This window comes from Tenacibaculum agarivorans (assembly GCF_001936575.1).
Classification (GTDB): domain Bacteria; phylum Bacteroidota; class Bacteroidia; order Flavobacteriales; family Flavobacteriaceae; genus Polaribacter; species Polaribacter agarivorans.
Window position 1 is genome coordinate 115,343 of sequence record NZ_MSMP01000005.1, and the last position, 57,671, is coordinate 173,013.

The 57,671-nt window shown below is 29.9% G+C and carries 56 protein-coding genes (2 of these 56 running past the window's edge); 36 read left to right on the forward strand and 20 right to left on the reverse strand.

Annotation, left to right across the window (positions count from 1 at the left end):
- Nucleotides 1-124, forward strand: partial view of a dihydrolipoamide acetyltransferase family protein gene (locus tag BVC87_RS05310; protein ID WP_075341319.1) — the end only. Its footprint begins 1,196 nt before the window's first position; only the last 124 of its 1,320 coding nucleotides appear in the window; its start codon lies beyond the left edge, outside the window; its stop codon occupies nt 122-124.
- Between the two features lie 90 nt (nt 125-214).
- Nucleotides 215-484 carry a hypothetical protein gene (locus BVC87_RS05315; RefSeq protein WP_075341320.1) on the forward strand — a complete coding sequence of 90 codons (270 nt, stop codon included), beginning with the start codon at nt 215-217 and terminating at the stop codon, nt 482-484.
- A gap of 32 nt (nt 485-516) precedes the next feature.
- On the opposite strand, the gene BVC87_RS05320 is transcribed toward BVC87_RS05315, so the two are convergent.
- The 4 genes from BVC87_RS05320 to BVC87_RS05335 all read right to left on the reverse strand — a co-directional run bounded on the left by BVC87_RS05320 (nt 517) and on the right by BVC87_RS05335 (nt 3,174).
- On the reverse strand, nt 517-1,398 hold the full coding sequence (locus BVC87_RS05320) for a TIGR01777 family oxidoreductase (RefSeq protein WP_075341321.1): 882 nt from the start codon (nt 1,396-1,398) through the stop codon (nt 517-519).
- A gap of 96 nt (nt 1,399-1,494) precedes the next feature.
- Nucleotides 1,495-2,064, reverse strand: a complete 570-nt coding sequence (locus BVC87_RS05325) for a YdeI/OmpD-associated family protein (RefSeq protein ID WP_075341322.1) — start codon at nt 2,062-2,064, stop codon at nt 1,495-1,497.
- Between the two features lie 58 nt (nt 2,065-2,122).
- Nucleotides 2,123-2,644, reverse strand: a complete 522-nt coding sequence (locus tag BVC87_RS05330; protein ID WP_075341323.1) for a hypothetical protein — start codon at nt 2,642-2,644, stop codon at nt 2,123-2,125.
- 182 nt (nt 2,645-2,826) lie between these two features.
- A complete protein-coding gene (locus tag BVC87_RS05335) occupies nt 2,827-3,174 on the reverse strand; it encodes a DUF6249 domain-containing protein (RefSeq protein WP_075341324.1) in 348 nt (115 codons plus the stop codon).
- A gap of 137 nt (nt 3,175-3,311) precedes the next feature.
- On the opposite strand from BVC87_RS05335, the gene BVC87_RS05340 reads away from it, so the two are divergent.
- The 4 genes from BVC87_RS05340 to BVC87_RS05355 all read left to right on the forward strand — a co-directional run bounded on the left by BVC87_RS05340 (nt 3,312) and on the right by BVC87_RS05355 (nt 5,281).
- Entirely contained in the window at nt 3,312-3,899 is a 588-nt protein-coding gene (locus BVC87_RS05340; RefSeq protein ID WP_075341325.1) for an RNA polymerase sigma factor, read from the forward strand.
- Entirely contained in the window at nt 3,886-4,293 is a 408-nt protein-coding gene (locus BVC87_RS05345) for a hypothetical protein (protein ID WP_075341326.1), read from the forward strand. Before BVC87_RS05340 ends, BVC87_RS05345 begins: the two co-directional genes overlap by 14 nt.
- A gap of 86 nt (nt 4,294-4,379) precedes the next feature.
- Nucleotides 4,380-4,586: a hypothetical protein gene (locus BVC87_RS05350; RefSeq protein WP_075341327.1), complete on the forward strand. Its 207-nt coding sequence runs from the start codon at nt 4,380-4,382 to the stop codon at nt 4,584-4,586.
- Between the two features lie 11 nt (nt 4,587-4,597).
- A complete protein-coding gene (locus tag BVC87_RS05355) occupies nt 4,598-5,281 on the forward strand; it encodes a hypothetical protein (RefSeq protein ID WP_075341328.1) in 684 nt (227 codons plus the stop codon).
- A 152-nt stretch (nt 5,282-5,433) separates the two neighbouring features.
- Here BVC87_RS05355 and BVC87_RS23045 read toward each other — a convergent pair whose 3' ends face one another.
- Nucleotides 5,434-6,606 carry a nuclear transport factor 2 family protein gene (locus BVC87_RS23045; RefSeq protein ID WP_083629289.1) on the reverse strand — a complete coding sequence of 391 codons (1,173 nt, stop codon included), beginning with the start codon at nt 6,604-6,606 and terminating at the stop codon, nt 5,434-5,436.
- Nucleotides 6,607-6,671: 65 nt separating this feature from the next.
- On the opposite strand from BVC87_RS23045, the gene BVC87_RS05365 reads away from it, so the two are divergent.
- Nucleotides 6,672-7,598, forward strand: a complete 927-nt coding sequence (locus BVC87_RS05365) for a glycerophosphodiester phosphodiesterase family protein (protein ID WP_075341329.1) — start codon at nt 6,672-6,674, stop codon at nt 7,596-7,598.
- A gap of 68 nt (nt 7,599-7,666) precedes the next feature.
- On the opposite strand, the gene BVC87_RS05370 is transcribed toward BVC87_RS05365, so the two are convergent.
- The 10 genes from BVC87_RS05370 to BVC87_RS05415 form a co-directional block, all read right to left on the reverse strand.
- The gene (locus BVC87_RS05370; RefSeq protein ID WP_075341330.1) at nt 7,667-9,457 is read right to left on the reverse strand and encodes a DUF885 domain-containing protein; all 1,791 of its coding nucleotides are present in this window, start codon (nt 9,455-9,457) and stop codon (nt 7,667-7,669) included.
- An 84-nt stretch (nt 9,458-9,541) separates the two neighbouring features.
- Nucleotides 9,542-10,867, reverse strand: coding sequence for a DUF3570 domain-containing protein (locus tag BVC87_RS05375; protein WP_075341331.1), 1,326 nt, complete (start codon nt 10,865-10,867; stop codon nt 9,542-9,544).
- A 10-nt stretch (nt 10,868-10,877) separates the two neighbouring features.
- On the reverse strand, nt 10,878-11,090 hold the full coding sequence (locus BVC87_RS05380; protein ID WP_075341332.1) for a DUF4266 domain-containing protein: 213 nt from the start codon (nt 11,088-11,090) through the stop codon (nt 10,878-10,880).
- Complete coding sequence (locus BVC87_RS05385) at nt 11,084-12,073, reverse strand: FAD:protein FMN transferase (protein WP_394331628.1); 990 nt, start codon at nt 12,071-12,073, stop codon at nt 11,084-11,086. Before BVC87_RS05385 ends, BVC87_RS05380 begins: the two co-directional genes overlap by 7 nt.
- Nucleotides 12,074-12,075: 2 nt before the next feature.
- Entirely contained in the window at nt 12,076-12,510 is a 435-nt protein-coding gene (locus BVC87_RS05390; protein ID WP_075341334.1) for a thioredoxin family protein, read from the reverse strand.
- Between the two features lie 134 nt (nt 12,511-12,644).
- Nucleotides 12,645-13,676, reverse strand: a complete 1,032-nt coding sequence (locus BVC87_RS05395) for a transglutaminase domain-containing protein (protein WP_075341415.1) — start codon at nt 13,674-13,676, stop codon at nt 12,645-12,647.
- 7 nt (nt 13,677-13,683) lie between these two features.
- Complete coding sequence (locus BVC87_RS05400) at nt 13,684-14,370, reverse strand: carboxypeptidase-like regulatory domain-containing protein (protein WP_075341335.1); 687 nt, start codon at nt 14,368-14,370, stop codon at nt 13,684-13,686.
- Nucleotides 14,371-14,495: 125 nt separating this feature from the next.
- Nucleotides 14,496-15,821 carry a hypothetical protein gene (locus BVC87_RS05405; protein ID WP_075341336.1) on the reverse strand — a complete coding sequence of 442 codons (1,326 nt, stop codon included), beginning with the start codon at nt 15,819-15,821 and terminating at the stop codon, nt 14,496-14,498.
- Between the two features lie 101 nt (nt 15,822-15,922).
- Complete coding sequence (htpG, locus tag BVC87_RS05410) at nt 15,923-17,836, reverse strand: molecular chaperone HtpG (RefSeq protein ID WP_075341337.1); 1,914 nt, start codon at nt 17,834-17,836, stop codon at nt 15,923-15,925.
- Between the two features lie 70 nt (nt 17,837-17,906).
- Nucleotides 17,907-19,154, reverse strand: a complete 1,248-nt coding sequence (locus tag BVC87_RS05415) for an MFS transporter (RefSeq protein ID WP_075341338.1) — start codon at nt 19,152-19,154, stop codon at nt 17,907-17,909.
- 300 nt (nt 19,155-19,454) lie between these two features.
- On the opposite strand from BVC87_RS05415, the gene BVC87_RS05420 reads away from it, so the two are divergent.
- Complete coding sequence (locus BVC87_RS05420; RefSeq protein ID WP_075341339.1) at nt 19,455-20,462, forward strand: 3-oxoacyl-ACP synthase III family protein; 1,008 nt, start codon at nt 19,455-19,457, stop codon at nt 20,460-20,462.
- A gap of 437 nt (nt 20,463-20,899) precedes the next feature.
- Here BVC87_RS05420 and BVC87_RS05425 read toward each other — a convergent pair whose 3' ends face one another.
- From BVC87_RS05425 to BVC87_RS05435, 3 genes are all read right to left on the reverse strand, one after another.
- Nucleotides 20,900-23,281, reverse strand: a complete 2,382-nt coding sequence (locus BVC87_RS05425) for an outer membrane beta-barrel family protein (protein ID WP_083629295.1) — start codon at nt 23,279-23,281, stop codon at nt 20,900-20,902.
- Nucleotides 23,282-23,595: 314 nt separating this feature from the next.
- On the reverse strand, nt 23,596-24,156 hold the full coding sequence (locus BVC87_RS05430) for an acyl-CoA thioesterase (RefSeq protein WP_075341341.1): 561 nt from the start codon (nt 24,154-24,156) through the stop codon (nt 23,596-23,598).
- The gene (locus BVC87_RS05435; RefSeq protein WP_075341342.1) at nt 24,146-24,535 is read right to left on the reverse strand and encodes a 6-phosphogluconate dehydrogenase; all 390 of its coding nucleotides are present in this window, start codon (nt 24,533-24,535) and stop codon (nt 24,146-24,148) included. Before BVC87_RS05435 ends, BVC87_RS05430 begins: the two co-directional genes overlap by 11 nt.
- A 206-nt stretch (nt 24,536-24,741) precedes the next feature.
- Here BVC87_RS05435 and BVC87_RS05440 point away from each other — a divergent pair, with 206 nt between their 5' ends.
- The 9 genes from BVC87_RS05440 to BVC87_RS05480 all read left to right on the forward strand — a co-directional run bounded on the left by BVC87_RS05440 (nt 24,742) and on the right by BVC87_RS05480 (nt 34,777).
- Nucleotides 24,742-25,917, forward strand: a complete 1,176-nt coding sequence (locus BVC87_RS05440; RefSeq protein WP_075341343.1) for a GlmU family protein — start codon at nt 24,742-24,744, stop codon at nt 25,915-25,917.
- Nucleotides 25,918-26,136: 219 nt separating this feature from the next.
- Entirely contained in the window at nt 26,137-26,865 is a 729-nt protein-coding gene (locus tag BVC87_RS05445) for a hypothetical protein (protein WP_075341344.1), read from the forward strand.
- Nucleotides 26,855-27,220, forward strand: coding sequence for a hypothetical protein (locus BVC87_RS05450; protein ID WP_075341345.1), 366 nt, complete (start codon nt 26,855-26,857; stop codon nt 27,218-27,220). Before BVC87_RS05445 ends, BVC87_RS05450 begins: the two co-directional genes overlap by 11 nt.
- A gap of 8 nt (nt 27,221-27,228) precedes the next feature.
- Nucleotides 27,229-28,929, forward strand: coding sequence for a DUF4200 domain-containing protein (locus BVC87_RS05455; RefSeq protein WP_075341346.1), 1,701 nt, complete (start codon nt 27,229-27,231; stop codon nt 28,927-28,929).
- 5 nt (nt 28,930-28,934) lie between these two features.
- Nucleotides 28,935-31,115, forward strand: coding sequence for a type II secretion system protein GspD (locus tag BVC87_RS05460; RefSeq protein ID WP_075341347.1), 2,181 nt, complete (start codon nt 28,935-28,937; stop codon nt 31,113-31,115).
- Nucleotides 31,116-31,727: 612 nt separating this feature from the next.
- The gene (locus BVC87_RS05465) at nt 31,728-33,038 is read left to right on the forward strand and encodes a sugar MFS transporter (RefSeq protein ID WP_075341348.1); all 1,311 of its coding nucleotides are present in this window, start codon (nt 31,728-31,730) and stop codon (nt 33,036-33,038) included.
- 152 nt (nt 33,039-33,190) lie between these two features.
- Nucleotides 33,191-33,877: a peptidoglycan DD-metalloendopeptidase family protein gene (locus tag BVC87_RS05470; protein WP_075341349.1), complete on the forward strand. Its 687-nt coding sequence runs from the start codon at nt 33,191-33,193 to the stop codon at nt 33,875-33,877.
- A complete protein-coding gene (locus BVC87_RS05475; protein WP_075341350.1) occupies nt 33,867-34,334 on the forward strand; it encodes a DUF6495 family protein in 468 nt (155 codons plus the stop codon). Before BVC87_RS05470 ends, BVC87_RS05475 begins: the two co-directional genes overlap by 11 nt.
- A gap of 65 nt (nt 34,335-34,399) precedes the next feature.
- A complete protein-coding gene (locus BVC87_RS05480; protein WP_075341351.1) occupies nt 34,400-34,777 on the forward strand; it encodes a lipocalin-like domain-containing protein in 378 nt (125 codons plus the stop codon).
- On the opposite strand, the gene BVC87_RS05485 is transcribed toward BVC87_RS05480, so the two are convergent.
- Entirely contained in the window at nt 34,754-35,446 is a 693-nt protein-coding gene (locus tag BVC87_RS05485; protein WP_075341352.1) for an SIR2 family NAD-dependent protein deacylase, read from the reverse strand. The two genes, BVC87_RS05480 and BVC87_RS05485, sit on opposite strands and share 24 nt — an antisense overlap.
- Before the next feature lie 35 nt (nt 35,447-35,481).
- On the opposite strand from BVC87_RS05485, the gene BVC87_RS05490 reads away from it, so the two are divergent.
- The 19 genes from BVC87_RS05490 to BVC87_RS05575 all read left to right on the forward strand — a co-directional run bounded on the left by BVC87_RS05490 (nt 35,482) and on the right by BVC87_RS05575 (nt 57,421).
- On the forward strand, nt 35,482-36,144 hold the full coding sequence (locus BVC87_RS05490) for a TrmH family RNA methyltransferase (protein WP_075341353.1): 663 nt from the start codon (nt 35,482-35,484) through the stop codon (nt 36,142-36,144).
- A 247-nt stretch (nt 36,145-36,391) separates the two neighbouring features.
- A complete protein-coding gene (locus tag BVC87_RS05495; protein WP_075341354.1) occupies nt 36,392-38,692 on the forward strand; it encodes a chondroitinase-B domain-containing protein in 2,301 nt (766 codons plus the stop codon).
- Nucleotides 38,693-38,733: 41 nt separating this feature from the next.
- The gene (locus BVC87_RS05500; RefSeq protein WP_234974638.1) at nt 38,734-40,983 is read left to right on the forward strand and encodes an alginate lyase family protein; all 2,250 of its coding nucleotides are present in this window, start codon (nt 38,734-38,736) and stop codon (nt 40,981-40,983) included.
- An 11-nt stretch (nt 40,984-40,994) separates the two neighbouring features.
- A complete protein-coding gene (locus tag BVC87_RS05505; protein WP_075341356.1) occupies nt 40,995-41,345 on the forward strand; it encodes a cupin domain-containing protein in 351 nt (116 codons plus the stop codon).
- 253 nt (nt 41,346-41,598) lie between these two features.
- Entirely contained in the window at nt 41,599-44,688 is a 3,090-nt protein-coding gene (locus tag BVC87_RS05510) for a SusC/RagA family TonB-linked outer membrane protein (RefSeq protein ID WP_075341357.1), read from the forward strand.
- Nucleotides 44,689-44,698: 10 nt separating this feature from the next.
- Entirely contained in the window at nt 44,699-46,126 is a 1,428-nt protein-coding gene (locus tag BVC87_RS05515) for a RagB/SusD family nutrient uptake outer membrane protein (protein WP_075341358.1), read from the forward strand.
- A 19-nt stretch (nt 46,127-46,145) separates the two neighbouring features.
- Nucleotides 46,146-47,150 carry a PKD domain-containing protein gene (locus BVC87_RS05520; protein WP_075341359.1) on the forward strand — a complete coding sequence of 335 codons (1,005 nt, stop codon included), beginning with the start codon at nt 46,146-46,148 and terminating at the stop codon, nt 47,148-47,150.
- A 17-nt stretch (nt 47,151-47,167) separates the two neighbouring features.
- Nucleotides 47,168-48,076 (forward strand): polysaccharide lyase family 7 protein, encoded by a 909-nt coding sequence (locus BVC87_RS05525; protein ID WP_075341360.1) that lies wholly within the window; start codon nt 47,168-47,170, stop codon nt 48,074-48,076.
- Between the two features lie 112 nt (nt 48,077-48,188).
- Nucleotides 48,189-48,890 carry a FadR/GntR family transcriptional regulator gene (locus BVC87_RS05530; protein ID WP_075341361.1) on the forward strand — a complete coding sequence of 234 codons (702 nt, stop codon included), beginning with the start codon at nt 48,189-48,191 and terminating at the stop codon, nt 48,888-48,890.
- A 180-nt stretch (nt 48,891-49,070) separates the two neighbouring features.
- Nucleotides 49,071-50,333 (forward strand): MFS transporter, encoded by a 1,263-nt coding sequence (locus BVC87_RS05535; protein ID WP_075341362.1) that lies wholly within the window; start codon nt 49,071-49,073, stop codon nt 50,331-50,333.
- A 40-nt stretch (nt 50,334-50,373) separates the two neighbouring features.
- Nucleotides 50,374-51,126: an SDR family NAD(P)-dependent oxidoreductase gene (locus BVC87_RS05540; RefSeq protein WP_075341363.1), complete on the forward strand. Its 753-nt coding sequence runs from the start codon at nt 50,374-50,376 to the stop codon at nt 51,124-51,126.
- 40 nt (nt 51,127-51,166) lie between these two features.
- Nucleotides 51,167-52,189, forward strand: a complete 1,023-nt coding sequence (locus tag BVC87_RS05545; RefSeq protein ID WP_075341364.1) for a sugar kinase — start codon at nt 51,167-51,169, stop codon at nt 52,187-52,189.
- Between the two features lie 20 nt (nt 52,190-52,209).
- Nucleotides 52,210-52,878, forward strand: coding sequence for a bifunctional 4-hydroxy-2-oxoglutarate aldolase/2-dehydro-3-deoxy-phosphogluconate aldolase (locus BVC87_RS05550; RefSeq protein WP_075341365.1), 669 nt, complete (start codon nt 52,210-52,212; stop codon nt 52,876-52,878).
- A gap of 192 nt (nt 52,879-53,070) precedes the next feature.
- The gene (locus BVC87_RS05555; RefSeq protein WP_083629299.1) at nt 53,071-54,939 is read left to right on the forward strand and encodes a tetratricopeptide repeat-containing sensor histidine kinase; all 1,869 of its coding nucleotides are present in this window, start codon (nt 53,071-53,073) and stop codon (nt 54,937-54,939) included.
- On the forward strand, nt 54,932-55,675 hold the full coding sequence (locus BVC87_RS05560; protein ID WP_075341367.1) for a LytR/AlgR family response regulator transcription factor: 744 nt from the start codon (nt 54,932-54,934) through the stop codon (nt 55,673-55,675). Before BVC87_RS05555 ends, BVC87_RS05560 begins: the two co-directional genes overlap by 8 nt.
- Nucleotides 55,676-55,782: 107 nt before the next feature.
- Complete coding sequence (locus BVC87_RS05565; protein ID WP_075341368.1) at nt 55,783-56,565, forward strand: hypothetical protein; 783 nt, start codon at nt 55,783-55,785, stop codon at nt 56,563-56,565.
- 232 nt (nt 56,566-56,797) lie between these two features.
- Nucleotides 56,798-56,998: a hypothetical protein gene (locus BVC87_RS05570; RefSeq protein WP_075341369.1), complete on the forward strand. Its 201-nt coding sequence runs from the start codon at nt 56,798-56,800 to the stop codon at nt 56,996-56,998.
- A gap of 30 nt (nt 56,999-57,028) precedes the next feature.
- Nucleotides 57,029-57,187 carry a hypothetical protein gene (locus tag BVC87_RS23350; RefSeq protein ID WP_159439322.1) on the forward strand — a complete coding sequence of 53 codons (159 nt, stop codon included), beginning with the start codon at nt 57,029-57,031 and terminating at the stop codon, nt 57,185-57,187.
- 18 nt (nt 57,188-57,205) lie between these two features.
- Nucleotides 57,206-57,421 carry a hypothetical protein gene (locus tag BVC87_RS05575; protein WP_075341370.1) on the forward strand — a complete coding sequence of 72 codons (216 nt, stop codon included), beginning with the start codon at nt 57,206-57,208 and terminating at the stop codon, nt 57,419-57,421.
- A gap of 104 nt (nt 57,422-57,525) precedes the next feature.
- On the opposite strand, the gene BVC87_RS05580 is transcribed toward BVC87_RS05575, so the two are convergent.
- Nucleotides 57,526-57,671, reverse strand: partial view of a YncE family protein gene (locus tag BVC87_RS05580; protein ID WP_075341371.1) — the final stretch only. 1,048 nt of this gene lie beyond the right edge of the window; 146 of the gene's 1,194 nt are visible here — the last part of the coding sequence; the start codon falls outside the window, past its right edge; its stop codon occupies nt 57,526-57,528.

Here is a 57,671-nt window from a genome sequence, read left to right on the forward strand (position 1 = left end):
CCGTCATAAAATGATAGTTTCACATTCTTACGATCATAGAGTAGTAAATGGAGCATTAGGAGGAATGTTTATAAAAACTTTTAAAGATATCATAGAAGCTTGGAATCCAAACCAAGACTTTTAAATAAATTTTCATAAAGCATAGTAGTAGAAGAGATCCAAATTTTGGATCTCTTTTTTGTTATATTCATATCTTAAAATAAAATTTAAAATTATGAAGAATTTAGAGAAATTTAAGGACTTTGAAATTTCTAGAGAAAAGTCTAAAGACATTAAAGCAGGCTATTTTTCAAATTTGTGTTTGTCGACCAGAGCAGCAGCAGGATATTTAAGAACCGTTTTTAAAAGATGTCCTTTTGGTTGTGTTCAAGAAAGAGTAATATGGATTGCAAACTTATGTGAAGGTAGAGAACCATGGGATGATGGTTATCAGGTAATTTCAGATGAATTAAAAGATAATACTAATATTTCAATTACGATTTGATGATAATAAAGTCTAGAGAAATCTAGACTTTTTTATTTATAGATATCATATAAAGCATCAGTTAATTTGGAAAAATTAAATTGATATACACTTTCTATTTTCTCAGTGGATATTCTACTTCCAGCTAAAACAATAATAGCCAATTCCCCTAAAACTAGTTTTAAAATAAAACTAGGTACATTAAAAGGAGTAACAGTTTTTTTTAATGTAGTACCTAAAATTTTGGTGAAAGAGGTATTGGTTTGATGTTCGGGAGCAACAGCATTATAAATACCAGTAAAAGTAGTATCTTCTATAGCTTTTACGTATAAATTGCATAAATCTTCAATATGAATCCATGGGACATACTGATTTCCGTTTCCTAAAGAAGATAAAAATAAAGGTGTATTCATTTTTTTTAAAGCTCCTCCTTTTTTACTTAATACAACACCAGTCCTTAAAATAGTTACAGGAATATCTGAATTTGAAAATAAAAGTGCTGCTTTTTCCCATTCAATACATATTTTTGAAATAAAATCGTTGGCTGGCTCATCAGTTTCCTTATAAATATTTTCAGAGGTGATTGCTCCATAGTATCCAATTCCTGATGAGGAAATGAATCCTTTTAAGGGGATAGATAACTCTTTCACTTTATTGTATAATAATTCTGCAGAAGCAACTCTACTATCAATAAGTTCTTTCTTTCGTTTAGGTGTCCATTTTTTATCAGCTATTCCAGCTCCAGCTAAATGAATAATATAATCTACGCGTAGTGCTTTTTCATCAATGAAATTTGAACTAACATCCCATTTAAAATGATTTTTTGCTTTTGGGCTTCTAGTTAATATAAAAACCTCGTGTTGTTTTTCTATTAGTATTTTTTCTAATAAGGAACCTACTAATCCAGTTCCACCAGTTAATAAGATTTTAGCCATACTGTAAAAATAAAAAACGATAATCAATTGATCATCCTTCTAACCATTTTTATGATTATTATTTACTTCCTCTTAAAGTAACTCTTCTGACTAATTTTAGCGTTGCTTTTTGTTGGCTTCACAAAGTTTTATAATTTCTTGTATTCTTTTATGACGAGTAGCTTCTCTTTTAGCTTGAAATAACCAGTACAAATAGTTTTTTCTGTAGGAAGGAGAGAAATTTTCATAGTTTTTATATGCGATTGGGTTAGCATGAAAAGCTAATTTTAAATCATCAGGAATAATTAAATCTTCTACACTATCTAAAGAGGTCCAACTTCCATTTTGTTTGGCAATTTCTATAGATTTTAAACCACTTTTTTGTAGTAATCCTTTTTTTGAAAGTTCTTCTATATAAGTTTTGTTTAATCTACTCCATACACTTTTTGGTTTTCTAGGAGAAAAATACTGTCTTCTTTTACCATTTCCTAAGCTTTTTACTGTAGAATCAATCCAACCAAAACACAAAGCTACTTTAACAGCTTCTTCCCATCTCATGGATGGAATTTTAGTCTCTACTTTATAAAAAATGAGATATATACCATCATACTTGTCATGATTTAGTGCTAGCCAGTTGTACCATTCTACATCCTTTTCAAAATAGAGTTCTAGTCTTGTTTTTTCCAAAAGATATCCTTTTAACTAATTTATTTAGCTAATTAAAATAAGGAAATCTTGTTAAAAATTACATTTTAAGAATCATTAAATCAGCTAAGTTTAAATATAATTCATTTATGGATAGAATTTGTTCTTCTAAAAAATCACCAAATTGTAATGTAATTTGATTATCAAAATCTAAAGACATAAAAATGGTAGCAGGATATTCTATGGTAAAAGCATTATCAACTCTATTTTCAGAAGGTAATTTATTAACATTACTTTTTCTCTTTAAAAATTTATTGTTATGATGAATTATAGATAGACCACGTAATGTATTTTCACTTTTAAAAATAGATTCATTAAAAAGCTTAATATCAAATTCTTTAGTAATAAAAAGGAACTTATCTTCAGAGATATTACGAATTAAAAAAGAGGTATCATCAATAAAATTGAAAAAGGAAGAAGAAGTATTTTGATTTTCATCGAAGTTGTCATAGTACAGATCTTTATTTTCTGATTCGTAATCTATACCAAAAGCTGTTTTTTCAACCTGAGAATAACTGTTGAATGTAAAAAGTAATGTTAAGAGTAAGACTGTAGTTTTCATGATAATAAGTGTTTATCTAAAGATAGTGATAAATCGTTTTATATCAATGAATTGAGGTGTTTTTTGTTGATTGAAAATATTGATTATAACTATAAAATAAGTTTATCATATCGTGTCAATACATAAAAACCACTTCTAAACTGAAGTGGTTTTAACATATATTTTAATAAGAATATTGTTGATTATTCTTTATCTAATTTCTTTGTTAAGTTAAATCCTGTAAATAAACCTAAACCTCCCATAAAGAATATCATAGCAGGATACATAGCTTCTTCTTCTAACATTGTATAGGTTGTAACTAATAAAGCTAAAAATACTCCTAAGCCTATCCCCATTAATAATAAAGAAAGGTTTAAAACGATAACTCTACCAGTAAGTGTAGATCTTTTTCTTTCTCCTAACATAAAGATTTTTGCATCAGCTCCTTTTTCAATTAAAGCCAAACGTTCTTTATTTCTGGTAGAATAAAAAAGGTAAAAAATTCCAAATATTACAGCGAATAAGAACATAAATACAATTGCTACTTCCATATTATTGTTTTTTTAAATATTATTTTTAATGTGTTTACAGGTATGACATTTCAATTTAAAAAAAGGTTACATAATTTTTTAAAAAAGTTTTTTGTTTTTTCTGTAACCTTTTTTAGAAGGTGTATGTCATAGTTAAAGTGGCTATTATCAACAACGATCAAACATATATAGAAAAGATATTACAAGGTAATACAAATGCTTTTGCTTTTTTAGTAGAAAAATACAAAGTGATGGTATTTAGTTTAGCCTTGAAAATGTTGAAGAATAAAGAAGAAGCTGAAGAAGTTTCTCAAGATACTTTTATTAAGGCTTATAAAAATTTGTCTAAATTTAAAGGTGATTCTAAATTTTCTACTTGGTTATATAAAATAGCCTATAGAAATTGTTTAGATAATTTAAAAAAGAATAAAGAACGATATGTAGTAGATACTATAGATGAAGTTACAATTCATAAAATTAGTAGTACAGAAGATATTTTGGAATCGATTTCAAGAAAAGAAAGAGCAATAGTAATTAAAAAATGTTTAAATGATTTACCAGAAGAAGAACGTACTTTACTTTGGATGTTTTATTTTGATGAACTAAACCTTAAAGAAATCATGGAAATTACTGGTCTATCATCATCGAATCTTAAAGTAAAATTACATAGAGCTAGAAAAAGATTAGTAAGTGTTGTAGAAAAAAATGTTGAACCTGAATTGATTAATCATTATGGAAGAAAATAAACATATCGAGGAATTAGATGCTTTTGCAAAAAAATATATAACGGATATAGAACCAGATACCCCATCCATAGATTTTACTTCAAATCTAATGGAAGCTATACATGAAACTGAAAATGCATCAGTTTTTAAACCTACACCTTTAATTTCATCTAAAGTTTGGATAGTTTTATTTGTAATTCTAATTACTAGTATTATTTATGTTTCTAATGGGGAATCCATAGCCAAATTATGGCAGTTTAAATTCAATTACAGTTTAAATAATATTGTTCCTGATTTTTTGAATACACTATCTATATCTAATATAATGCTATATGCTTGCTTTTTCTTTACGGTATTAATATTTGTACAGATTTATTTGTTGAAAGCCAGATTTGAAAACTATATAAATAGCTGATAATTTAATTGTTAGTTGGTTTGTTTCGTTTTTTGTTTTCAAAAAAATAGTATCTTACAGTGTTAACTATTAAAATATTTTCCCTTATGAAAAACAATCTTTTAATATTTCTGGTATTCTCATTAATTTCTCTTGCTTGTGTTGATAAGAAAGCAGAAGAAGAGAAGAAAAAAGCAGCTGAAATAGAGCAAAAAATAGAAGAAATTGGTAAAGAAACAAATCAAGATTTAGAATCTTTACAAAAGGAAGCTGATGAAATAGATAATGAATTAAAAGAACTAGATAACCTTTAAAAACTAGAAACATGAAACTTTTAAAATACATACTGGTTTTATCTTGTTTTGCTGTAGTAGGAACTATAAATGCACAACAAACCAAAGAGGAAAAAAAAGCTAAAAGAGAGTTAGTGAAGCAAAAGAAAAAAGAGCTTAAGCAGAAAGGAAAAGAAATGAAAGAGAAAAAGGCAGAACTTAAGGCAGAAAAAGCTGAACTTAAAGAGGCTAAAAAAGAATTAAAGGCTAAAAGAGATGAAGTTTTAGGTGAACACAAGGAAAAAATGAAGGGAATGTCTAAAGAAGAAAAAAAAGCATATTTAGAAGACAATCCTGAACTAAAAGAAAAACTAGAGAAACATAAAGAAGCTACTAAAGAAAAAAGAAAAGAACTTAAAGCTAAAAGAAAAGCATACAAGAACAAAAAAGCTGAGGCAGTTCAACAAAGGATAGACAACAAAAAAGAAAAAATATCTTTTTATGAAGATAAGAATGTAAAAGCTACAGCTAAAATTCAAGCGACAAAAGAAAGAATTGAAGAAATGAAAGCTTCAGGAAAAATCACTGAAGAAGAATATGCTAAAAAAATGGAAAAAATAGCTAAAGTTGAAGAGCGTATAAAAAAACACGATGAAAAGATTATTAAAATGAAATCTAATCTTAAAAATAGTGAAGACAAATTGCTTAAGTTAAACTCAGACAAAAAAGAAGAATAGAAATAATTTAAAATAAGTCAAGCTATTGAAGTTACAATCCAATAGCTTGATTTTTTATTAGCACTGCCAAAGGGTATAATACCCCGAGACTTGTCACGAAATAAAAATGGATAGTCAATTATAAATGCCTCGCATGCTTGCCTCGAGGAAGTTTACTTACGCAAAAAACGAATCGCACTAATTCTTCCATTGGTAACTTCATAAATAGCAACAGTTCTAAATTTTTTACCGTCTATAGTGATAGACTCTTCATCTATAACTTTATTATCTTTTACAATTCTTGTAATAATTTTGCAATGGAGATTTTTAACAGTATTAAACATAGGTTCATATATATTTCGCATTTTATCCTTTCCTTGGTATTTGAGTTGATCTAAATGCGTAAAAACCTTTACATCTTTACTAAAAGTAGCCATAAATGCTTCGATATCTCTATTATTATAAGCTTCTAGTTGTTTTTGAACAATATGTCTTGGAGATTCTTCAGCAGCAAAAGCTAATTTTGTTCCGTTTTTATTTACCGTAATTCTTGATATATTATTTATTTCTTCATTAGAAAAAATATAAAATATCGAAGGACTCTCTTTAGTTTCAGGATTATATCTATAAATGCGATTTTTATGAGGAAATAGTAGTTCTCCATTAGGTAACCAGCACACATCTTGATTTTCTTGTACATTAACAATAAACTTGGTGGCTCTAGTTTTGGGATGTAAAGACCAAACCTCCCATTCTTGCCCATTCTTTTTCATAAAACTAATTAAATTAGAATTTGGAATCTTATGAAAAGATCTTCCTACGTTTTTAATTAAGCCAATATTTTTTTGAGGAGTAATGCTACTTATATTGAGTTGTAGAGAATCGTTTACTATGGCTGAAGAAATTAAAGTATTTTGGTCATGCCAAAGTGGATAAGCTACTACTAAATCTTGAATTAATTCTTTATATTTTCCAGTATTAAAATTATAAGCATAAAATCCTTGTTTACCATCTTTATCTAGACGTACAGCAGATAAATGTCTAGAGTTAGGTATTCGTTGTGGTGAATATTCTCCTCCATTAGGAGTGTTACTTATATAGGTAAGTTTATCCAAAGAAATGTCATATTTTACAATATCAGTTTGTTTATTTCGGGTTGAAGAAAACAGTACAGTATTGTCATCATAAAAATGAGGTTGATTGTCATAACCTTTATTATTTGAAATATTTTTTCCATTAGAAATTACCCATTCATTATTTTTTAAATTAATATCAAAAAGATGAATTTCAGTATTTGCTTGTGCGAATGTAAAAACCGGTATAAATAATAGTAATAACTTTTTCATAAAGTAGAATTTTGAGTTTTAAAAATAAGAAAACTAATTTTACACACAAATTTGAATTTATATATATGAAGTTATTTAGGTCGATAGTGCTTCTATCATTTGTGTTATTGTTATTCTCTAATTGCAGATCGAATACCATTAAAAAAACATCTAAACAAGAAGTTATAGATACGCAAGAAACTGTTCCACATGCAGAAAAAAAGGAGTTGGTTACTTCTTTTAACTATTGGAAAAAAAATCCAGTTCCATTGGTTAGTGCACACAGGGGAGGACCTTATAAAGGGTATCCTGAAAATGCGATAGAAACCTTTCAAAATATCGTAAATCATACATCTACGGTTATAGAATGTGATATTTCAATGACAAGAGATAGTATACTTGTACTAATGCATGATAAAACTTTGGATAGAACAACTACAGGTAAAGGAGATATCAATGATGCAACATTTGAGGAGCTTAAACAATTAAAATTAGTAGATAATTTAGGGAATACAACTACGTATACCATTCCTACTTTGGATGAAGTATTATCTTGGGGAAAAGATAAAGTTTTATTCACCCTGGATGTTAAAAGAGGAGTGCCTTTTCAAAAAGTGTTAGCCGCTGTAGAAAAGTATAATGCTCAAGATTACGCAGCAATTATTACCTATAGAATTCAAGATGCTATAAAAGTTCATGAGTTAAATAAAGATGTGATGATTTCTGTATCTGCAAGAGATGATGGTGCTTTAGCACAAATTGAAAAAGCAAAATTACCAACAGATAAATTATTAGGGTTTGTAGGGACAAGACTACCTTCAGAAACACATTATACAAAATTGAAAAGTTTAGGTATTAAAACTATTCTAGGTACCTTAGGAAACTTAGATAAAAGTGCTGTTGCTAAAGGTAATGATGAAGTTTATTTGAAGTACATTGAAAATGGAGCTAATATTATTGCTACAGATAGACCTTTAGAAGTGGCTGAAGTTTTACAGAAGGATAAAAATTAATTTTTAATTATCTTATAAAAAAAACACTTTATAATACTTGTTTATAAAGTGTTTTTTATTTGAATTATTTACTGTTGAGATTCAATCCAATCATCAATCTTGTTTTCTAAAAGTGCTAAAGGAATACATCCTGTTTCTAACACTTGATTATGAAATTCTCTAATATCAAATTTATCACCTAAGCTATTTTTTGCTTTTTCTCTAAGTTCTCTAATCTTTAATTGGCCAATTTTATAAGACAAAGCTTGTCCTGGATTAGCCATGTAACGTTCAATTTCAGATATGATACTAGCTTCACTTTCTGCTTCATTATCTAAAGAATATTGAATAGCTTTCTCTCTAGTCCAACCCTTTGCATGCAATCCAGTATCTACTACTAAACGAATAGCTCTGTGCATTTCCATACCCAACATTCCGAAATATTGATAAGGATCTGTATATAAACCTAATTCTTTACCTAAGTTTTCAGTATACAAAGCCCAACCTTCACCATAAGCACTATACCAAAGTGTTTTTCTAAAATCTGGAAGCTCTTCATTTTCTTGTGTTAAAGAGATTTGATAATGATGTCCAGGAATAGCTTCATGTAAAAATAAGGCTTCATCTGAAAATACATTGTATTTAGATGCATCTGGAATAGGAGTATAGAATACACCAGGGCGTGTACCATCTAATGAACCAGGATTATACTCAGCACTTGCTGAAGCTTCTCTAAACTTTTCAGTTTGTTTTACAATAAATGCTGTTTTTGGTTTTTTACCGAATAGTTTTTCTAATTGCGGTTTCATTCTTTCATGAATCGCATTAAAATTTTCGATAATTTGTTTTGGTTCAGTATATGGCATTAATTCTTTATTGTTTCTTACAAAGTCAAAAAATGCTTTTAAGTCCCCTTTAAATCCAACTTGTTCTTTTACCTTTTCCATTTCTGCTAAAATTCTAGCTACTTCTTTTAACCCTAGTTCATGGATTTCATCAGCAGTCATGGTAGTAGTTGTATAGTTTTTTATAGCATGTTGATAATATTCTTTTCCTTGTGGAAGAGCATCAATACCGCTTGCAGCTAAACCTGCTTCTGAGTAATCTTTCTGTAAGAACTCATATAAAGCTGTAAAAGAAGGTACCAGCTTGTTTTTAAGAATCGTTGTGTATTTTTCAGTTAAAACTTTCTTGTCTTCTTCGGAAAAATCACTAGGGAAGTTTTTTACAGGAGAGAAGAATAAATGGTCTTCTAATTTAGTTTCAGCTAAACCTTTAAATTGAGGAATTACTTTTTTAATTAACGATTTAGGCAGTACATATCCTTCTTTAATACCTTGCTGCATTCTTGTTTTTGCTGATTGTAACCAAGTATTGAATTGATCTAATCTACTTAACCAATTCTCGTAATCTTTAACAGTTGTAAAAGGCTGAGCGCTACTTCCACTAGCCAATTGCCCCATAGTTAGATTTACTGTCCACATTTGATTAATAGGCAGTAATTGATCATTTTTGAAACTATTTTGTGCTAAGGCCATATCACAATCCCAAGCTAAAACCGCCTTACTTAGTTGTTCACTAGTAGTTAGCTTTTCAAAAGGGAATTCTTCTAACTTTGCTTTGTAAGTGGTATAAAAGTCCTTAGCCTTTAACGCATATTCGTCAGATAAAAAATTAGGAAACTGGTCATTAAATCTGTTGTCACCAGCATAAGTAGCATTGATAGGATTCAATTCTAATTTTCCTTCGTTATATTTTTTTAATAATTCATTAAATTCTTGGTTGGGAGTAACCACTGCTGTTGCTTCTTTTTTAGTTTCTTGTTTACAAGAAATAAGTATTGCAGTAGTTGCTACAATAGTTAAAAAGATTTTTTTCATAATATATGTATTGAGTATAGGCAAATATACCAAAAAAGAAAACCTCTCTGTTTTCACAAAGAGGCCAAACATTTAATTCAAAAATTAATCTAAAATAAATTTAATTCCAGTAGTTACTATGTTAGAATTAAAATTGATGTTTCTATCATATTTATAAAAACGAATATCGATTTGTTTAAATCCAAATTTCCAGATATGTCTTTTAGTAAATATGTCTGTATAAGTTAATCCTAGACCGTATTGATTTGCGTTATAATCTGATAGATCAAAATCAGAAGTATAAAAACGATTAGTTGATAAATGCTGATTATAAGGTTTAAAATATTCTGCAGCAGTTTGATTGTAGAATCGATATGAAGGGTATATAGTGAATTTATCACTCAGTTTTATAGGCACTTCTAATCTAATGGTGTGAGATTTTATACTCCAATCATCAAAATAATAACGATAAAAACTTCTTACAGAAACTCGTTCATTTATATAATAATTAAATTGTGTTCCTATTGCAGTTTTAAAACGAGAATTAGGAAGTCTTTCAATATCATCAGCTAAATGAAAATCTTCAAAATAACTATCACCAATATCACTAAAATATACACGTTGAAATGGCGTTGAAAGGAGACCGTTTTGTAAAACAAAGTCTGTAACCAAAGACATTTGTAAATTCTTAGATAAGATTTGAGAAAAACTAAAACCTAAACTGTACGAATTTCTATTCTTTTTATCAAAAGGAGTAAAGTTAGGATTGTAAGGGGTTCCAGTAATACCTCCTATATTAAATCTTGATTCTTCTTCGCTATTGCCAGTAAGAACTCTTAGTTCGTATGGGTAAATCGTATTCCAAGTATCTAAGAATATACTTGTATTTACACTAAGTTCAGTGTTTTTTTGATTGAAAGCATAAGAATATCCAGCACTGAAACCGAGTGAAGAATAATCATATTCTGTAGATAGTGAAATGTTTGTGTTCCATGTTTTTTTACGATCGTCAGAACTATGGCTATATGATGCAGTTACATTTCCCCATGTGTCGGATTGAGATTCACCTGAACTAGCTACAAAAGGATTTCCTCTATTCCTTCCATCAAAAGGGTCAACATTACTCGACGAAGCAGAACTATATGCAGAAATTCCTGCATCAATCGTTAGTATATCGTCTTCATTTAAAGGAATAGAAACCACAATTGTTGCAGTGGCGTCTTCCAATTTCTCTGTTCCAATTCCACCACTCACAGCTGCATTATTCCCATCTTGATCATAATAACTATTTAAAATGTCTAGTTCAATATTTTCTAATACTCGCTTTTTATAAGTGGTTTGATTTTCAGATTCACTTTCATTTTCTTGAGTAAACGAAATATAAGAATTACAAAAAAAGATTAGTAATAAAAATAATTTAATTTCTTTCATATATGTTTGTTTAATTACAGCCACAGCCTCCTCCAGTTTTTCCACCATTTGCACCTGAAGCAGCTTCTCTGTATGAATGTGATGTAATTAAATTTTTGTCACATTTTTTCATTTTTAAAGCCATATCAGGATCGTTTAAGTTAATTTTTTCATATTCTTTAACTACTACACATGAATTCATAGTAATCATAAGTAATGTGGATAATGCTATTCCTTTTACCATGTTTTATTTTTATTTATTTGAATATTTTCTGAATAATGTATACCTCCTTCGTCATCGATAATTATGCATTCAACATTTTTTAACTGATTAATTCTATCTAAGCCTATTTCTTTTCCTATAACAAATATTGATGTCGCTAAAGCATCAGCTAGTTCTGCTTTAGGTGCAATAACGCTAACACTTAAAATACCAGTAGTGGGATAACCAGTTCTAGGATCAATGATATGTGAATAACGTTTGCCTTGCATCAGAAGAAATTTTTCGTAATTGCCAGATGTCACAATAGACTGGTTTGAAATAGGAAGAGTTCCAAAAGATTTACTTTTATCCATAGGATTAGTAATAGCAACTTTCCAAGGATCACCGTTAGGTTGTTCTCCCCAAGTATTCATATCACCTGAGGCATTAATAATTCCAGCAACTACACCTTCAGATTGTAGTAACTTTTTAGCTTTATCGGCAACATATCCCTTACCAATGGCTCCAAATGCAATTTTCATCCCTTTTTCTTTTAAGAAAACAGTTTGTTTTTCTTCGTTAAGTAGAATATTTTTAAAATTAATTTTAGAGACAGATAGCTGTATTGATTCCTTAGTTGGAGGATTAATAGTAGTACCATCAAATTTCCATAATTTATGAATTGAAGCGAAGCTTATGTCAAAAGCACCATCTGTAAGTTGTGATATTTTTTTAGATCTTTTAATTAATTGAAAGAGTTCTGAATCTACTTTTACAGGTGTAATACCTGCATTTAGGTTAATTTTTGAGGTTTGTGAGCTGGGGTTCCATGAAGAAATTAAATTTTCAATTCGTTTGATTTCTTGAATGGCAGTATATATATGTTTGTCTGCTATGTTTTCAGAGTCAGCAACAACTACAATGTCAAAGCGACACCCCATCAATTTTACAGTTTTATTAAAAACTTGTTGGGCGTTAATTGTAATACAGTATAAGAAAAAAATAACTATAAACTTCTTCAAAATATCTAAGATTTAAATGATTGTAAATGCTCGATATATTTTTTAGCAGAAAGTTTTTTATAACCCGTTTTTCCCAATACTTTTCCTTCTGAATTCATAATAACTACTAAAGGGAAAAAACCTTCTTGATTATATCTTTCGAAAAGTTTAGCGTTAGCTTCCTGTTGTTGTGCACTTAATTTATTTTTGTTTTTTCGAGGGAAATTAGCTAATAACATTACAAAATCTTCTTTTGCAGATGTTTTAAATGTTTCAGTGTTCCAAACTTCCTTATCTAGTTTCATGCATGGAATACACCAATCACCTCCTTGAAATACAAGTACTATGTTCTTGTTTTCTGATTTAGCTATTTTTTTAGCTTGGTTTATGTCAGTATGCCATTCTTGTGCGTTTGAAACAAGCGAAAAAAGAATACATATAATACTTAAAAAATGTTTCATGATATAGGATATTTAAACATGGAGTTATATAATTTGTACAGTTAAAAGTTTGAATACCCTATTTTTAAATAAAAGCCTCTTTGCTTTCACAAAGAGGCTTTTATTATTTTTTAATTGAAAACTTAAAAATAAAACTAGTAATTAATTGATTTTTTTTGTCTTTCAACATAAACAGTATAGCTTGAAATAATTTCACTATTCATTTTAACATGAAAATCATAAATCCCTTTTTTAGAAAGAATATGATTAAAACTTATAAAACCATTATTGTTTTGTAAATCATTGATTTTTAGTTTTATTTCTGATCCATTATTAGTGTAGTAAATTAAAAAAACTGTATTCAAATGAATAGTTTTTAAAGTTTTAAACTTAAAATATAATTTTTCATTGTTATAAGTTTCAATATGTAAAGTATTAGGAATTAATGGAATAATTTTTTGCTCAAAAGTAGCGTCATAAATTATAGGAGCCGATATAAACTCCTGATTAGTTTGGTTAGTATCTAATAACCATTTTTTAAGTAAAGGTTGATGACTTTTAGCAAAAAGTGTTGGATCAGTTAAGAAATATCCGTCATTATAATCATTAAGAAACGTAAATTTCTCATTAGTATAACCACTAGACCAAGTAGCATCACATAAATACCATTTTTCATTCAGTTTTACAGCATTCCAAGAATGATTGGGAAGACCTAAAGTATCAATGTTTGAAGTTATGTTTCTTCCATAGCCGTCTACAATTACACATTCTATACCAGCAATAAAAGCCATTTCTTTGATCAAGTATGCATAACCTGTGCAAACTGTTTTTTTATGTTTTAACAATCGATTGAATAACTTTTTTTTGTATTCATTGTGCCAATTTAAAAAAGCAATACTATCATTTTTTAGCTTTTTTCTTTTCTGATTAATTTTTAAAAATGCGGTATAATCATTTCTAATATTATGACATACCCAGTAATAAATAGCTCTAAACTTTTCTACCTCTGTAGTAAGTTTATACGTTAATTTATGTGTTAGTAAAGGAAGATTATTTATATCTTCATTTTCATATAATTTAGCAGTATTTTCAGCTATTGTGAAATCAATATGATTAAAGTCAGTTACTTGAGAACTGACGCTGAACCCTATGAATAAAATTAGAATTAAAGTAGTTTTTTTAATCATAGTAATACTACTTCTTTGTGAACTTTCTTTTTGATTTATATATTTTTTTAACATTCACTTCTCCTAAAAAAATAAGGTCGCAACTAGTAATTAAATTTTTCAAAGTGACGTTTGAAGCTGATTTTTCGTCGTTAATAACTATCTTTTTAGATTCAAAACCTACAAAACTGAATACAAGTACGTCTCCTTTTTTTAAAGGTTTAGGAAATTCAAAGTTTCCATCAAAATCAGTTTCAGTTCCAATGGTACTTCCTTGTAATACAACTGATGCTCCTGGTAAAACTTCTAATTGATCAGAAACAGTTCCCTTAATAATGATACGATTGTTTTTGGTAGTTATCGTATCATTTTTTTGATTTTCTAATATTTCTGTTTTTGGTTTTGTTTCTTGAGCTTCTACAGTGTTGAAAGCAAATAAAGACAAACAGGCTAAACCAACACTTTTGAGAAAATTTTTTTTTTTGGGGTTTGAGTTTTCTGTGTACGTGGTTAATTGATAATCAGTAAATCGTCCACAGGTTTTTTCATTAGTTTGCTTCTTAAAGTACTCAATAATTTCTTGAGGACTCTTACCTGTAAAGTCAATTACTTCTTTAGAGCAAGATTTGCAAAAACCTCCCGCTTTTGTTGCAGTAAAATTATTAAAGTTTTCAGAACAAGGATTTTTAACTTCTAGAGTAAATTGATTTTTCATAGTTATGCTTTTATATAGTTTAATAATAATGAAACCTATAAAAGCTAGTTCTCACTCAAAAATGAGAATGAGTGAAATGTAACTCTGAATGAGTAAACTAAGAAAGTTCTATATAAAAAAGTATTTTAATCTTTATAGTACCAAAAGGGAATGTCAATTACTTTCTCGGTAATTTCTTTTTTATCCTTTTCAGTATAGTTAATCCTACTTACTTTTAATAAATGTTTTCCTTCAGGAATACTTTTTAAAGGGAGAATAGTCTCAAAACCTAATTGCTTATTTACTTTAGAAATGATAAAATCAGAAGGAATCTCAATACTATCAATTTTGAGGGAATATATTTTATTAAATGTTTTTAAGTAAGGCCTATATAAACTATCTGCACGATCCAGTTTTTTCAAATCTCTTCTGCTAGCGGTAAACACGGTTTGTTTATATCCTCTACTATCTTTTTTAGGTTTTAAACTAGCATTCTTTTGTGTAATAATGTCTTCGATTTCACTTTTATAAACAATGAAAACTTTTAAGTAAGAATCCGTTATTACTTTGTGTTGAATAGCAATATCCTTAACAAAACTTTTTTCATCTATAGTATTTAGATAATTGCTTTTTTCTATGTAGTTAGCAGAAGAAAAGGAGTCGTCTAATAAATAGTTTGAACTTGTATTTTTAAAAGAACTTAGTACACCTACAACTATATAAATAGGCATTAAGAGTAGTAGAACTCTCTTTCCGAATTTGTTATCTAGAAAATTGTAAATCAAAGCTCTATATAAAAAAGATAGCGTAATAGTACTGAAGAATACGTAAATAGGGAAGTAAATTTTAGAAATCCATTTTTTCTTTTTCAAATATCCCTGTGTAAGAAAATCTATAAAAAATAAAAGGGCAGAGACATAGAATACAAGAAGAACAAATCCACTTATAATTTTAAAAAGTAATTTAGGTAATATTTCAGTTCCTTGTAATTGTTTTAAAATGAGTATGGGTAATGTTGAGCAAATAAAAAAAGCAAGAAAATAGAAAAGTACAATAAATGACATGGCAAAAACAATACTACATAAGTCTTCTAAATTAGAAATGTATTTATCGAACGGACCTACTTTTTTCTTTAAGTATTTGGTAAACTTATCTGTATAATTTAATTTCTCATAATCGATATCACCAGATACGTAACGTAAACCTACAGACCCTATCCATAAGCCTCTAAAAATTACATGTACTACAAGATTGATTGCTAGAATAGCACTGTATGAGTATACTAATCCATATAAAATTTCATATGGACTTTCCATGGCATTAGCTTCCGTAATTTTATTTCTTAAAGGTTCAAAAACATTGGCTAAACCAAAAATAGCAAATCCAGAAATCAGCAATTCTAATTGCCAACTTTCTTGTTGAAGTTTATCCAGCCACTGTTTAAACTTTATACTATTATAGTTACTTTTCATAGTGAATTTACGTAGTTAATTGAATTGTGATAAAGCAATGTTACAAAAAAAACCTCTTTGTGTAAAACAAAGAGGTTTTTAAGATAATTTTTATGGATGAATTATTTAATCAAATCATAAGAACGTTTGATAAAATTTGTTAATTCTTCACCATGTAATAAATTTTGAGAAAGCTTAGCTAAATCAAAAGCTTGAGATACTAATGCTTTTTGCTTTTCTTCATCAGCATTTAAAATATCAGATACTAATTCGTGGTTTGTATTTACTACTAAATTATACATTTCAGGCATATTACCCATACCCATCATACCACCACCTCCAGAAGCACTCATTTCTTTCATTCTACGCATAAATTCTGGAACAGTGATTAAGAAAGGAGAAGCAGAAGAATCCATAGCCTCTAACTGAACTGTATAACTTGAGTTGTTTACAGCTCCTTCAATAACAGGCTTAAGTTTTTCTTTTTCTTCGTCAGAAAGTTTAGAAATTACCGTGTCATCTTTCTTGATTAAGTTGTCAACATGATCAGCATCTACACGCTTAAATTGAATTTTAGCATCACCAGCTGAAGTCTCTAATTTTTGCATTAAATGCGAAACAATCGGAGAGTCTAATAATAATACTTTATATCCTTTAGCTCTTGCATCTTGAATGTAACTGTGTTGTGCATCTTTATTAGCTGCATATAAAATTACATGATTACCATCCTTATCTGTTTGTGCATCTTTTGTTTTTTCTACAAGCTCTTCATAAGTAAAGAAAGTATCGTCAACAGTAGGGTATAAGGCAAACTTCTTTGCTTTATCGAAGAATTTATCTTCTGATAACATTCCGTATTCAATGATCACTTTAATATCGTTCCATTTTTTCTCAAAATCTTCACGATCTTTTTTGAATAAAGAAGCAAGTTTATCCGCTACTTTTTTAGTGATGTAACCAGAAATCTTTTTAACTGCACCATCAGCTTGTAAGTATGAACGAGATACATTTAAAGGAATATCTGGAGAATCAATCACACCTTTTAACATTTGTAAGAAATCTGGAACAATTCCTTCTACGTTATCAGTTACAAATACTTGATTTTGGTATAGTTGAATTTTATCCTTTTGAATATCCATGTTTTGAGATAAACGTGGGAAATATAGAATACCTGTTAAGTTAAAAGGATAATCTACATTCAAATGGATATTGAATAAAGGCTCTTCAAATTGCATTGGATACAATTCTCTGTAGAAATTCTTATAATCTTCTTCCTCTAAATCAGCAGGCTTTTTAGTCCATGCAGGATTGGTATTATTGATGATATTATCTACATCGATTTGCTTATGAGGCTCAGTAGTTTCCTTACCATCTTCATCCTTAGTTGTTTTAGGTGTGAAATCTGGATCATTTACTTTTTTAGTACCGAATTTTATAGGAATTTGATTGAAACGGTTGTATTTAGTTAATAAACCAGAAATTTTTTGATCTTCTAAAAAGTCTTTTTCATCTTCAGAAATATGAAGAATAATTTCTGTACCTCTTTCTGTCTTATCATGTGCCTCTAAAGTGTATTCAGGAGAACCATCACAAATCCAATGCGCAGCAGACTCTTCTTTATATGATTTGGTAATGATCTCTACTTTATCTGCTACCATAAAAGCAGAATAGAAACCTAATCCAAAATGTCCGATAACACCAGTTTCGTTGTTAGAATCTTTATACTTTTCTAAAAATTCTTCAGCACCAGAAAAAGCGATTTGATTGATATACTTTTCTACTTCTTCAGCAGTCATCCCAAGTCCTTGGTCTATAATGTGAAGTGTATTATTGTCTTTATCTATTTTAATTTCTATTTGAGGAGTCCCATAGTCAACTTTAGCTTCTCCAATAGAAATTAAGTGTTTCAATTTAGTCGTTGCATCTGTCGCATTTGAAATTAACTCTCTTAAGAAAATTTCATGATCTGAATACAAGAATTTTTTAATTAGTGGGAAAATATTTTCCACTGATACATTAATATTTCCTTTACCCATTGTTTGTTGATTTTTTTTAATTTAAATACAACACCTCAGTGTCAAAAAAAATACCAAATAAAAAAAAGTGTCAGGTTGACAGAAATTGTTGTTTTGATTTTACTGATTTGTAAAAAAGAACAGAAGCGATTAAGCCAATTATAGAGCTTACCAAAAAGAAAATAAATAAATATTGATAACCATGTATACCTCCAACTTCATCTAAATAATAGCCTTCTATTGGGCCTAAAAAAATATCTGGAGAAAACCCTACTACAGATAGTACTCCAACAACGGTTCCTGTGATGGTCAATGATATTTTAGCCTCTTCTAAAACAGTAAAATATAGTGCCCTTAAAGTATAAACTCCCACTAAAGAACTTGTTAATAATAAGAAAGATGAATTAAACATTGTACCATTAAAGACTAATAAAAAGCCTCCTAAAGACATTACAGAAAAACCAATGATCAACCATTTTGATGGATTGGAGTTTTTAGCAAAGAAAATAACAAGTAAACAAACTATGGGTCTTAAATAGGAAAAGAAAGTACCTAGTTGTGCAGATTCTTTGGCATTGTAACCATGTATTTCATTGGCATATTGAGTGAAAATATCAGCGACTCTAAAACCTATATATGAAGTTAAAACAATAACCATTAAAATCCATATTACAGGATACTGAAGAGCTTTTAAAATATTAGTTCTGTTTTTATTTGTAGTTGTAATTTTTGAAGGGTCTCCGAAGCTGGGAGAAAATAGCATTAAACCAGCAACAAGAACTATTAATACTGAAGTGATTAAATACACTTTATTCATTGCATTTTGTAACAGTAATGGAGAAGAATATTGATCTATTGAAATTGAAGAAATAATGACAACTCCAATAGTGCCTACTACAGCAGCTACTATTCCTCTACCACCTTCTAATAATCCAAAAGCTAAAATTTGTTGTTGTTTACCACCCCATAAGCGAGTAGCCTTAATTAAAGGAGACCAGAATAACATAATAGTTGTTATTCCCCAATAAATGTACAATAAATATAGTGTGGATAACGTAGGATATAAAATCCAAACGAAACCTCCAAGGCCTGTTAAAAACAAAGCAATACTCATTAAATATTTTAATTGAAATCTATCAGCAATAAGACCACCTAAGAAATAAGATATCATTGCAGAAATTCCATATAAAGTGAAGCAAATCCCTATGCTTTTATTATCAATATTAAATGCTGTTAAAAAAGTAGGTCTAAAAATTCGAATTAACATAAAAGGCAATGCATAAATGATTTCTGAGGCCAGAATCAATAAGCTAATTTGAAATACCTTTTTATAGTTCATTTTGGAAATTTAAGAAAATGTTTTCATAAATAATAATGCTTTACTTGTGTTTGTGAAGTTTTGATAATAAAAAATTGAATAATAGTCACTGTTTTTGAGTCTGATATGTAGAAGTGAAAATTATCATAATTTATGATGTTTTTTTATAAGTTCTTCTTTTAATTTTAAAGTATTGTTATGACAACTTGACATTTGTATTAACTTTATGTGAAGTCATTTTGTTGGTAGATTATAAAATTCATACTTTTACAGGCTTTTAAGGCACAAACAAAGACAACTAAAATTTTTTAACCAATTCGTATGTATAGTTCAAAAATTACGGGGTTAGGTTATTATGTACCTGAAAATGTGGTAACTAATAACGATTTAACACAATGGATGGAAACTAGCGATGAATGGATTCAGGAAAGAACTGGAATCAAAGAGCGTCGTTGGATAGACCCAAAAACCGAAGACACCACAGCTGTTATGGGAGCTAAAGCTGCTAGAATAGCTATTGAAAGAGCTGGATTAACAAAAGATGATATAGATTTTATCGTTTTTGCAACGTTAAGTCCTGATATGTATTTCCCAGGTGGTGGAGTGCAGATACAAGATATGTTAGATATGCCTACTATAGGAGCTTTAGATGTACGTAATCAATGTTCAGGTTTTATCTATTCTTTATCTGTAGCTGATCAGTTTATCAAAACTGGTATGTACAAAAACATTCTAGTTATAGGTTCTGAAAATCACTCAGGAGGATTGGAAAGATCTACTAGAGGTAGGGGAGTAACCGTTATTTTTGGAGATGGAGCAGGAGCAGCTGTACTATCGAGATGTGAAGAAGAAGGAAAAGGAATTTTATCTTCTCACTTACATTCTGAAGGTAAACATGCTGAAGAGTTAGCGCTGATGGGGCCTTCAACTAACCGTTGGGTACCAGAAATCATAGAAGCTAATGATCCTGATGATACTTCGTATTTTCCACATATGAACGGACAATTTGTATTTAAGCACGCAGTAGTTCGTTTTTCTGAAGCAATCATTGAAGGTTTACAGGCTAATGGATTGCAAAAAGATGATATAGATATGTTAATTCCACACCAAGCAAATTTAAGAATAGCTCAGTTTATTCAGAAAAAGTTTGAGTTGGCTAATGATAAAGTATATAATAATATCATGCGTTATGGGAATACTACTGCAGCCTCTATTATTATTGCATTAACAGAAGCTTGGGAAGAAGGAAAGATTAAAGACAATGATTTAGTTGTTTTAGCAGCCTTTGGTAGTGGATTTACTTGGGGGTCAGTAGTGATTCGTTGGTAATAAATTTACGACAATAAAATATTTAAAAAGCCTTGCAATTTATCATTGCAAGGCTTTTTAATTTTTTAGTATTAATCATCACATATAATGACACGAGGTGGTCTACCATTATTTTTGTCGACACAGTTACTCTTATCATCAAGGGGATAAGCTTTTTCACCTATTATTTTTTTTAACTCTGACTTGTTTAAGATTTTGCCTAGATTTTTCATTATAATTTATTTTAAGGTTAATAATTAATTTTAAATATAGTTAGAAGTCTTAAGGTGCAGTGTGTAATTTCAATAAAGAAATCGATTGAATAATGTGAGTTTCATATAATACTTAAAGACTTTCTTTAACTCCTAAACTTAATATATTAAAGAGGTGATTTTTGCTTCATTTCGATATAGTTTTCCCGACTTTAGAAGCATAAATAAAACTTTTATCCAAGTAATTTATAATAATCCTTTTTGTTTTTCATTATTGTCTCTATATTTTCGCTCTCTTTCTCTATTTTTTCCACTTCCAAAATTATAGGTAAACCCTACGTAGATTAAATCTAACTCAAGGTCATAATGAACATTTTGAGGAAAAGGATTGTTAGAAATGATATTGAAATCTCGATTGTTAAAAATATCATTACCTCGTATATTTAAACTTCCATTTCCATCAAATAAAGAAAATCTGGCACTAGCATTAAAGTAAGTATAAGGCTCTAAAGTTTGTTGAATAGTTGCATTTCTTCCTCTATAAATTGCATCAAATTGAAGCTTTATTTTCTTTGAAACACGTAAAGAATTTCTAATTCGTCCTTTAATATTAGTATTGGTTATATTTTCTAAACGATTATTAAGAAAACCCTGAGATTGTTGAATATAAGTTTCTAAAGAAGGAGAGATGCTCCACCATTGTATAGCTTTGTATTTAGCAGACATCTCCATACCAAAATCATCCGCGTAGTCATAGTTTATAAATGTTCGTAACTGACGATCTGGGTTTACTGGATCTGTTTGAATTAGAGCGCCAATATAATCATTAGATCTTCTATAAAATGCACCTAAAGATAAAAAGCCTTTTTTAAAATTTTTAGTATAATTAAACTCTACAGAATTAGTGAACTGCTGACGTAAATTAGGATTACCTACAGAAACAGTTAAGGGAGAATACCATTCTAAAATAGAGTATACATGATAAATAGAAGGTCTATTAACTCTTCTACTATAGCTGATTTGAAAAGAATCATCATCTGTAAGTTGGTATAACAAAAATGCAGAAGGATATAATGAAAATACGTCTTGTTTTATTGCTGAGTCTCCCTGCGTAGGATTAGTAAAAAAAGCGTCTAATTTTAGTTGTTCTGCTCGTAAACCGCTCTGAAAAGAAAATTTTCCAAACTCTTTATTGAAATTAATATAACCAGAGAATATATCTCTATCATACGTTAGTTTAGTATTACCAAAAGGTTGTATGGTTGGTGGGGTTATTTGAATTTGTTGATTTGTAATAATGTTATTTGCAACATTTCGTTTTCTATATTCCAAACCAATTTCTATGTTTCCTTTTTCTATAGGTTTGGTATAATCAATATTTGCAAGCCATAATTTTCTAGTATGCTCAATAGTGGAGTTAAAATTTAAAATTGAACTGCCATCTAAAGCATCTGTATTATTAGCAACTTCAGGTTCTTCAAATATACTATAGTTCAATTCTAATTCTAATTGCTGGCCTTTTTTATCAAAATTATGAAGATATCCTATATTATAAGTTTCATCTCTTAAATTATAATCAGAAAAATATGTGGTATTAGAAGTTTGAATATTATTTTCTAAAATAGTAGTTTGAGTACGTAAAGAATTAGGATTAAAACCTTGGGAAGTATATATAGAAAGTATATTTTGTTCATATAGTGTGATATCTGCACCAATCCTAAAATTATGTCCTTGTGAGTCATTTAAAAAATCTAAGTTTTGGAATAAATCAATGTCAGTTCTATCATAAGAAAAAATAGTAGCATAATCTCCAAAATTATAGCTATAATTTCCGTAAAAATTAACTTTACCAGTTTTATAATTGGATTCGAAATAAAAATCTGGTCTAGTATTTTTACTATGTTCAACTCCCGCAGAAATACTTCCATTGAAACCAATTTGAGCATTCTTTTTTAAAACTAAATTTATGAGTCCACTCATACCTTCAGGACTATATTTAGCAGAAGGATTGGTAATTATTTCTACTTGTTTTATTGAATTAGATCGTATTTGCCGCAATAATTGATCATTATCTAAATTAGAAGGTTTTCCATCAACAAGAATTCTCACATTATCATTACCTCGTAAACTAACGGTTCCATTTACAGGATCAACATCTAAAGTAGGTAGGTTTTGTAATAGTTGTAAAGCATTAGCTCCAGAGGCAGATAAATCCTTGCCTACATTAATAATTTTTCGATCTATTTTTTGAACTAGAGAAGCGGTCTCACCTTTAATTTCTACATTTTCTAAAGTGTTGTTACTTTCTTCTAGGAGCAGCGTACCCAAATCTACTTTTGGATTATCTTTATTAAGGTAAATAGTTTTTTGAATAGTTCTATAACCTATAGATTGAATTTCTACAAACAATTGTTGAAAAGGTAGTTTTTTTATAATAAACAACCCATTTTCATTGGAAATACCCCCCGAAACAATTTCCTTTTTATTGTTTTTACATACTACAGAAACATATGGAACCGCTTTTTTAGAGACCTGATCAATCACTTTTCCAGATAGCTCACCTTTTTGTGCATAAGATCCAGCTATAGACAATAGGAGTGTAAAGAAAAATAGGTAACAATTTTTCAATTTTAGAAGGATTTTGTTTGGTTAATTAATGTTGCCTAAATTATGAAAACAAATTAGAATTTTGTTAGTTTTTATAAAAAAATATAAAATAACTTTACTTATTTAAGAATAGTAGTGGTTTCTATATAATAATCAATTTCTTCTATTACTTCAAAAGCAAAGTAATAGCATGAAAACTTGTTATGATTGACTAATTTATGAAAGCTATCTATGATTTTAATGATGAGAGCTTAAATTACTATGTATCTACTATAAATTGTCTATTTGGTGTTTTTTAAGTATGTATACTCTATTTCTAAAAATTTTAACTCAGATTAACTATTTGAATCGTCGAGTTCAATCTTAACATTATGTTTCTCTAAATCTTTTAAATAATTTTCAGGTATAAAATGTTCGGCATCAAACTCTTCCCTACGTTTTCTTTTCATTTCAACTCGTTTTACAGCTTTTAGAAAACGTCTTAACTCTAAAGGATCGTTTACAATTAATCCAGGAACAGCTACATTTTTCCCCTCATCATTTTTAGCCACCATAGTAAAATAAGATGAATTACAATGATTTATAGTTCCTGTTTGTATGTTTTGCGATTCTACACGTATTCCAACAACCATAGAAGTTCTACCAACATAATTAATAGAAGCTTTCATAGTAACCAATTCACCAACTTCTATAGAATTTAAAAAATCTACAGTATCTACAGATGCAGTAACACAGTACGTTCCAGAGTGTTTAGAAGCACAAGCGAATGCAATCTGATCCATTAAATTTAAAATATATCCACCATGAATTTTACCACTAAAATTAGCATGTGAAGGCAACATTAATTCTGATATAGTAATTCTAGTATCTTCTACTTGTTTATAATTATTCTTCATCCTTTTTTGATCTTAATCCACTAAAATGAGGTGAGTTTTCTTGTTCAACTTTAGTAATAAAGTATTTAGTATCACCCAACCAAAAGAACTTTCCAAAACGTTCTTTATAGCTAAGTTTTACATAACGTCCTTGGTATTTTTGTAAATCTTTAATAACCTTAGTTTCTTTATCCTCTACACTAAATTTAAAAATTTGAGCTCCAGATATTCCTTGACTGATTTCTCCTTCCCAAGTTTTTACAGCAATTCCCTTTCTACTAAATTTTATCAATTCTCCAGTTCGTACACCTTCACTATACGGAACATAATAAATAAAAGCATAATAGGCAGCAGCTAATAGAAAAATTGACAATAAAATAAGCGCTAAAATTTTTTTCATTCTTCAGATATATAAATTTAAATGATTTTAAAGTCTTGCATTCAAAAATACAACTAAAGTTAGTAAATACAATTGCTAGTTCTTATAATTCATAGTATTATTTATTAAAAATAGATGCTTTAAAATTCCATAAAAAGTGAATTAAGTTTTCTTGTATAAAAGTTAATTATTGTAAGTTTGTTTAGCTTCAAACAAAGCAATACAAAATGAACTATATTTTATTTGATGGAGATGTAAGAACATCTCTTCTACCTTTTACATATACAAGACCTGTAGCAGATATTAGAGTTGGAATTTTAACCATTAGAGAAAAATGGGAAAGATATTTAGGTCTGACAACTACTACAGTAACTGAAGAATATTTGGAAGAGAAATACCCAATGGTAGAAATGGATGAAAACATTATGCTGAATGCTTCTTTTATACCTACACAATCTTTAGTGGATAAAGTACTCGATTTAAAAAAGAACGAAGCTATTTTTAAAGGTGAAGATGTTATTGCTTTTTATACATCTATAGATCAAGAAGAAGTAGATTTTGATACATATACTCAGGTTGAATTTGAAGAAGATATTATTCAAATTAATAATACTTGGGATATTTTTTCAAATAATGATAAAGCTATTAGGCAAGATTTTGAATTAATTACTGAGGGAAGAGAATCACAACCTATTCCTGATACCGTTCAATGTATAGGAGAAGAAAATATTTTTATAGAGAAAGGAGCAAAGTTAACATTTGCAACTTTGAATGCTACAACAGGACCAATTTACATAGGAAAAGATGCTAAAATTATGGAAGGCGTTGTTGTGCGTGGAGCATTAGCAATGTGTGAAAAATCAGTATTAAAATTAGGAGCTAAAATTTACGGAGCTACAACTTTAGGCCCTTATTGTAAAGTAGGAGGAGAGGTAAATAATTCTGTATTATTCGGATATTCGAACAAAGGGCATGATGGATTTTTAGGAAATTCTGTTTTAGGTGAGTGGTGTAATTTAGGTGCAGATACCAATAACTCTAATTTAAAAAATAATTATGCAGAAGTACGTTTATGGAGTTATGATACAGGAAGGTTTGCTAAAACAGGATTACAATTTTGTGGTTTAATTATGGGAGACCATTCTAAATGTGGAATTAATACCATGTTTAATACAGGAACTGTAGTCGGAGTATCTGCAAATATATTTGGTAGTGGATTCCCTAGAAATTTTGTTCCATCATTTAGTTGGGGTGGAGGATCAGGTTTTACCGAGTATAAAATGAATAAGGTTAATGAAGTAGCAAAAGTAGTAATGAAAAGGCGTAATATAGATTATGATGAAATAGAAGAACGAATTTTGAATGCTGTTTTTGAAGAATCGAAAAAATATAGAAATTATTAGATCCTTAAAAAAGTTTAATTTAAATTTCTAGCTTCTAGCTTCTAGCTTCTAGCTTCTAGCTTCTAGCTTCTAGCTTCTAGCTTCTAGCTTCTAGCTTCTAGCTTCTAGCTTCTAGCTTCTAGCTTCTAGCTTATTAAACCTCAGAATATCAAAATTTTGTTACTTGTTTCAAAAAAAATACTACATTTGCACCACTAAAAAACGGGTTAAAATTGTAATATGAAAAAATACTTATACGCTATATTAGTATGTTTGTCAATTACCTCTTGTCATGTATTACCTAAAAAAGAGAAATTATATACCTCTTATACTACCTTAGATTTAGGAGTTGTTGGTATTCAAAAAAAGAGTCTTAGAAAATCAGAATATCAAGTTGTTGGAGTTCCTGAATTTAAAAAAAGGATAAGATTAAATGCAACTATTAAAAAGTTTACTGCTTCTAATTTTAAAAGTTATACAGCATATATAGATCACACTTCAAAAGAGCAACAAATTCAATTTAATGATTCGATACAACCAGTTCCTAATTTTATAGAGTTTGAAATTACAGATAAAGTTCAGGTTATAGAGGCGTTGAATAGCGATAATATTGAAGTACAGCGCTATTTGGTTAAAAACCCAGATGTAACTATAGTTTCCAAATTAAAAGGGGTAACAAATCCAGCTATTTTGGAACAAGTCAAAAAGAGTGATACATTTTATTTACAAACATCACCTAATAGACAACAATTCATACATATGTATAAGGGAGATAAATTGATAGGTAAAATTAATACATCTGCCATGGATACTTTTGAATATGATGTGTCATCTTTTTGTTGGCAAGTATCAGATAGAGATTCGATGAAAATAATAGGTATGGTTGAAGAAGGAGAATTATGTAGAAATGATTCATATAGAAACCCGAATAAAGCCATAAAAGATAAAATAAAGAAATATGACTTTTAGTATCAAAAATATAATTCTAACACTAGTTTTTGTTATTACACTAATTGGTTGTGAATCTTTTTTTGAAGAAGATATTTCTGATGAAAAAGTACTTGTTTTAGCTCCAGTTGATGGGGTAACTGTAGATGCGGGAACAATAAAATTCTCTTGGGAAGCGATAAGCGGAACAGATGAATATAAATTTCAGGTTGCTACTCCGACTTTTTCTACAGCCACTCAAATTGTAGAAGATACAAATATCACTGAAACATCAATTTCAATAAAATTAGAAAAAGGCGAATACGAATGGCGTGTTAAGGCTATGAATACTGAACACGAAACACCATTTACAACATATAAAATTACCATAAATTAAAAATCAATATGAAAAAGTTTTTATCGATTACGTTATTACTATCTACAATAGTTGTTTTTTCACAGACAATAACAAAAAATACTCATGCTGTAGGTTTAGAGCATAATATGTTATTTAATGCAACGAGTAGGTATACAGTTACACAAACGGGTAATGCCACTTTGAATTTAAGTTATTTATTTGACGGTAGATTTGAACCATCATATACATCTAATGCGCCGTCTATCAGTTCACCAACAGTGGTTACTATCGAAGGGTTACCAAATTACCATGTTCAAACAGGAGCTTGGGTAGGTTGGTCTACGAGGTATTGGCATGCAAAACGTTTTAAAATAGAAGCCTATAATATGTGGGCAAGTACTTATACTACAGCCAATACTTGGGTAACTGTAGCAGATTATACGGACAAAGATTATACAGAAGGAACCTCTTTTTCGATAAAACTACCTTCTGGATCGTATACTAAACTACGTTTTACATTTTATTCAACATATGGTTCTAACGGAAGGTTAGGAGTTTCTGAGTTATTTTATTTACATCCTGAAGCAACATCACCTTATCAAGGCTTAACAACGTCTTTTCAAAGCTTAAATATTCACAATAAGAAGCCTTTTGATACAAATGATGTAGATCAAAATCAAGATCATATTACATTTAGTTCTGATGATCCAGGAAATGGAAATTATTTTGGAGGTTTAACGTGGAAATCTGGAGGAAGAAGAAGAGCTGCTATTGCTGCAACGAGAGAGCATAGTGATGCTGATTTTGTAGGTTTATCTTTTTTAACTCAAGGGACTGATGGCCCTGGTCCATTTAAAGAAAGTATGAGGATTACGAGAAATGGTGAAGTAGGAATAGGAACATCTACTCCTGTTTCTGGTTATAAATTAACAGTTCAAGGTAATGTTAATGTTGGAGGTACTACTAATTCAAGATTAAGAGTTAGACATGTAGATGGTAAAGCTCCAACAAGTACAAGTTATGATAATTTGTATTTAAATTATAGTAATGGTAAAGATGTATATGTAGGAGGTTCATCTTCAGTATCAGGTACAGATTTATTTATACCAAAAGGAGATGTCGGTATTGGTACAAATTCTACAACATCAAAATTAGATTTAAGATCTGTTGAAAGAAAAGCATTTAGGATTTACAAAGAGAATACAACAGATAAGTATCTTAGTTTTTGGCATGGCACAGTAGGTGCAGTTATTGAACCTATTAGGACCAATGGAAGCACTTCTCAAATGTTTTTAGGAGGTTATGATAATCCAACTGATGTATATCTTTCAAATAAAGAAGGAGGAACAGTTGGTATTGGAACAACAAATACTAAAGGTTTTAAATTAGGAGTAAACGGTAAAATTGCAGCTACAGAGGTTAAAGTAGCTACATATACGAATTGGGCAGATTTTGTTTTTAATAAGGATTATAAGTTACCAACTCTAGAAGAAGTAGAAAATTATATTCAAGAAAAAGGTCATTTGGAAAATATTCCTTCTGCAGAAGAAGTAAAAAAAGATGGTTTTTTCTTAGGTGAAATGGATGCAAAATTATTACAAAAGATAGAGGAATTAACGCTATATACAATTCAACAAGAAAAAAGAATTAAAGAGTTAGAAGAAAAAAATAGTCAATTGGTAAAAGATGGGGAGCGTATTAATGAGTTGGAAAAGAAACTTAACCAATTACTAGATTCTAAGAAATAGATAACGTGAAGAGAATAGAAGTTTTTATCATATTTTTTATTGTCTTTTTGGGGTTTTCTGAAGCTCAAGAAGATCAACGTATTCAACAAATTCAGGAAAGATTAACAGTTTTTTCAGAAACTACACCAGGTTTACTTGAAAAAGTAAATTTAGACGTAAACAATACACAACTTCCAGTTTTCATTGCTTCATTAGGTAGAGAAACAGGAGTAAATATTGTTGTAGATAATCGAGTAGAAAATAAAATGTTAACCTATAATTTACCAGATGCTAGATTAATTGATTTTATTGTGTATTTGTGTAAAGAGTTTAATCTTACAGTAGATATTACAGGGAATATTATTGCTTTAAAAAATGAACCCATAAAAAAGCAAGAGAAAGTACAGTATGTTTCTAGAGATATCTTTACAGAATATGATCCAAATAGTAATTTATTTTCTATTGATTTGCAACAAGACACACTATCAGTTGCTTTTAAAAAAATTACAGATGTTACAGGTAAGAACTTAGTGTATTCGCCAAATTTAGCCAATAAAAGAATATCAGTTTATATAAAGAATAAGCCGTTTGAAAGTGCTATGGAAAAACTAGCGTTCTCAAATAATTTGGAGGTCATAAAAACTAAGGATGATTATTATTTATTCCAAGGTGATTATGCTAATACTGTTGCAGCTAACAATTCAGGCAGACGAGGAAATGTAAGTGCAACCCCATCACAAGTACAGCGACCAAAACGCTATAGAAAATCAAACTTCTATTTTAAAGTTTTAGATTCTATCAATAAAACATTAGAGGTAGATTTTGATAATGTAGCTATTGAAGATGTGATACGTGATATAGGAAACGATTTAAATATCAATTCGTTTACAAGTATTCCATTAACCAATATGGGAACGGTATCAATGAAAACGTCTGAAATAACCTATGATGATTTGCTAGCTAAAATCTTAGAAGACTCAAATTTCACTTTCAAAAAAGATGATAATATCTATTATTTTGGAAATGATAAAAATACATCAGCAAGAAGTTCAGTTGTGATTCCACTAATGCATCGTTCTATTGAAATTATGAATCAACCTGTTTCTTCTAATAGAAACAGAGGATTTAATTCAGGTTCTGGTTTTGGCTTTCAAGGAAACGGAGGTGGATTTAATAACAATACTTTTGGAAACCAAGGAAATGTAGGTTTCAATCAAAATGGTCAAAACTTTGGAAATAATACTTCCAACTCATTTCAGCAACAAAGAAGGGTCAACGTAAGTGCTAACCAATCATTTGATACCCATCAGAACAAGTCTGATGCTTTGATCAATATGTTGCCAAAAGAGGTGATTTCTGATTTAGAAATTAAAACAGATATTGAATTAAATGCTTTTATAGTTAGTGGAGATCAACAAAAAATTAATAAACTTAAAAAGTTTTTAAAGAAAATAGATAAGCCAGTTCCAGTAGTATTAATCGAAGTAATGATTCTAGAAGTTAATAAATCAAACACTTTAGATACGGGTGTGGAATTTGGTGTTGGAGATAGTCCAACAAAAAGTACTGGAGATTTATTTCCATCAGCAAATGTTACTTTAGGCGCAAGTGCAATCAATAGGCTTATTGGAGGATTTAACGGGTTTGGATCTTTAAATGCAGGTCGAGTAGTTCCGAATTTCTTTGCTAAAATTAAAGCTTTAGAAACCAATGGTAATGTGAGAGTACGTTCTACACCTAAGTTAGCTACTTTAAATGGACACAGTGCAATGCTTTCTAGTGGTGAAAGATCTTATTACGCAGTAGTTCGAAGAGATGTTATAGGAACACAAAATCCTCAGACAAGTACAATACGAAATTATGTGCCAATTGATGCAGATTTATCTATTTCTATAAAACCATTGGTTGCCGGAGATGATCAAATTACATTAAGTATTAATGTGGTTCAGTCTAGCTTCAATGGAGAACGAATAGATGAAGAAGCACCTCCGGGATTAAACTCAAGAGAATTTACATCGGCTTTACGTGTAAAAGATCAAGATGTTGTTATTTTAGGAGGTTTAGAAGAAAATGTAAAGAATGATTCAGGTTCTGGCGTTCCATTTTTAGCAAGAATTCCAGTTATCAAATGGTTATTTAGTAAAAGAGTAAGAACAGCTTCAAAATCAAAACTATCGGTATTGATTCGCCCTACGATTTTAAGATAAAAATATTAAAAAATAATAATTAATGATTGACTTTATGTTTGCCTCAAAAATAGAAAGCGAAAAAACGGAATTGCCAATTGAAGCTTAATGCATGAAGTTTTGAAAGTGAGCGATACGAAGTAATTTCCTAAGACTAAATTGATTTTTTTGTTTCGTTTTTTCATCAAGGAAAAAATGAAAATCGATCGTAATCAAATAATTTCTTATACCATTATTAATATTTTTAAACTTAAGGCTAGAACAAGTGTAGTTGTAAAGTTATATAATGAATAGTAATTAATAATATTTTAACCGATGTGAATCCCGATAGCGCGGATTTGTAATTCGTGCCAAATATGAGTAAGCTGTTAAACTGAGTAATCAATAATTATAATAACCTGATAAGGAGAAACTTTTCCGCACCGATCAACAATAAACATATATAAATAGAGGTAATATGACTAAACTAAGTCGAAGTAGGTGACTGAGTTTATCGAAGTCAACGATAAAATAATATTACATAAATGATAAAATCAGTATACGATTCGTGAAAATAATACAAAAAGACAGCCTTAATTTTAATTTATTTTGTGTTTTACAAATAATCTAAGATCAACCAAAACACGTTTGTACATGTCTTCAAACCAAAAATCGTATAGAACAGCTTTTATCTTTTTAACTTCATTATTCTTTTTATGGGGATTTATCACCGTACTGGTAGACTCTCTAATTCCTAGATTAAAAGAAGTATTTACATTAACTTATTTCCAAGCTGGATTAGTTCAATTTGCTTTTTTCGGGGCGTATTTTTTATTATCTATCCCAGCAGGATTTATTCTTTCTAAAATCGGATATAAAAAAGGAATTGTATTAGGTTTATCTACCATGGCCATTGGTTGTTTATTGTTTTACCCAGCAGCATCATTTCGTGTTTTTGGAATATTCATGTTAGCCTATTTTGTATTAGCAGGCGGTATGACAATTTTACAAGTAGCAGCAAACCCTTATGTAGCAGTTTTAGGTCCAGAAGAAGAGGCAAGTAGTCGATTAAATTTATCGCAAGCATTTAATTCATTAGGAACAGCTATTGCACCAGCTATAGGTGCTATGTTTATCCTAAGTGATAAAGTAAAAACGAAAGAAGAAATAACAGCACTTTCAGGTGCAGATAAAGAAGCTTATTTTATCTCTGAAGCTTCAGCAGTGCAATCACCTTTTTTAGGTATTGCTAGCTTTGTAATACTATTAGCTATCATTTTTGTCTTTGTAAAGTTGCCAAAATTGATGGAAAAAGTACCAGAAGGTGGGTATAAAAAATTAATGAAGAAAAAATCTTTAGTCATGGGGGCTATTGGAATTTTTGTTTATGTAGGAGCAGAAGTAGCTATCGGTAGCTATTTGGTAAGCTACTTTTTAGACATGAATTTGTTTGAAGTAATTAAAAACAATGAATTCATGCGAAGTATTTCAGAAGGGATTTTGGGTAGCGACCTAACTAATATAGATAATAAGGCAATTGTAGGCGCTTTTGTAACTTTTTATTGGTCTGGAGCCATGGTTGGACGATTTATAGGAGCTTATTTAACTAAAATCATTTCTCCATCTAAAGTATTAAGTGCTTTTGCTATTGGGGCTGTAACATTAATTGTAATTTCGATGAATACTTCTGGATTAGTAGCGATGTGGAGTATTTTAGCGGTAGGATTATTCAATTCAATTATGTTCCCGACTATTTTTACGTTAGCTATTGATGGTTTAGACGATTTAAAACCACAAGCATCTGGATTATTATGTACAATGATAGTAGGAGGGGCTGTAATTCCTCCATTATATGGGTTATTAACAGATAATATCGGATTCAAATTTGCATTTATTCTAGTATTATTATGTTACGGTTACATTTGGTATTATGGGTATTCAAAAAGGAAGTTAAATATTGGATAAACTATTATCAATACAATTTCCTTGAATTTTTAGTTCATTTTGTTGACAACAAGAAGAATACAATATAATTAAAAGTCCTAAGATAAAAACTTAGGACTTTTTTAATTTTTAAAACTATTTTTGAAATAATTAAAATAGAGAATACCTTACATATGGAACAAATTCTAAATTCATTATCGATTTCTCCTATCCAAGTTGTAGATGCTGATATTCCTTTAGAACAATACACTGCTATTTCTATTTCGAGTGAAAATAAAGCTTTAAAAGAGTTTGATGTTGCTTCATCAATTGAATGGTCAAGTTATTTGGACCAGTATTTAGAAGAAAAACAAGCAAAAGTAGCTTATGGTGGGTATTTAGAGAAAAGAGATATTTATAAAAGAAGTAACTATTTTAATACTACAGAAGCTACCGAAGAACGAAATATTCATTTAGGTATAGATTTATGGTGTAATGAAGGAACTAAGGTTTTGGCTGCTTTAGATGGTACCATACATAGTTTTCAGAATAATAAGAATCATGGTGATTACGGCCCTACTATTATACTCGAGCATCATTTAGAGAATATTACATTTTACACATTGTATGGACATCTTTCTTTAAATTCATTAGATAATATAGCAGTAGGACAAGAAGTTAAAAAAAGTGAAGTCATAGGCTTTTTAGGAGATAATTCAGTAAATGGAGATTATGCTCCTCATTTACATTTTCAACTCATATTAGATCTACAAGGTAATTCAGGGGATTATCCTGGAGTTTGTTCAGAAAAAAATATAAATCTTTATAAAAAGAATTGCCCAAACCCGAATTTACTATTAAAATTGCCTCATGAAATATAGACAGTTGACCACGGAGCAATTTAAAAGTTTGCATGAAGAGTTTGCTCAATTTTTAGCGACACAAGGAATTGATGCTAATGAGTGGAAAAAGATTAAAGAAGAAAAAGCAGCATTAGCAGAAAATGAATTAAATGTTTTTAGCGATATTGTTTGGAATAATGTATTAAACAAAACAGAATATTTAGAACATTTTTCAAAAAATACAATTAATCTTTTTAACTGTAAAGCTGAAAAAATCAGTAGAATCGTAATTAAAGTAGAAAAAGAAGTTGATTTATTAACACAAAATGGTTATACTTGGTTACTAGAAAATTATAATTCAAAGGAAGTTGATATCTTTGAAGGCTCAAAGAAGTATACTTCTGAGCGAAATGTTGAAATATTTGATTTAATAGAAAAAGGGAGTGCCATAAGCAAAGGTGAGTTATATAGTTTTTTTAAAAAAATTATAAGTTAGTTATTAACAATCACCATTTTGGTCCAACTTTTGTTTATTTTTGAGTAAAAACACAATCTATCAAAATGAAGAAATTTATTGTAGCATTATTTTTAGGTTTAATGGCTTTCACGGCGGAAGCTCAAGACGTTAAAAGCATTTTAACTTCAGGAAAATGGTTTATTGAGTCAATTCAAGAAAAAGGCGAAGAACCAGAAATGTCAATTAATAAAACTGACGAGTGGTTAGCTTTTTCTGAAGATGGTAAAGTAGAAGAAAATCATTTCGGTGATTCTAAAATGTTCTCTTGGACTTATGATAACGATAAGAAAATGATTAAGCTTTCTGGATCTGAAACTATTTTCCATAGAGTAATAGAAGTATCTGACGATAAACTTATCGTTGAATTAATAGAAGACCTAGAAAATGCAGATGATAACTTAATGATTACTTTCATTAAGTAACACTAAAAGTTCATCTGTACCAGAAGACGCAACGTCTTTGATAATTGTTAAGTTATCAAAGGCGTTTTTATTTATATTAGGATTAGGGTCGATAAAATAAATAGGGGTATCAGGTTGAATAAAATTCACTAAACTAGCCGCTGGGTATACTTGCATGGAAGTACCAATAATAACTAAAATATCTGCCTTTTCAGTAATAGAAACTGCTAGATCAAGCATAGGTACTTGTTCTCCAAACCAAACAATATGAGGACGTAATTGAGAACCATCTTCCGCTTTATCACCCAATATAATATCGTTTCTCCACTCACAAATTAAATTTTCATTCACAGAACTTCTAGCTTTTACTAATTCACCATGTAAATGAGTGATATCACTACTACCAGCTCTTTCATGTAAATCATCGACGTTTTGAGTTACTATAGATACCTTAAACTTTTCTTCTAATTTTTTTAAATTATAATGCGCTTTATTAGGTTGCACATCAGATAATTGTCTTCTACGCTGATTATAAAAATCCAAAACCAACTCAGGATTGTTTTCAAAACCCTGTGGAGAAGCAACTTCCATAATATCATGACCTTCCCATAGACCATCAGCATCTCTAAATGTATTAATTCCGCTTTCGGCACTTATTCCAGCACCAGTAAGTACAACCAAATTTTTCATGGAATTAAAAGTAATAATTTTTATAAGTTTGTGCTATGATTGATGAAGATTTATTGGCTTATCTTGAGCAATACGTAACAGAGAATAGAAAAAATACATTTAAAGAGGTATTATCTCAAAGAACGCGTCATTTTACTGTAGTTTTAGAAAATGTTTTTCAACCTCACAATGCTAGTGCTGTTATGAGAAGTTGTGATGTATTTGGACTTCAAGATGTATATACCATAGAAAATAGTTATGTCAATAAGGTTTCTCGAAAAATAGCTAAAGGAAGCCAGAAATGGCTCGATTTTCATCGATTTAAATCGGAAACGAATAATACTAAAGAATGTTTTGATACACTGAAACAAAAAGGATATCAAATAATAGCAACGACACCTCATAATGATTCATGTTACCTATCAGATTTTGATATTACTAAAAAATCAGCATTTGTGTTTGGAGTTGAGCGAGAAGGGGTATCAGATTTTATGTTAGAAAATGCGGATGGGTATTTAAAAGTGCCTATGGTTGGTTTTACAGAAAGTTTAAATATTTCTGTAGCCGCAGCTATAATTTTACAAGATATTACTACACGATTACGAAAATCTGATATTGCTTGGCAGTTAACAGATCAGGAGAAATTAGAAATCTATGCTCTTTGGATAGAAAAGTCTATTAAAAATGTAGAGAAATTCAAAAATACTTACTTTCAGTAGAAGTAATTCTACATAAAATAATTAGATAATTAATTTTATACAAAAGGCTTATTCCTTATTGTTTAAAATCAATAAGATTTATTGAATAAATTTTATTTTTTGAAAAAAAATTAGCTTAATTTTTGTTGAATCGTAAATTATCCATATGTTTGGTAAACCAAATTGGTAAACCAGTTTTAAAAACTAAAATCTAAAAACTTATACAGGTACTTTTTAACTTATTTTGTTTTTATAATTAAATCTTGAAATGAAAAAATTTTTAATATCTCTTTTTACTGTAATCACTTTTTATTGTTGTAAAACAGCTACTTCTTATAATAATATACAAGTTGAAACTAAAGAAGCATTAGTAAAAGCGATTAAAAGTGCAAAACCAGGAGATGTTATTGTTATGGCTAATGGTGAATGGAAAAATTTAGAGCTTAAATTTTATGGTTTAGGTACCAAAGAAGCACCAATAACATTAAGAGCAGAAACTGATGGCGAAGTAATAATAACGGGGAAATCATTTTTAAAACTAGGTGGGGAGTATTTAAAAGTTGAAGGATTGTATTTTACCGATGGTTATACTACAGATAAAGCGGTTATTAGGTATAAAATTGATAATAATAAAATTGCTAAGCACTGCATTGTTACCAATTGTGTAATTAAAAACTTTACACAACCTAATAGAGATAAAAAAGACCATTGGATAGAATTTTGGGGGCAACATAATCAATTAGATCATTGTTATATCTCAGGTAAATCTAATCAAGGACCTACACTTAGAGTTTTCTTAAAAGGAAACGAAAATGTAAATACATATCATAAAATTTTTGCCAATCATTTTGGACCACGTCCAAGAAAAGGAGGACCAAGGGCAGAAACCATGCAAATTGGAGATAGTTATACTTCTATGACTCCTGCTTATGTTAAAGTAGAGAAAAACTACTTTGAAAAGTGCAATGGAGAAGTAGAAATCATCTCAAGCAAATCTAACTTTAATGAATTTAATTATAACATTTTTGATCAATGTGAAGGTTCTTTGGTATTAAGACATGGAAATTATAACAAAATAAACGGTAATATTTTTATTGGTAGTGATGATTCTAATTTCATAGGCGGAATTAGAGTAATTAATACAGGGCATTGGATCACAAATAATTATTTCTATAACTTAAGAGGTAATGAGTTTCGTGCTCCATTAGCGGTTATGAATGGTATTCCTAAATCCCCATTAAATAGATACAATCAAGTAACTGATGTGGTGGTGGCTAATAATACTTGGATGAATTGTAAGTCACCATTCCACTTTAGTGTAGGAGCAAATCTAGAGCAAAAAGATGTTTTGCCTGCTTCTGAAATCAGGTCAGCAAGACCGGAGCGTATTATTATAGCTAACAATATTATGTATAGTGAAAATACTTCAGATAGTTTAATTGTTGCTTATGATGATGTAGATGGGATAAATTTTTACAAAAATATATCAAGTCATCCTTTTAATACTGTAATTACAAAAGAAGGGGTGATTAGTGAAAAAATTGAAATGGAAAGGTATAGTGATTGGCTTTTATTCCCAAATTCTCAACTAAAAGAAGGATATACAGGCTTCGATTTTGATAAGAATATTAGAACTGATTTATTTGGACGCTCTAGAGAGAATATTACGATTGGAGCTATCAGTCAGTTCAATAATATCAAAGGAGAAATAGATTATAAAATATATGGTACAAACTGGTTTAATCCTAATGTAAAAAGAAAACAACCAAAGCAAACAGAAGCAAATAATTCAGAAGAGTTTTTAAAAGCAATTGAGAATTCTGACATTGGAGATACTATACTATTAACGGCTAAAAATTATACAATTACTACTCCTGTATCAATAAAAACTGAAATAGTAATTACTTCAAAAAATAAAGAAGAGAGAGCACAACTACATTTTACAGGAGAAGCTTCAGGATTTAAATTATATCCTAACTCAAATTTAAAACTTACGAATGTTGAATTATTAGGTGATGGAACGCAAAAAGCATTTTCGACACTAGATGAAAATATGTACACAACCTATAACTTGTTTGTAGATAATACTCAAGTATCTAATTTTAAAACCATATTTGAAGCAACTAAAGGATCTTTTGCTGATGAAATTAGTATAACAAATTCTGAGCTTACGAATTGTAAGTATGGTATTTTATTAAATAAAGAAATAGATGATAAAGGAGATTATAATGCAGAATTTTTAACTATCGAAAATTCTAAATTTTCCAATATAGCTAAAGATGTGATCAATTACTACAGAGGAGGATATGACGAATCGACAATTGGAGGTAATTTAATAGTAAAGAAAAATACCTTTACTAATTGCGGGAAAAGCGAACTCAATGGAATATTAATAAAAAATAGAGGGATTGTTAATTTAGAATTTGAGAATAACTCGTTTATCAATAATTCACCCAAATTTACAGCTATTCTTTGGGGAGCAAAAGGACAAAAGTCTGTTAACAATACGATACAAAACTCAGGAAAAATTAAAGTAGAAGAAAATTTATCTCAAAAATTAATTTACTAACCTCTATGTTATACAATTATAAAACATTGATTATCATTTTCATGTTGTCTCTCATTTCTTGTAATGAAAGTCAACATAAAAAAGATAATAATAGAGAAAATAAGGTCAATACATTTAAACATCCAAATGTAGCACTAACTGTAAAAGGTGTACAAGAGATTAGAAAGCAATTAGGAAAAGCACCGCTTTTTGATGAAACTTTAGCAAAAACAAAAGAAGAAGTAGATAAAGCAATTATCAAAGGAATAAATGTTCCTATACCAAAGGATATGGCAGGAGGATATACGCATACTCAACATAAAAAAAACTATGTGATGATGCATAAAGCCGGAATGTTATTTCAAATTTTAAATGATGATACATATGCTATCTATATCAAGGATATGCTGATGAAGTATGCGGAATTATATCCAAACTTACAAAGACATCCACAAGAAAGATCATATGCAAGAGGGAAAATTTTTTGGCAGTGTTTGAATGATGCCAATTGGTTGGTATATACAAGCCAAGCTTATGACTGTATTTATGGTTGGTTATCAAAAGAGGATAGGGATTTTTTAGAGAAAAATTTATTTAAACCATTTGCAGATTTTCTGTCTGTGGAAACACCTCAGTTTTTTAATCGTATTCACAATCATAGTACTTGGGGTTGTGTTGCTGTGGGAATGATAGGTTTGGTAATGGATGATGAAGTATTAGTAAATCGCGCACTTTATGGAATTGAAAACGATGGTATTGCTACTGATGCTAAGGATAATGACGGAGGATTCATTAAAAATAAAGAAGGTAAATCAGGTTTTTTAGCAAATTTAGATAGTCCTTTTTCTCCAGATGGTTACTATACTGAAGGTCCTTATTATCAGAGATACGCAATGTATCCTTTTTTGATATTTGCGCAAGCACTTCAAAATAAAAAGCCAGAACTAGATATTTTTAAATATAAAGATGGTGTTTTAATAAAATCGGTTGATGCTATTATAAACTTATCGGATGAAGACGGAGAATTTTTTCCTTTAAACGACGGTCAAAAGGGGATGTCTTACCATACAGAATCTTTGGTTTCTGCTGTTGATATTGCTTATTTCTACGGAGATCAAGATCGAAAATTACTTTCTATAGCAAAAGCACAAAATAAAGTACAATTAGATGAAGCAGGGATGGCAGTTGCTACTGCTATTTATAATGATCAAGAGTTACCTTTTGAAAAAAAATCTATTGAACTACGTGATGGAGCAAAAGGAGATAAAGGTGGAGTAGGAATTTTAAGAACAAGTATTAATGATCAAAAATTAACTTTAGTCATGAAATACTCGGCTCATGGTTTGAGTCATGGACATTTTGATAAACTTTCTTTTTCATTCTATGAAAATGGTGAAGAAGTAATTCAAGATTACGGTCTAGTACGTTATGTAAATGTAGAACAGAAAAATGGGGGAGGATATTTAAAAGAAAATAAAACTTGGGCCAAACAGACTATTGCTCATAATACTATTGCGATAAATGAAGAATCTCAATACAAAGGAAAATATAAGGAAAGTAGTAAACATCATTCAGATAAGTATTTTTTTAATGTTTCTAATCCAAAATTTCAAATCGTAAGTGCGAAAGAAAATAATGCATATAAAGGAACTAAAATGCATAGAACAATGGCTTTAGTTTCCGATGAAGATTTAGCAAAACCATTTATAATAGATGTATATAGAGTAAACTCAGATCAAAAACATAAATACGACTTACCCTATTACTATTTTGGTCAATATATTTCATCAACTATCGATTTTAAAAAGTTCACAAGTTTATCGCCTTTAGGTGACAGCAATGGATATCAACACCTATGGAAAGAAGCCCAAGGAAAATCGAAAGAACAATTTTCCCAATTCACATGGTTACACCATAAAACATTCTATTCATTATCCTCTGCAAACACATCAAACGATACTTTTATTTTGGGAAGTATTGGAGCAAATGATCCTAGTTTTAATTTACGAAATGATCCCGTAATAATCCAACGTAAAGAAAATACTTCAACTGTTTTGTATGTAAATATCTTAGAATCCCATGGTATTTATAATCCAGTTACTGAAGCTGCTTTAAATTCATATAGTGAAATAAAAAACATTGAAGTATTGTTGGATACGGAAGAGTATACTAGTGTAGAAATTCATTTCAAAAATGGAACAAAGAAAGTTTTCATTGTTTCAAATCAAAATGCATCAGACATAGCAAATCATAAATTAAATATCAATAATACGGACTATCAATGGTCAGGTCCTTATTATTTTAATAATTAAATCATAAACCAATGAAAACATTTGAAGCAAGTAAGGAGTTTCTATTCGGAGATGAAATAGAATGGGAAACAGTAGGTGAAGGCGTTAAACGTAAAATAATGGGATATAATAATGAAATTATGCTTGTTAAAGTACATTTCGAAGTTGGTGGAGTTGGGCCAATGCATGAGCATTATCATTCACAAGTAACTTATGTAGAAAGTGGATCTTTTCAACTTACGATTGGTAAAGAAACTAAAATACTAAAAGGGGGTGATTGCTTTTATATACCACCGCACGTAATGCATGGAGCTATATGTAGAGAGGCAGGAGTGTTAATTGATGTATTTAGTCCTATTAGAGAGGATTTTATGACAAAATAATATAGGTTTTCTTTTGAATTAAGAAAAATTACATTTATATTTGGTTAACCAAATTGGTAAACCAATTTAAAAACATAAAAAATAAGGATAGATGGTCGGCTATCCTTATAGTTAACTTCCTTTCGGCGGGAAGAAATTACAAATGCAAAAACGCAATTGCAATACAAAAATAATGAATTTATATTATTTGCAATTATTGAACTGCAATTTTGTGTTTGTGTAAGATCAAATTATTACAAACAAACATTAAATTATGAACTTACGAACAAAATTAACTTTTATGGCTATGCTACTTTATTGTATGGCTATTGTCGCTCAAGAGAGCTTTGATGTTAGTGGTACTGTCTTAGGGGATGAAGATGGATTGCCTATACCAGGGGTGAATGTCATCATTTTCGGAACAGAAAAAGGTACATCTACAGATTTTGATGGTAATTTTTCTTTAAAAGCTAAAGAAGGAGATGTGCTACAATTTTCAAATTTAGGATATGTAACTAGGCTAATTACAGTAAAAAGTAACGTTAGACTAGAAGTAAAGTTAAAACAAGATGCGAATTTACTAGATGAAGTAGTAGTTGTAGGTTATGGTACACAAAAAAAATCAAACATAACTGGAGCAGTATCCAAATTAGTAAATAAAAACTTAGAACAGGTTGGGGTTTCCCGTGTTGATGATGCATTAGTTGGTCAAGTGTCTGGGGTAAATATACAAGCTACTGAGGGGGAAGCTGGTTCGGCACCCACAATACGTATTAGAGGTACAGGTTCTATTTCAGGAAATTCAGATCCTTTAATTGTTGTTGATGGATTAGTAGTAGCTAATGATTTTATGGCAACTTTAGATATGAATGATGTAGAATCTTTTGATGTATTAAAAGATGCAGCTTCTACCGCAATTTATGGTTCAAGAGGTTCGAATGGTGTAATACAAATCACAACAAAATCAGGAAAAGAAGGGAAAACAAAATTTTCATATAGCACATTTACTGGATTTAAAGAGGCTAGACGTTCAGATGCTTATGATTTTTCATTGGCTCAAACAGCGGCTGCAGAACAAGCTTTTAGTGGTGGATTATCAGATAGAACACGATATAAATTACTTATAGGTACAGATAGAAGTTGGCAAGATGTCATCTTCGATGGAGGTACTATTACTAGTCATTCATTTAGCGCAAGAGGGGGGAACGATAAAACAAAATTTAGTACAAATCTTGGATACTTAAAAGATGAAGGGGTTTTACTAACAGATAATTTTGAGAGATATAATTTGAAATTGAAAGTTGATACAAAACTTTCTAAAAAAATAAAAGTAGGTTTTAGTGTTACACCAACATTCACGAAAAGAAGACGTTTCGATGGTTCTGTGCATGATATTTTAAGACAACCTTCTTGGTTACCTTTATATATTGATGAAAATAATATACAATTTGTTAACCGATTAAGAGATAATGGTAAATGGGCTAATGTTCAAATAGGAGATTACGCAGTTCAACGTATGTTTGATGATTATGATTTAGTAACAGGACAGCCTATAGTATCAGGAGGTACAGATATTAGTAACTCATCAAATACAAATCCGGCAGCTAAAGTACTGGAAAGAAACCGTACCCAAGATCGATTTCGTTTATTTGGTTCTGTATATTTAAACTATAAAATTATTGATGGATTAGAGTTTAAAACATCTTTTTCTGGTGATTACGAACAAAGTAATGGATTTCGTTATTCAGGAGTAGAAGCCAATAGAAATGGTGCTGATGCAGCGTTTTTAACGCTAACTGGTTTTAACAGAATACATTTAGTAAATGATAATTACTTTACGTATAAAAAGGTATTTGGAGAAGCCCATAACTTTAATGCAGTAGCAGGTTTTTCTACTGAGAATTTTGATTTTGATTTTCAATCTGTTACAGGTACAGGTTTTGCTTCAGATATTTCACAAACTTTAGGGGCTGCAGAAAATATTTCAGCTAGACTTTCTGAACAATATAAAACAGGTTTTGTGTCTTTATTTGGAAGGATAAATTACGCATATGATGATAGATATTTACTATCCTTAAGTTATAGAAGAGACGGTAGCTCTGTTTTTGGTCCAAATAATAAATTTGGTGATTTCCCAGCTGCTTCAATAGGTTGGATTGCTAGTAATGAAAGTTTCTTAGAAGATAGCGAAGTAATTTCCAATTTAAAATTAAGAGCTAGTTATGGTTTAAGTGGTAACAATAGAACAAGTACTGGTAGTAACATAACTAATTCTTATCCTTTTGCAGCTTTGTTACAGTCTAGTCAGGCAATTTTAGACGGTAATGGTACTATAGCCCCAGGTTTTAATCCAAGTAATTTAGCAAATCCTGATTTAAAATGGGAGCGCTCGCAAGAAATCAACTTAGGATTAGATTTTGGTATTCTTAACAATAGAATTTCAGGATCGATAGATGTATATCAGAAAACAAATGATCAACAGTTGTTATTCAACCCAGTGTCAAGTACAACAGGTTTTTCTAATGGTTTAGTTAACCTTGGTAAATCAGAAAATAGAGGTTTTGAAGCTGAATTGAGAACGCGTAATATTTCAAATGAAGATTTTACATGGTCGTCAACAATTTTAGCATCGGTGAATGAAAATGAACTTTTAGATTTCGGAGATTCTAATGGTCAAATATTAAATGTAGATTCAAAAAGAGCTGCAGAATGGATCAATTTAGTAGGAAATCCAGTAGCTTCATTTTATGGTTGGGTAGTAGATGAAGAAATTCCTTTAGAATTTATTAATAATCCTTTTCATCCAGTAGGTGGTGAGGCTCAAGATGTGTATGTAAAAGATCTTAATGGAGATGGTTTAATAGACGATGATGATAAAACGATTTTAGGTAATCCATACCCAGATTTAGTTTGGAGTTTTACTAATAATGTTCGTTATAAGAATTTTGATTTAAGTTTTATGTGGCAAGGTAGTCATGGAGCAGAAGTTAGAAATATGGGAGATCAATATTTATTCAATCATTTTAATAGCTCTCAAGATTTTAACACAGCTACAACTCCAAATCAAGAATTTATCAGACAAAAAATATTCACAAATTCAATAATCCAAGATGCATCTTACATAACATTAAGAAATGTGAATATGGGATATAATTTCTCAAATAGTTTACCAGATTCTTTCGAATTTATTTCAAAAGCAAGAATTTATGTTACGGGTCAAAATTTATTGTATTTCACCGCAGATAACTATACAGGATTTAATCCAGAGTTTGTAGAAAATACAGGGCCATTAACTTACGGTTATCAGAGAGCAGGTTCTCCAATATTTAGAACAGTATCATTAGGTGTTAATCTAGAATTTTAAACCAACAGCAATGAAAAAACTAAAATATATATTCTCAATACTAATCATTACTGTAATAGTGTCTTGTAATGATGATTTTCTTGACCTTAAACCCATTAATGTTCCTAATGGCGAAACTTTCTATGCTAATGATGATGAAATAGAACTTGGAGTAGTAAATATGTATGATGGTATTCAAGGTATTAACTCTACTAGATCTAATGACAATCATGGAATTCAAGTTGAATTTTATGTGACTGAAATGCGTAGTGATAATACTGAAACTAAGAGTAGTGAAGGAGAAGCAGCACAATTTGAAGATTTTGCAATTGAAGCTACAAATGGAATAGTAGATGATTACTATCGTAGTTTTTATAATATCATTTTTAGAGCAAATGTGATTTTAGAAAACTTAGGAAATGCTTCAGATGCAAAAAGAGGTCAATTTGAAGGAGAAGCTAAATTTGTTAGAGCTTATGCTTATTTCAATTTAGTACGTTTGTTCGGAAACATTCCATTAGTGGATAGAGTAATTTCTCCTGAAGATAAAGAAATACAATTTACACAAAAGCCTCAAAGTGAAGTGTATGCTTTAATAGAATCAGATTTAGAATTTGCAATCAATAGCTTAACTAATGATAGTCAGTATCGCGCTTCTAAAGCAGCAGCTCAAGCTTTATTAGCTAAGGTATATATGACTACAGAAAATAAACGTTACTTACAAGCGCAACAATTGTGTGAAGATATTATCAATTCATCTCAATTTAGCTTAGAAACTAACTTTAAAGATATCTTTTTTAATGAAGGGAATAGTGAAGTACTATTTGTTATAGGGTATAATGGAGATGATGCATTAAACAGTCAAAATTTTTCAGCAGAATGGTTAAATGCTGTAGGAAGAACAAGTGGTGTAAATTATGCGACTCCAGACTCTAAAGAAGCATTAGATAATTTTGGAGGAAATAGAGCACAATTTTCATACAGAGTAGATGTTACACAACCTACAAAATTTCAAGTTGTAAAATATATACCAGACGGAGATTCAAGTTTAGGAATAGATCCTACCTCAAGTAATCCAACTCAAGCAGGTAACGATTGGATTGTATTACGATATGCAGATGTACTTCTGATGCATGTTGAGGCTATTATGGCAACTAATAACGATACATCAGTACCAGCTGCTTTAGAATCATTTCAAAAGGTAAGAGATCGTGCTGGTCTTACTACGCCTGTTACTTCAATTACTAAAGATGAATTATTATTAGAAAGACGCGTTGAATTAGCTTACGAAAATCACCGTTTATTCGACTTGTTACGATTCAATAAAGCACAAGAGGTTCTATCAAACTTTGCAACCAATACAGGTAGAAGTTTTAGTGCAACAGATCTGTTATTACCTATTCCTCAAAGAGAAGTGAATTTAGGTAAAGGAGTTTTAAATCAAAACCCTGGTTATTAATCAAAAAAATAATTTTAAAATGAAAACTAAAGATAAATTATTTAAAAAATATCACTTCTTAGTAATCTTCTTGAGTATAGCTTTATTCTCATTCAGCGCTTGTGAATCTTTTGAATTTGAACTTCCTGAAGAAGGTTCTATTGAAGATAAAACACCTCCTTCAGCTGAATTTGAAGCTTCACAAAGCACTGTAGATTTTAAGAGATATAATTTTGCAAATCTATCTGTAAGTGCTACAACGTACCAATGGGATTTTGGAGATGGAAACACATCTACTGATGTTGATGGAGTTAATGATTATCCTGGTGAAGGTAAGTACACAGTAACATTAACAGCTTCTGATGCTTTAGGTGTTGAAAGTACCATTTCAAAAGAAATAGAAGTTGTAGAACCTGAACAACCCGATACTCCTGATCCTGTAATTGTGAATGCAGATTTTACAAAATTACCAAAATCATCAGGTTCTGATTGTGCATGCTCTGCATGGATTAATAAAAGTTTAGGAGATCAAGGTGAATCTAGCTCTGGTAATGGAGGATCTGATAATGTGTTGAAATTAGATAATATTGAACCAGATCATGCTTACCAAGAATTTGAGGTGGTTCCTAATGCTGATTATACAATAACAGTACTAGCTTCTTTTAAGGAGCCGTCAGGAGGTGCAGCTCCAACTAGTGTTTTAGAAGTGAGAGTATTATCAGGATCAGGTTATGTAGGTGGATATACTCCAGTATATTATACAGATACAGCTGAATTTCCGCAAGATAATTGGGGGTATACATCTATAGCTCAGGTAGAAACAGCAGCTAATAACCTATTAAATGAAAGTATTGCTAATCCAGTAGATGATAGTTATGTAACCTACACATTTACTTTTAATTCAGGAGCTAATGATAGTGTTGCATTATTCTTAAGAGGTATTGGAGGACCTGCTACTGGAGGTAATGGAGGAGACTTTGGTTACAACAGTGGAGATGAAGAAATACGAATAGATACTGTTACGATTACCGCGATTAACAAATAATTCTTTTGATAGTTAACATGAAAAACATTCTTAAAAATATAGTGTCCATTGTTATAATTATATTTATGTCTGCAAATGCTATTGGCCAAAATAATAGCATTTCAGACTTGAATGTTGAAGAAAAACGTACAAGAAAAAAGAAACGAAATAAAAAAATAAAGCTTCCTAAAATAGACCTTTCACATTGGAAAGTTACCATACCTGAAGGAAAATCAAATGGAAGGCCTTACGAATTTCAACCACCTGAAATCTTTGATTATGCAAATAATACATTACTTAAAAAGTATATGTATAATGATTCAATAAAAGGAGCTTTAGTGTTTTATGCAACTCCTCAAGTAACTACGAGTAATACTAAATATTCTCGTTCAGAGCTAAGAGAACAAATGAAACCAGGAGACAATACTGTAAACTGGACATTCAAAGAAGGAGGAAGAATGAAAGGTAAACTTTCAATAGGGGAAATATCAAAGAATAAAAAAGGAGAATATCATAAAACTATTGTGATGCAAATTCATGGTAGATTAACTAACGAACAAAAGGAATTGATAGGACAGAAAGATAATAATGCTCCCCCAATTCTAAAAATCTACTGGAAAAATGGAAAAATCAGAGTGAAAACAAAAGTGCTAAAAAACCTGAATGCAACAGACAAAGAGTTATTGCATAAAGACGCTTGGGGAGATGATAAAGGATTTACATTTAAGGAAAAAGTAGGGTTTAAAAAATTCACATTGGAGGTAAAAGTAACCGACGGTAAAATGGTAGTAAGTTTGAATAATAACGAATTTAAAGTGTACGATAATGTTCACATGAAAAGATGGCGAATATTTGAAAATTACTTTAAGGCAGGTAATTACTTTCAAACCAGAGATAAAGAGGCTTATGCTAAGGTTAATTATTACGAGTTAAAAATTTCACATTAATTTTTTAACTTTAACTTTAGAGAAAAATAGCAAGTGTAATTAAAATTTAATAAGCGTAATTTGTTAAATTTGTGAGTTAAGAGCTGGTTAACCAATTTTAAAGACAAAGAAAATGAAATTAGATATACTGACAAGTAATGAAAATCAAAAGGTTCAAAAAACAATTATTTCTCAAATCAGAGATTTAATAAATTTTAAAAATCTTGAACCTGGAGATAAGTTACCTTCAGAGAGAATGTTGTCTGAAAAATTTGGAGTTTCAAGAGGAAATATCAGAGAAGCAATTCAAAAACTAGAATTTTATGAGTTACTAACTTCAATTCCTCAAAGTGGCACTTTTGTAGCTAATATCGGAATAACAGCCTTAAATGGTATGATCGATGATATTTTGAGGTTAGAAGAGCCTAGTTTTAAATCTTTAGTAGAAACTAGGATTTTATTAGAACTCAAAACTGTTAGATTGGCTGCTTTACGAAGAACCGAAGAGGATTTAGAAGCCATGGAAAAAATGTTAGAAGCTTATACTGATAAAGTTCATAGAGGTGAAGAAGCTGTTCAAGAAGATTTACTTTTTCATTTGGCTATTGCCAAAGCAAGCGGAAACAGTACTATTAATACCTTTATGTTGATGATTACTCCTGGTATCATTACAAATTTTGAGAAATATCATGTCTGTGATAAAGATATGTCCTTTAAAGGTATACAAGAGCATTATGATATTTATGAAGCTATAAAAAATCAAGACCCTCAGCTGGCTAAACAAAAAATGAAAGAACACTTTAAACTACTATATCAATACTGTTATAATGTTTAGAAACAAGGTTAGTAGTTCTAAAAAATATAGCAGAGTCTGTAAGTAATTTAGCAAAAAAGACATTCTAAAATAACATAAAGAAACATATATAAAATATGCTTTCCTAGGATATTTATGTCAAAAATTACGCAAAAAGTTAAACACTCAACCAAACATATCATATTAAAATTTTAAACTAAAATGAAAATTAAAGGACTTAGATGGTGGATTATTGGATTAGTTTGTCTTGCAACAATAATCAATTATATAGATAGATCAGCATTAGGTATAATGTGGCCAGCTATGCGAGATGACTTAGGAATGACGGAAGAAGATTATGCTTGGATTATCAATATTTTCACATTTACCTATGCCTTAGGAAAGTTAATTTCTGGAAAAATTTATGATAAAGTAGGTACCAAAATCGGTTTTGTACTATCTATATTCTTTTGGTCATTAGCTTCGTTATTACATTTTTTTGCTAAAGGAGTTACATCATTAAGCATTTTTAGAGGTTTATTAGGGGTATCAGAAGCTGGTAATTGGCCTGGAGCAGTAAAGAATAATGCAGAATGGTTTCCGATTAAAGAAAGAGCCGTTGCCCAAGGAATATTTAATGCAGGAGCAGCTATTGGATCTATAGTTGCTGCACCAACAATAGCTAGTTTATTTGAAGGGTATGGTTGGAAAGTTACGTTCGTTATTATTGGTATTCTAGGTTTTTTATGGATCATCCCGTGGCTCATTTTTAATAAAAAACTACCTAAAGAACATCCTTGGATTACAGAGGAAGAAAAGCATCATATTTTTTCAGATGAACAAGAAATGGTGAGTAGTGATACTAAAGATACCACATGGAGTATCTCAAAAATATTAAGCTATAAAGAGGCTTGGGGAGTATTACTGTCTCGTTTTTTTATAGAACCTATTTGGTGGCTGTTTGTTTTTTGGATGCCAATATATCTAAATAAAGAATATGGTTTTAACGTTAAAGAAATAGGTTTATATGCATGGTTTCCATATGTAGGTGCTGCTATTGGTAGTATTGCAGGAGGTTGGTATGTAAAATACCTTTTAGAAAGAAAAACATTAGATACTGCACGAAAAAAAGTAATTACCATTGGTACTTTAATAATATTGGTAGGGATTTTAAGCGCAATTCTTTTTGCTGATACTCCTGAAAAATTTGTGGTATTCGTTTTTATTGTTCTTTTCGGATTCCAATTTTCAATAAGTAATATACAAACTATTTCTAGTGATTTATTAAAAGGCAAATCTGTAGGAACTTTAGCTGGTTTAGCTGGTGGTATTGGAGCTATATCTGTAATAATCATGAATAGGCTTATACCAGAAATAACAAAAACAAGTTACACACCCGCATTTATAATATTAGCATGTTTAGCACCATTATCACTACTTGCTATTTATGCTTTGTGTAAAGAGATTAAACCCTTAAAAGAGTAAATAATAAAAATTAAAACAAATAATCAAAATTTCAATTAAAATGAGTAAAATAGCTGTTATTACTGGAGCTACTGGAGGAATTGGATTTGCTGTAGCAAAGAGATTAGGAAAAGATGGATATACTGTAATATTAAACGGTATTGAAGATGATATGGGAGCAAAGAGAGTAGAAGAACTTACCTCTGAGGGAATTACTGCCGAATATTATGGTTTCGATGTAACTAAAGAAGAAGCTGTAACCGAAAACATCACTAAGATTGGTGAAAAGTATGGTAAAATAGACACACTTGTTAATAATGCAGGAGGTTTAGGTGGTCGCCAACGTTTTGAAGAAATGACTACTGATTTTTACCGTTTTGTTATGGCATTAAATTTAGATTCTGCATTTTTTGCTTCTAGAGCGGCAATACCATTCTTAAAGAAAAGTGACAATCCATCAATCATTAATTATACATCAAATGCTGGTTGGAATGCTGGTGGACCGGGAGCAGGGATTTATGGAACATCAAAAGCAGCGGTTCATACATTAACTAGAGCGTTGGCTAAAGATTTAGCTGAGTATGGAATTAGAGCAAATGCTGTTTCTCCTGGTACAATCGATACAGATTTTCACAAGCAAATTAAATCAACAAAGCCAGAAGTATTTGCTTCTTGGGCGAAGAATATTATGTTAGGAAGATTAGGACAACCAGAAGATGTAGCTGGAGTGGTTTCTTTCCTAGCAAGTAAAGATGCTGGTTTTATTACTGCTGAAACTATTCAAATAGGAGGAGGCCAAGCATTAGGAATCTAAATAAGTAGTTATAATTTCATAAGCATATAACCAATAAAAGATGAGTAAAGTAGTAGCATTTGGAGAAGTTTTAATGCGTTTGGCAACAGAGAGACATTTACGCTTTTCACAAGCTAATTTTTTTGATGTAACTTATGGTGGAGGTGAGTTTAATGTAGCTGTTTCTCTTGCTAATTATGGCATAGAATCCGATTTTGTTACTTGTCTCCCTGATAATGATATTGGTCATTGTGCTATAGAAAGAATACGACAACGTAATGTTGGAACCCATAATATTTCATTCGGAGGTCAAAGAATGGGAATATATTTTCTTGAAACTGGTGCAGGAACTAGAGGCAGTAAAGTCATCTATGATAGAGCTAATAGTTCCATTGCAACAGTACAAGATGGTATGATTGATTGGGAAAAGGTATTTGAAAATGCAACTCATTTTCATTGGAGCGGTGTAACACCTGCAATTTCTCAAAATGCCGCTGATGAATGTTTAAAAGCAATTAAAATTGCGCATAAGAAAGGAATTACGATTTCTTCAGATTTAAATTACAGATCTAAATTATGGAAGTACGATAAAGCTCCTTCAGATATAATGCCAGAATTACTAAGTTATAGTACCATTATTCTAGGAGATATAGATACTGCACTTTTCATGTTAGGTAAAGAAAAAGTATACCCTAATTATGAAGACATAAACTCACTACCTAATCTATATGATATGGTATTGGAATTTTGTCCAAATTTAAAGATTATGGCTACCACATTACGATATTCTGTGAGTGCTTCACATCAAAAAATAGGCGGTATTCTTTATGATAAATCAAAAATATTAAAAGCGCAAACCAGAGATGTTACTCCTGTAGTAGATAGAGTGGGTAGTGGAGATGCATTTATGGGAGGCTTACTGTATGGATTAATTGACCCTGATTTTGATTTGCAACAAACGCTTAATTTTGCAGTTGCTGCATGTTGTTTGAAGCATACAATTTCAGGGGATTTTAATTTAGCAACCAAAGAAGAAATATTAACAATGGTAGAAGGGAATACATCAGGAAAAGTTTCTAGATAAACCATTAACACAAAAAATATATGGCAAAGTTTTCACGTATTCAAGTGGTAAATACTATGCAAAGCACGGGGCTAGTACCTCTTTTTTATCATGATGATGTTGAAATTAGTAAAGAAATAATAAATGCTTTATATAAAGGAGGAGCTAGATTGTTAGAGTTTACGGCTAGAGGAGATTTTGCGCACAAAGTTTTTGAAGAACTATCTAAATATTGTAGTCAGAATTTTGATGATATGATTATTGGAGTAGGATCTGTAACTAGCGCTGCCGAAGCTTCTTTTTATATGCAACTAGGAGCTAATTTTATAGTAACCCCAGTATTTAGAGAAGATATAGCTATAGTATGTAATAGAAGAAAAATATTGTGGTCTCCAGGCTGTGGATCGTTAACTGAAATAGCTAAAGCAGAGGAATTAGGTTGTGAAGTTGTTAAATTATTTCCTGGTAGCATTTATGGACCAGAGTTTATAAAAGCAATAAAAGGACCTTGCCCTTGGACTAGCATTATGCCAACCGGCGGAGTTTCACCAACGAAGGAAAGTATAGCATCTTGGATAAATGCTGGTGCAATATGTTTAGGAATGGGATCTAAATTGATAAAAAAAGATGGAAAAGGAAGATTTGATTATGATAACATAACAAACTTAACGGCTAATTCCTTACGCTATATAGAAATGTGTAAAGCATAAAAATCATTCACTTCAAATTAGAAATTTAGTTAACCTTAGTGCGTAAAATATATTCACTAAGGTTTTTTGTTTTTTTTATGAATTTGGTGCAGAATAGTAAGAAATTATGTACGCATACTTTAGTTGTACTTATAATAAAAAGAAGAGTTTAATTTTAAAGAATTACTTTTGAGTTGATAAAAAGATCAATAAATGAGAAAAATGACGGCTTTTTATTTCGTCATCTTGTGTTTGTTTTCATGTAATCAACCCACTTCTATTAAAACTATCCAAGAAGCAACGAATAAAGTAGTTAATTTACAAGAGTTGGCAAGGAATAGTCAAGCTGATAATGTTATTTTTGATCATCTTAAAAAATCAGAAAAAATCCTTCGTAAATATCCTGAGATATCCGATACTTTACATGTAGAGCATCTCTTTCTGAAAGGGAATTACTTCAAAAGAAAAAATAATTTAGATTCTGCTCGACATTATTTTTATAAAGTCATTACTACTATAAAAGGACCAAATGAAAGAGCTAAACATCTAGCTTATTTTAAAAATGCTTGGGAAATGGAGGAACGTGAAGATAATATTGCGAATGCAATTAGCATAGCAGAAAAGTTTATAGACATTACGGATGATGAAAAATTAATTGATGATGTTTTGTACGCTTACAATTATTTAGGAAGAGCATATTTGGATTTAGGGAATTATAAAGAGGCCATAAAATATAATAATAAAACACTACAAGCAGCTAGAGAAACAAATAATCTAGATATGTTTGTAATTACCGCAAACTTTAAAGCACAATCATATTACTTTTCAAATCAAAAGGAAAAGGCTTTCACTCTTTTAGATAGTCTTCAAACCATAAATTCTGGATTAGAGTCTAAAAGGCAACTAAATACCATGATTGGCATATTGTGGTTTTTTGAAAATGATATTGAAAAATCAGTAAAATACTACAATAAAGCGATACAATTAGTTAAAGAAATAGCGAAATCCCCAAAATCAAATAAAAGCAATTCTAATTATCGCTTATTAGAATCTTATAACAATATTACTGAAGCTTATCTGGAGCTTAAAAATTATGCTATAGCGGAAAAATATCTAGATTCTACAAAGGCAATTATACATGCAAATTCCTATCAACCTTATGTAGATCTTTATCATAAATATCGTTTTTTATTTAATTATAGAACCAATAAAAAAGAAAGTAAAGTATTAGAAGAATACGAGAATTTACTTAAGGAGTCAAAAATTGTTCAGCAACAAAAGATTGAAGAGAAACTGTATGCATTACAATTGGCAAATGAAAAAGAGAAAAAAGTATTGGCAGAAAAAAATGAATTAGCACTAAGAAACGTTAAACTTTTTGCATTTAGTGGTATATCAATTTTATTACTTATAGTTGGTTTCTTGTTTTACAGACAACGAAGCTATACATTTCAAAAACATGAAATTCAAATGCAACAACGATTATTACGATCGCAGATGAATTCTCATTTTTCATTCAATACATTATCCGTAATACAAAACCAGATCAAGGAAGACCAAGAACTAGCAGCTAGTTATTTGACTAAGTTTTCAAGATTGTTACGATTATTATTAACGAATTCATTGAGTAATTATGTACTTATTGAAAATGAATTAGAGCTACTTAAAAAATATCTTGATTTACAATTGTATAGATTTCCTAATGAATTTGAATATAATATACAATTAGAAAATTTTGAGGAAGATGAACCGTTATACATTCCTCCAATGCTAATTCAACCTTTTATAGAAAATAGTATTGAACATGGTTTTTCTCATATAGATTACAAAGGAAAATTAACATTACAGTTAAAGCTTATAGATGATACCTATTTACGATGTAGCATTAATGATAATGGAATTGGTTTAAAAGCTAACGATAGCAAATATAAAATGTCTATTTCTACAGATTTGATCGCCAAATTCATAGAAAAAGTTACTAAACGTAAAATTGTTATTTTAGACAACAATGAACTCAATCCTGAAGAAAAAGGAGTTTATGTAGAGTTTTTAATCCCTTATAAATTTACAAATCATGATTAAAGCTATTTTAGTTGATGATGAAACATACATTCGTGAAAAAATTAAAAATAAATTAAACCATTTCTTTGATAAAGAGGTAGTAGTAGTAGGAGAAGCAGCTAATGTTACTGAAGCTATAGACTGTATTGAGAATAATGAGGTGGATTTATTGCTCTTGGATGTTCATTTAAAGAATGGAACAAGTTTCGATATACTTTCAGAGATAGATCATAGCAATTTAAACATAATTTTTATTACCGGTTTTGATGAGCATGCAATCAAAGCCATTAAAATAGGTGCTTTAGACTATATGATAAAGCCTATAGATGATGATGAGTTTAAAGAAGCTATTCAAAAAGCAATTCAGAATAAAGTTAAAGATAATGATCTAAAAAAATCAATAGAAGTTACTAAAGAACATTTTTCTAAAAATGAGAAAAATAAACGTATTATTTTAAAAACATTAGAAAATATATATGCAGTTAATGAGGAAGATATTTTTTATTGTAAATCAGAAAGTAATTACACTACATTTTATACTAAGAAGATAGATAAAATAGTAGTCTCAAAACCTATAAAATTGTTTGAAGAATTGTTATCTAAAGATGTTTTTATTAGATGTCACAAATCTTATTTAGTCAATAAAAATCATGTAATTCAATATAACAAACAGGGAAATTTAATTCTTAATGAAGAAATTCAAGTTCCTGTATCGAGTAGACGAAAAGATTATATTATAAAGGAAATTTTTAAATAACATTCACACAATTTCAAATTACGTTTACGAATTAGAACAATACGTTAATGAATCGATATGTAAAATATAAGTGAATTGATATATTTTGTAATTATAAACTATAACTAATGAAGAAAGAATATATTAAACTTTTACTAACTGTATTCGTTTTTGCTTCCTGTAGTGGAGGTGAAAGTAGTGTAGAAGAACTAATTCAAGATGAATCTACAGCATTAAAAATTCAAGACAAAAGCAACCAATTTAATGCTAATATTGCGGTTGCATATATAGATCCTTTTGAGACTAAATTGCATTGGGTTTCTTTTTTAATAGCTCAGACTTTATTAAATCATGAATCTAGTAGAGCGGTTTTCATGAATGTCTATATAAATAGTTTTGAAACTACTCATACAATTAAACTAGAAGAGTTGTTAGATTTAAATAATCCTGATTTAGACTTATTTACCAATGCTTTTTATCAAGAATTTGACTTTTATAACAATTTAAGTGATGAAGAATTAAATCAAGTTTGTGGTAGACCGAATTTAAGACCCATACCACCAGATGGAGATCCTGGATTAGCACCAATAGATCCAATGGCATTATTTCAGGCATATATAAACTCTTTATTACATGATGATTGTATTGAAATTTATATACCAAATGAATTAGATATTGAAATCGAAAATACTGTACAATATACTCCAGTGATAATTTCTTCTGCTCATCCATTAACCAATGCAAGCATTAATGAAGCTTATATAAATAGAGGTAGATGTAGTACAGAAATAGACGAGATCAACAGTACTACTCGAGAAAATATAATTATTGCTAGACCTTATAGAGGCTTGAGAAGGTGTGTATACACTCAGTATTCATCAATTAAATTTGAAGACTTTTTAGGAAACTAAATAAAAACCAATATGTAAATAATGAATCCTCTTGCTTTTGTTGGAGGATTTTTTTTATGAAAATAATATAGTCTAACGATAACGAATTTATCAGTTGCGTTAATGAGTTTTGTGTTGTTTTGAAGTATAATAGATCTGATATTTATGATTGTAAACTCATTATAATAAGAGAAGTAAGCCAAAAACTCAATGTCTTTATGAGTTTACCAAGTTTAATCTTAAAACAGAACTTATGAAAAAATTATTAAATCTAAAAACTACCCAAATATTGGGTAAAGAGCAACAAAAAAGTATCATTGGAGGTAAACTGGCCGCTTCTTCAATGTGTAGTAATAGTATTTGTTCTAACCTACCTGGTAGATGTTGCGGCTTTGATAGTGCAGGAAACTATGGTTGTGTAGTAGCCCTACCTGGTAATAGAAATTGTAGGTAATTATAATTAACTTTTAAATAAACATAACAAATGAAAAATTTATTAACGCTAGGAAGATCACTAACTAAAACAGAACAACAAAAGGTAAGTGGAGGAGGAAGGCCAGGAGCAATTGAATGTGAGTTTAGTGCAGATACATCTACAGATTGGTGTTGTCATTTCCCACAAGGTTGTCCTTCATATGCTTAATTTATAAAATAAAAAACAATGAAAAATATAGTAAACTTAAAAGGCGCTTCTCTATTAAGTAATGAAGAGCAAAAAAACATTAATGGAGGAGGAAAAGGGATTCCTCTTCTAAATGGATGCGCAGTGAGTAAAAAATGTTTTACAGCATCAGACTGTCTTAGTTTTGCTTCAAATTGTGTAGTGGAATGCTTTTCTTCACCTAATGGTGGAGGAGGTATTTGTGTAGGATACTAACTAAGTAAAATAGAAGAACAAAATGTGAAAGAAAACCAATAAATCATTTAACTACATTGATTTATTGGTTTTAATAGTAGTTTATTTTTTACAACTATTCATATTTAATTTTTTATAAATCTGAAGACATTACTATTTTCTAATTTTATAAAGTAAATACCACTAGATAACATTTGAGTAGTAATTTTTTCATCTTCAGATATCGTACCGTTCTTTACTACACTACCATCTATTTTATATAGTATATAAT

Bases quoted from the DNA above. Each gene is read 5' to 3' on its own strand.
- BVC87_RS05555 (WP_083629299.1), top strand. From the start codon at position 53,071: ATGAGAAAAATGACGGCTTTTTATTTCGTCATCTTGTGTTTGTTTTCA.
- BVC87_RS05560 (WP_075341367.1), top strand. From the start codon at position 54,932: ATGATTAAAGCTATTTTAGTTGATGATGAAACATACATTCGTGAAAAA.
- BVC87_RS05335 (WP_075341324.1), bottom strand. From the start codon at position 3,174: ATGGAAGTAGCAATTGTATTTATGTTCTTATTCGCTGTAATATTTGGA.
- BVC87_RS05345 (WP_075341326.1), top strand. From the start codon at position 3,886: ATGGAAGAAAATAAACATATCGAGGAATTAGATGCTTTTGCAAAAAAA.
- BVC87_RS05400 (WP_075341335.1), bottom strand. From the start codon at position 14,370: ATGAAAAATCAATTTACTCTAGAAGTTAAAAATCCTTGTTCTGAAAAC.
- BVC87_RS05515 (WP_075341358.1), top strand. From the start codon at position 44,699: ATGAAAAAACTAAAATATATATTCTCAATACTAATCATTACTGTAATA.
- BVC87_RS05550 (WP_075341365.1), top strand. From the start codon at position 52,210: ATGGCAAAGTTTTCACGTATTCAAGTGGTAAATACTATGCAAAGCACG.
- BVC87_RS05350 (WP_075341327.1), top strand. From the start codon at position 4,380: ATGAAAAACAATCTTTTAATATTTCTGGTATTCTCATTAATTTCTCTT.
- BVC87_RS05535 (WP_075341362.1), top strand. From the start codon at position 49,071: ATGAAAATTAAAGGACTTAGATGGTGGATTATTGGATTAGTTTGTCTT.
- BVC87_RS05465 (WP_075341348.1), top strand. From the start codon at position 31,728: ATGTCTTCAAACCAAAAATCGTATAGAACAGCTTTTATCTTTTTAACT.
- BVC87_RS05505 (WP_075341356.1), top strand. From the start codon at position 40,995: ATGAAAACATTTGAAGCAAGTAAGGAGTTTCTATTCGGAGATGAAATA.
- BVC87_RS05435 (WP_075341342.1), bottom strand. From the start codon at position 24,535: ATGAAAAAAATTTTAGCGCTTATTTTATTGTCAATTTTTCTATTAGCT.
- BVC87_RS05500 (WP_234974638.1), top strand. From the start codon at position 38,734: ATGTTGTCTCTCATTTCTTGTAATGAAAGTCAACATAAAAAAGATAAT.
- BVC87_RS05380 (WP_075341332.1), bottom strand. From the start codon at position 11,090: ATGGTAAAAGGAATAGCATTATCCACATTACTTATGATTACTATGAAT.
- BVC87_RS05470 (WP_075341349.1), top strand. From the start codon at position 33,191: ATGGAACAAATTCTAAATTCATTATCGATTTCTCCTATCCAAGTTGTA.
- BVC87_RS05405 (WP_075341336.1), bottom strand. From the start codon at position 15,821: ATGAAAAGTAACTATAATAGTATAAAGTTTAAACAGTGGCTGGATAAA.
- BVC87_RS05575 (WP_075341370.1), top strand. From the start codon at position 57,206: ATGAAAAATATAGTAAACTTAAAAGGCGCTTCTCTATTAAGTAATGAA.
- BVC87_RS05495 (WP_075341354.1), top strand. From the start codon at position 36,392: ATGAAAAAATTTTTAATATCTCTTTTTACTGTAATCACTTTTTATTGT.
- BVC87_RS05450 (WP_075341345.1), top strand. From the start codon at position 26,855: ATGACTTTTAGTATCAAAAATATAATTCTAACACTAGTTTTTGTTATT.
- BVC87_RS05315 (WP_075341320.1), top strand. From the start codon at position 215: ATGAAGAATTTAGAGAAATTTAAGGACTTTGAAATTTCTAGAGAAAAG.
- BVC87_RS23350 (WP_159439322.1), top strand. From the start codon at position 57,029: ATGAAAAATTTATTAACGCTAGGAAGATCACTAACTAAAACAGAACAA.
- BVC87_RS05510 (WP_075341357.1), top strand. From the start codon at position 41,599: ATGAACTTACGAACAAAATTAACTTTTATGGCTATGCTACTTTATTGT.
- BVC87_RS05530 (WP_075341361.1), top strand. From the start codon at position 48,189: ATGAAATTAGATATACTGACAAGTAATGAAAATCAAAAGGTTCAAAAA.
- BVC87_RS05480 (WP_075341351.1), top strand. From the start codon at position 34,400: ATGAAGAAATTTATTGTAGCATTATTTTTAGGTTTAATGGCTTTCACG.
- BVC87_RS05395 (WP_075341415.1), bottom strand. From the start codon at position 13,676: ATGATTAAAAAAACTACTTTAATTCTAATTTTATTCATAGGGTTCAGC.
- BVC87_RS05540 (WP_075341363.1), top strand. From the start codon at position 50,374: ATGAGTAAAATAGCTGTTATTACTGGAGCTACTGGAGGAATTGGATTT.
- BVC87_RS05455 (WP_075341346.1), top strand. From the start codon at position 27,229: ATGAAAAAGTTTTTATCGATTACGTTATTACTATCTACAATAGTTGTT.
- BVC87_RS05320 (WP_075341321.1), bottom strand. From the start codon at position 1,398: ATGGCTAAAATCTTATTAACTGGTGGAACTGGATTAGTAGGTTCCTTA.
- BVC87_RS05475 (WP_075341350.1), top strand. From the start codon at position 33,867: ATGAAATATAGACAGTTGACCACGGAGCAATTTAAAAGTTTGCATGAA.
- BVC87_RS05415 (WP_075341338.1), bottom strand. From the start codon at position 19,154: ATGAACTATAAAAAGGTATTTCAAATTAGCTTATTGATTCTGGCCTCA.
- BVC87_RS05440 (WP_075341343.1), top strand. From the start codon at position 24,742: ATGAACTATATTTTATTTGATGGAGATGTAAGAACATCTCTTCTACCT.
- BVC87_RS05370 (WP_075341330.1), bottom strand. From the start codon at position 9,457: ATGAAAAAAATCTTTTTAACTATTGTAGCAACTACTGCAATACTTATT.
- BVC87_RS05420 (WP_075341339.1), top strand. From the start codon at position 19,455: ATGTATAGTTCAAAAATTACGGGGTTAGGTTATTATGTACCTGAAAAT.
- BVC87_RS05570 (WP_075341369.1), top strand. From the start codon at position 56,798: ATGAAAAAATTATTAAATCTAAAAACTACCCAAATATTGGGTAAAGAG.
- BVC87_RS05375 (WP_075341331.1), bottom strand. From the start codon at position 10,867: ATGAAAGAAATTAAATTATTTTTATTACTAATCTTTTTTTGTAATTCT.
- BVC87_RS05330 (WP_075341323.1), bottom strand. From the start codon at position 2,644: ATGAAAACTACAGTCTTACTCTTAACATTACTTTTTACATTCAACAGT.
- BVC87_RS05390 (WP_075341334.1), bottom strand. From the start codon at position 12,510: ATGAAACATTTTTTAAGTATTATATGTATTCTTTTTTCGCTTGTTTCA.
- htpG (WP_075341337.1), bottom strand. From the start codon at position 17,836: ATGGGTAAAGGAAATATTAATGTATCAGTGGAAAATATTTTCCCACTA.
- BVC87_RS05445 (WP_075341344.1), top strand. From the start codon at position 26,137: ATGAAAAAATACTTATACGCTATATTAGTATGTTTGTCAATTACCTCT.
- BVC87_RS05355 (WP_075341328.1), top strand. From the start codon at position 4,598: ATGAAACTTTTAAAATACATACTGGTTTTATCTTGTTTTGCTGTAGTA.
- BVC87_RS05525 (WP_075341360.1), top strand. From the start codon at position 47,168: ATGAAAAACATTCTTAAAAATATAGTGTCCATTGTTATAATTATATTT.
- BVC87_RS05565 (WP_075341368.1), top strand. From the start codon at position 55,783: ATGAAGAAAGAATATATTAAACTTTTACTAACTGTATTCGTTTTTGCT.
- BVC87_RS05520 (WP_075341359.1), top strand. From the start codon at position 46,146: ATGAAAACTAAAGATAAATTATTTAAAAAATATCACTTCTTAGTAATC.
- BVC87_RS05430 (WP_075341341.1), bottom strand. From the start codon at position 24,156: ATGAAGAATAATTATAAACAAGTAGAAGATACTAGAATTACTATATCA.
- BVC87_RS23045 (WP_083629289.1), bottom strand. From the start codon at position 6,606: ATGAAAAAGTTATTACTATTATTTATACCGGTTTTTACATTCGCACAA.
- BVC87_RS05485 (WP_075341352.1), bottom strand. From the start codon at position 35,446: ATGAAAAATTTGGTTGTACTTACTGGTGCTGGAATAAGTGCCGAAAGC.
- BVC87_RS05490 (WP_075341353.1), top strand. From the start codon at position 35,482: ATGATTGATGAAGATTTATTGGCTTATCTTGAGCAATACGTAACAGAG.
- BVC87_RS05545 (WP_075341364.1), top strand. From the start codon at position 51,167: ATGAGTAAAGTAGTAGCATTTGGAGAAGTTTTAATGCGTTTGGCAACA.
- BVC87_RS05365 (WP_075341329.1), top strand. From the start codon at position 6,672: ATGAAGTTATTTAGGTCGATAGTGCTTCTATCATTTGTGTTATTGTTA.